Raw genomic sequence first — 56,524 nt, forward strand, 5'->3', positions numbered from 1 at the left:
CGTGGAAGTGTTCTGCCAAATGCGTTACCTTCCACAACCGGGTTTGATAAAGCCGCCAGATTTCCTGACGATCCAATAATGTTAAGCGAGTGCGTTTGTGTATGTTCATCTACAGTATTCTCCTGAATACTGTAAACAACGCTAGGAATTCTTACATATAAGCGTATCGCTTATCTTTCTCTAAGCAAAATGCCTAGAAATTCATGGATGATGGTTTGATGCGCATTATCATCCCGAATGGTTCCCCATGTTCTGGTAATTTCTGTTCAAACAAGCTTGAATCCCGCCGCTGGCATCGGGTTGGCGGTTTGATGCAATGCCGCTTGCATGGCGTCATCGGCGGTTTCCAGTAAAACAAACTGCATTGCCATGCGCGTTGCTTCCGGAACATCCCGCAGATCTTTCTGGTTACGCGCAGGCAATAAGACGGTTTGAATGCCGGCACGCTGCGCCGCGAGTATTTTTTCCTTGATGCCGCCGACTGGCAATACCAAGCCGCGCAAACTGATTTCACCGGTCATGGCAACATCGTGGCGCACCGGGCGGTTGGTAAAAAGCGAAGCGAGCGCGATGAACATCGCCACGCCTGCGCTCGGCCCGTCTTTGGGAATCGCGCCAGCCGGAACGTGCATATGCACATCGACACCGTCAAACAGCGCTAACGGAATATTGAGATCGCTGGCGCGCGCTTTGACCAGTGTGAGCGCGGCTTGCGCGCTTTCTTTCATCACATCGCCGAGTTGCCCGGTCAGAATTAGTCTTCCGTTGCCATTGATACGCGTGGCTTCGATGAACAGGATGTCCCCGCCCACCGGAGTCCAGGCGAGGCCGGTGGCGACACCGGGTAAGTCGGTATGCAGCGCGAGTTCGTGTTCAAATTTTTCCGCGCCCAGGATCGCATCCAGATCGCTTACGTCGATTCGCACTTGCTGTTGTTTGCCTTCCGCAATGCGCAGGGCTACGTTACGCATGACCCGGCCAATTTCCCGCTCGAACTGGCGCACACCGGCTTCACGGGTGTAGTTGGCCACGATGCTTTGCAGCGCCTCGGGTGTGAGCGTGCACTGTTCCTCGCGCAAGCCGTTCGCTTCACTTTGACGCTGCACTAAATACCGTAAGGCGATTTGCAGTTTCTCCTCCTGCGTGTAGCCGGGGAGATCGATAATTTCCATGCGATCGCGCACCGGCGGCGGCACGTTGTCGATCACATTCGCGGTGGCGATGAAAATCACCCGGCTTAAGTCGAACGGCACGCCGAGATAATTATCGCGAAACGTCGAATTTTGCTCCGGATCGAGAATTTCCAGCAGGGCGGCGGAGGGGTCGCCTTGCATGCTGGCGGACATTTTGTCGATCTCGTCGAGCATCATGACGCAATTACGCGCGCCTGCCTTGCGTAATCCTTGCACGATGTTGCCTGGCATCGCGCCGACGTAGGTGCGGCGGTGGCCGCGCATTTCGGCTTCGTCATGCACACCGCCCAATGAAACGCGCACAAACAAACGCTGCAACGCGCGCGCAATGCTTTGGCCTAACGATGTTTTGCCGACACCGGGCGGTCCGACAAAACACAGAATCGGCGCCCGGCCGTGCGGTTTCAATTTCTGCACCGCGAGGAATTCGATGATGCGCTGCTTGATACGCTCCAGCCCGAAATGGTCCGCTTCCAGAATCTGCCGTGCGCTATTCAGATCGATTGGCGTCTCCTCGGGCAGCCGCCACGGCAATTCGGTCATCCATTCCAGGTAAGTATGTAGCATCGAGAATTCACTCGACGCGCCCGGCATGCCAGCTTTGGTGATGGCTTCGTCCAGTTGCGTGATTTCTTGATCGTTGTCGCCGTCTTCGCCGAGTTCCTTCTGAATTGCTTTCAACTGTTCGCGCAGCAGGTATTTACGCTCGCGATCTTCCATCTGCTCCTTAGTACGCTCGCCGATTTCTTGCGACAAGCGCAAAACCTCGATACGGCGCGACAGAATGTGCAGCACTTTTTGCAGCCGCTCCTCGGTATCGATGGTTTCGAGCAGCATTTGTTTTTCGCTTACTTCGGTATCGAGCAGACTGGCGGTAATGTCGGCCAGATCGGAAGGCGCGCGGGTGGCTTGCAAAGCGTGCGCAAGCTCCGCCGGTACGCCGGGCAATAATGAAAGAATTTCAATGGCGCGTTCGCGCAGTTGCAGGGCCAGTGCTTCGGTTTGTGTGGTGATGGGCGCCGATTCTTCAATACGCTTTATGCGCGCGGCGAGGAACGGGTATCCTTCGACCAGCGCCTCAATGTGGAAACGCGTAACACCCTGGCATACGACGTGATGTGTTTTGTCGTCGGATGTCATATGCCGCACGATATTGGCGATTGTCCCGGTGCCGCATAGTGCTTCCAATCCCGGATTATCGACGGCGGCATCTTTTTGCAGCACGATGCCGATCGGCACTTTGGATTGCAGCGCGTGCTCAATGGTAGCGATGGATCGTACCCGGCCGACCGTGATGGGCATTAGTACATGCGGAAATAACACCACGTTGCGCATCGGCACCAATGCAACGACATCGGCAGGCAACTCGAGTTGGCTTGTGACAGGTTGTTCCATGGCGGCTCATCCTTCAGAATGTAAGGTAGATTTAATATTCTCTTGGAATATTTGAGCGCTTAACCAGGAATTCAAGTGAGATCCGCTGGCCTTGTTTCAGGTAACCGGCTTTGTCGTGCCGGTTACCGGTAAAACTAGAACATCACGGACGATGCCGCGTTTCTTTCTTTTGCTCGTACCGGACCAATTTGGCGAGATCGAGCAGCTCTTCCGATAATAATTGCAGCGCATCGTCCAGCGTCAGGATACCGGTCAATTCCCCCGATTCATCAACGACCGGCAAACGCCGGATAGTTTTGCAGCGCATGAATTCGATGGCTTCATGCGATGCGGTGCTTTCCTTAATGGTAAATACTTCCGCCGCCATAATGTCACCAACGGTGATGACGGCTGCGTCCAGTTCCGTTGCCACAACTTCTACCACCAGATCGCGATCCGTGACAACGCCGGCCGGAATCTGCCGGCCGTCACGCTTTTCAACCACGATGAGCGCGCCGACATGAAACTGGCGCATCAGTTTGGCAGCTTCCACAATGGTTGCATCCCTTTGGATAACAATGACTTCACGATTGCAAATTTCACCGGCAGACATTTGATTTCTCCTTTCTGGTTGTTATGGAAAAACGGCTAAATTGATGATTCAACGTGACCAATGCACGCGCAACAGATTTTCCGCTGGGTTGTAGTGAAACTCCAGCTCACCCTGGTACGCATCGTGGATGGCTTCACCGATACCGCGCGCGAGGTGAATATCGGTTGTGGTGATCAGCACTTCGTGATCTTTTATCTCCATCGCCATGATCCGCTTTAGCGGGTGCTCGGTTTTTTCCTTTTTCTCAACGTGCTGTACCAAATGCATGATTTCATCCCGGTGTGCGTGGAAGAAATCACCGTGCAAGGTTAGGAATCCAGCCGGATACTGGTCATGAATACGCTGGCAGGCCGGACAGTTGTGCTGATGCGCATTGACCGGCGCAGCAAGCCATTGCCATCGGCCTTTGTGAAATACCGCGCTACATAACGGACAAACAGTGGGTTCGGGAAGCTTGTCTTTGATTTGATAAGCATCGTGAATTTGTTCCTGGAAAACACCGTCATGCCGTGTAATTTGATGAAAGCCAGGGTGTGCATTTTTTGTGCTCATGATAAATTCCTCCTTCTACTGCAACTGTTTCAGTTTGAATGAGAAGTCATTTTTTTATCTTTTTACGTTCAGCCATGCGTTCGTGAAAGATTGAACATCCGTTCCATCTTGCGCGCTCTGATAATTTTGTCAAGGGTTTCCGTCATGGGATCCATTGGCGTATTTTCCCAGCGTATCCGCACAATCCAATGCGGCGGCCAAAGGCTACTTGGTGGTTGAGAAGGGCCATGATCGGGCGACTGAGTATGGTATTGCCGCGCTATTTGCGGGCATGATCTTCCAGTTGGCGCTTGGCGGCATCGAAAGCATCGCGCACCGCGACGTAGACATCTTCATTGGCAACACGATTGACCACGATTTCGCTGCCGAGTACCGTCATGTCGATGTGCACGTCAAACATCCGGCCCTGATGGTGGTGTTTGTGCGGAAGTTCGACGACGATCCGGCAGCTGGTGATGTGCGGATAAAGCTTCTCCAGTTTTTCCGCTTTTTCGCGGATGTGACTTTCGAGCGCTTCGGAGTGGGGGGTATCGCGCGTGGTGATTTGCAGTGTGACTTCCATGAAATTTTCCTCCTGTTGAATTGAGTTAAACGTTTCTGGTAACAGCTACCCTTTGATGCATACTTTGGGGCGCAGAAAAGCGACTCTACGCGCCAGTCCCGCTTGTTCCGTGACCTCAGCCACCTGATCGACATCTTTGTAAGCGCCCGGCGCTTCTTCCGCTGCACCGCGCATCGAACGGGTGCGGATCAGGATGCCTTGCCGTTCGAGGTCATTGATCAAGGTCCGGCCATCCCAGTGTTTCAATGCTTGGTTGCGGCTCATGGCGCGGCCTGCGCCGTGGCTGCACGAAGCAAACGTCTGATTGGTGCTGGTGCCGGCGAGAATGTACGAGCCGGTGCCCATGCTGCCGCCGATGATGACCGGTTGCCCTACGTCACGGTATCGCGCTGGCAGTTTGGGATGCCCGGGTGCGAAAGCGCGCGTGGCGCCTTTGCGATGCACGTGCAGCCAGCGGGTTTTGCCGTCCACTTCATGCTGTTCTTCCTTGCAAGTGTTGTGCGAGATGTCGAACAGCGTTTCCAGTGAGGCCTGGGGATAGATTTCGGCAAAGGTGTCACGTGTCAGGTGCGTCAGGATTTGCCGATTGGCCAGCGCGCAATTGATCGCGGCATTCATCGCGCCGAGGTATTGCTGCCCTTCCGGCGATTTGATCGGGGCGCAGGCCAATTCCCGGTCGGGCAGGTGGATGCCGAGACGGCTGGCCGCCTTAGCCAGCATTATCAGGTAATCGGTGCCGATCTGATGACCGAGTCCGCGCGAACCGCAGTGGATGGAAATTACCAATTGGCCTTCGCGCAGACCGAAAGCCTGCGCAGTGACGTTGTCGTAAATGCGTTCCACGACTTGCACTTCCAGATAATGATTGCCTGAACCCAGTGTGCCCATTTCACCGCGTTGGCGTTTTTTCGCCAGCTCGGATACGTTGCCCGGCACCGCGCCGGAGACACAGCCGTTTTCTTCGACATATTCCAGATCCGCGAGATCGCCGTAGCCCTGATTTACAGCCCACTGCGCGCCGCCCAGCAGTACTTGATCCAGTTGTTTCGGGTTGAGATTGATATGGCCTTCTTCGCCGACACCCGTCGGGATCGTGGCGAACAACCGATCGGCTAGTTGATTGAAGTAGGGCGCCGCATCGCGCACATCGAGATTGCTGCGCAGGCAGCGGATGCCGCAGGAAATATCGAAACCGACACCGCCAGCTGAGATGATGCCGCCCTGTTCGGCGTCGAATGCCGCCACGCCGCCGATGGGAAAGCCATAACCCCAATGCGCGTCCGGCATGGTTATTGCCGCGCCAACCAGACCGGGCAGTGCGGCGACATGGGCGATTTGTTCCAGCACTTTGTCGTCCATGCTTTCGAGCAACGGCGCGCTGCCATAAAGCAAGACTTGCGCGCGTTTATCGCCGGATGCCTGGGGCAGCGTCCAAAGATAAGTGTGCAGCTGTTGTAATTGTTGTAGATTCATACATCTACCACGCAACGGGATTCCCAGACTGGGCCAATTGGTTTTACCGCGAGCATGGTCAGTGTTGCACCTTTGACTTCCACACCGCGTTCCAAGCCGTCGTGCCATTTTTCCCCGGCGGCTTTGGCATGCCAATGATCATTCTGGCGTTGGATGTGAAAATGGCTGAACACCATACCGAGTTCCCGCGCCTTTCCTAAAATGAGATTAAGCCAAATCACCAGCGCCAGTTCAAGGTCTGCTTCTTCAAATTCGAGTGCCACCGCTGTCTGAGGGTGTACCGCTTCAATGTTGGTGATAATCGCGAAAACCGCATGCGCTGCCGCCTCAAACGATTGTTCGATGGTCAGGCCGCGGCCGATAATCCCGATGTCGGCATCGTGTTCAAAATACGATGAGCTCATTTTTTAATCACTTTATAAAAATGTAGTTTTATTGTAGTATTTTTGCCGGAAGAAATGTATCAATCTGAACGATCGTTGCGCTTGATCAAAGAGTAAGCTGTGTGGATGAAGCGCAAGAGGGCTTTACATGCCGGACACAAGTCCGATAGTGCCGCCATCTTCGAGGAAATCGCCAGATTCCCTGGAGATTCAAGGCGCCAATCGGTTTCGCATTGGCGCTCTATTTTAATGACGATAAGGAGCACAGCATGATTTTCGCCGATCGCATGGCAGCAGCCGGGAAGCTGGCGGACGCATTGTCCGGATATCGCGATAAAAATCCACTGGTACTCGCTATCCCGCGTGGTGCGGTGCCGATGGCCAAGGCGATTGCGCAGCGGCTGAACGGCGAACTGGATGTGGTGCTGGTGCGTAAGCTCCGCGCTCCCGGTAACCCGGAATATGCAATCGGTTCCGTCGATGAAAGCGGCTGGGTGTATTTGACGGAATATGCTGCACGGGCCGGTGCCGATCAGGCGTACATCGATCAGGAAGTATCGGCGCAATTAGAAACCATCCGGCAACGGCGCGCGCACTATACGCCCGAGCGCGCACCGATAGATCCCTCGGGGCGTATTGTGATTGTCGTTGATGACGGACTGGCTACCGGCTCGACCATGATTGCCGCACTACATGCCTTGCGCAATCAGAAAACAGCGGAATTGATCTGTGCCGTTCCGGTGGCGCCGCCGGAAACCCTGAAGAAATTGCGGGGCAAAGCCGATCGCATCGTTTGTTTGTCAACGCCCGATGATTTTTATGCTGTCGGGCAGTTTTATACGGATTTTCCGCAAGTGAGCGATGACGAAGTGATTGCGTGTCTTGCCGCCGTGTGAGTCCCTATTTACCGGCACTCATTCAGAACAGCATGAATCGAGTGGAGCAGGGAGAGAACATCACGCTCACCGGTACTTGAAATTGTATGAACCGTCATTACTTCAATTGTATTGGCAAGTGAGGCGGGCGCCGGTATCCTTGAAAAGATGAGGACGATGTGCCGCTTGCTGAAATTGCAGTGCTGCTCGACCGAACCAGATACTGTGGCGAAAATGCTCATCCGTTGCGAATAGAAAGCTTTATTACCGGAGAATTTACGTACCAGTGAACCTTAATCCCGATTCTTAATCGAATGATTTATTGGTTACAGCTCCTTACTTTATTTTTGATGACCTATGTACCTCGACAAAATTTACGTATTACAAACGGGTGTAAGTCTTAAAGTTTCTACTATGGCGCTGCAGGAATTGATTGCCAGAGCGATCAACACAAGAAAATTTCCCGAACTTCAGAGCATTCGCAGCACGACGGATTTATACGCATATCTGTCGGTTGTTGTGTGCGCTGGCGCAGAGGATTTGATCAAAAGGCGGCAGCGTTGGATTAATCATAAAACAAAGGCGGACTTGATCGCCGGTCAGCCGGTTCCATTCAATACTTTCTGCAATCTCTTCTGGCGTAATCTGGACGAGGATGATCCGGATGGCGATGAATGGCAACAACTGATTGCCAGTGACGAGTTTTATTCGCAACTGACTATCTTGCTGCATAAATTGCGCATTGCCGAACGTAACTTGCAGCAATATAACGGTAGTGCAATGCTTGATTTCAATCTCGGCTCGGCTTGAGCCAGTGTGACCGGAACAGTTAAAAGACCACGCTGTTTTGGTGTCATGAAGAACAATCCCGCTACCTGAGCGGGATTGTTTTAAGCAATGTCAGATTCGACAATAGTTTTACTTTTTGCGGCGGATGGCTGTACCAAGTAATCCCAATCCGATCAGCAGCATCGCATAGGTTTCAGGTTCTGGAATCGTTGGAACTTGTGTCAGATGAAAAGTATAGCTACTGCCGGCACCGGGATCAGGCATGCTTAAATTAAATAATCCATCAGTAGTGCCACCATTTGCCAATGCTCCTAAGTAGTTCAGATTAGTTGGGCCGCTAATGGGTGCGTGTTCAAGTGCAAATCCTGAAAGTGTTGAATGAGAGAAATCGGTGAATACAACTCCACTATGCCCACTAATAGTGAAGTGAAAGTCAGTCCAGTCTACTCCCGTATTATTCGTTATAAGTTCGGTAACGTTGATGCCAGGGGCACCAGTGCCGTGAACAACCGTAAATTCGAGGTCGATGGGATTCACGCTATCAAAAGTTTTATTTATTGTTAGGTTACTGCCGCTAAGATTCCAGGAAAATGTTCCCAATCCTAACCCGCTAGCGGTAATATTGGATATATCTGCCGATGCGGATGCAGTGGAAACTGATCCGGCAAAGAACAAAGTAGCTACGAGTACTTTTGCTTGATTATTCATTTTTTTCTCCTTGATAGTTCTGGTACATAGCAGTTCACTAATGATGTATGCATTCGCGAACATCTGATTTTTGAATCGCTTTCACCATTATCTTGATATCCAATGGCCCATAACCTTATTTCGATGTTTGATTATTTGTTATGATCAAATACGTAATAGTGAAAGTGTTGTTTATTCTGGGGGTAAATTTCACTCATTGATATAAGGGTTATGCTTATTTTTCAGAATAATTAATGAGTAATGTTTGTAGGAATTTTAGAGTCTTATTGCTGTTCTGTTGCGTGCAGCCATGCTTGACGCCGCTGGTGTGAAACTGAAGTTTGTGTTTTAGAAGACTAGGGAAACCAGTGCGAGAAATTCAAATCGGAGTGCGATGAGAAGCGATTCAGCGTTGCGGTAATTTCCGGGAGAGTTCGTTCCGATTGCAAATTTATACCGTCATTTCAGACCAATAACTATTCGACAGTAAACGCTTTGCCATTATTTCCTGTTTAGCGGTGATTTCGCCAAGTCCCATGAAGTGTTGCCGGTTATATAGGCGTATTACTTCTCCGACCGGAATTGCGGTGCTATCCGGCTGACATTCGATGGTGCGGCCTTGCTGCAGCAGTAATGCCGATTGATCGTTTAACGTTACTGCCGGGTATGCGTGTAATAAGCAATCGACCGGTAGTAAGCACGCATCTCTCTCGGCAGTGTTCATTTCCTCTAGCGCCAATAGCGTGTGTGCTTGAGTAACCTGGAAACGATCGATAGCGGTACGGCGCAAACTCAGCAGGTATGCGCCACCGCATCCTAGCGCCTTGCCGATATCTTCCGCCAGTGTCCGGATGTAAGTACCGGTACCGCAGTGAATATTCAATTGCAATTCATTGTGCAGCAATGACTGGATTTGTATTCCGTGAATGATAATTTCGCGCGCCTGCCGTTCAATGATTTCGCCCCCTCTGGCATAGGCATACAACGGCTTGCCCTGATGTTTAAGCGCGCTGTACATGGGCGGGGTCTGCATGATGGGGCCGATAAAATCCTGGATGGTCTGTTCACATGTGGAAAAAGCTGGATTCTGAACCGTCTCCGCCACTTGACTGATTTCGCCTTCTGCATCCCCCGTGGTACTCATAAAACCCAGTTTCAGGGTTGTTTCGTAAGTTTTATTGGCGCCCAGCAGCACTGATGAGAACTTGGTGGCTTCGCCAAAACAGACCGGAAGCAATCCGGTTGCCAAGGGATCCAATGTGCCGGTATGTCCGCATTTGGCTGCGGAGAAAAGATGCTTGGCGATCTGGATGGCTTTATTGGATGAAATATTGAGCGGTTTATCCAATAACAGGACGCCGCTGATATTGCGTTTCGCTGGTTTAGTCAAATGAGTGCGAAGGTTTTGTCAGTGTGGTGATCAGCCAGCTTGTTCAGGATCTGGATCGAGATGATGCGTTGCCTTGTCTTGCGCGATGGCTTCGTCGATTAATTTAGACAGACGTACGCCGCGTTCGACCGATGCATCAAAAACAAAGTGAAGTTGCGGCGTGATTCTTAATTTCATCCGGTGGGCGAGATGGGTACGCAAAAAACCTTTGGCATGTTCCAAGCCTTTTTCCACCAGCACATTTTCTTCTTTACTGCATAGCGTGGTGTAAAAGACTTTGGCATTACTATAATCGCGGGTTACTTCGACAGCCGTGATCGTGATTTGCCGTACACGCGGATCTTTGATTTCGTTTTGTACCAAGTCGGCCAATTCGCGTTGTATTTGGTCGGCAACACGCAGGGTACGGGAAAAATCTCTTGGCATATAGGCTATTGCGAATCAGAACTCTGATTACAGAGACCGCGCGGTCTCGACAATTTCATAAATTTCCAGTTGATCGCCGACCTGAATATCATTGAAATTTTTTAACGATAAGCCGCATTCAAATCCTTCCCGGACTTCTTTGGCATCATCTTTGAAGCGTTTCAGCGAATCGAGTTCACAGCTGTGGATGACCAGACCATCCCGCAACACTCTGACGAGCGAGCTTCTTTTGACGATGCCATCCAGTACATAACATCCGGCAACCACACCCACTTTAGGAATGCGATAAATTTCACGGATATCGACGAGACCGATGATGCTTTCCTTGCGATCGGGTGACATCATGCCGGAAAGTGCTGCTTTAATTTCATCAACCGCTTCGTAAATGATATTGTAGTAACGCACATCGACGCCACTGGAACCGATCAATTTGCGCGCACTCGCATCCGCGCGGACATTAAAACCAATAATAACGGCTTTGGATGCCAATGACAGATTGACATCGGACTCGATAATCGCGCCCACGCCACTGTGGATGATATTGACTTTGACTTCGTCCGTTGAAATTTTCTGCAGCGCGTAAGCTAAGGCTTCGCAAGAACCTTGCACATCGGCTTTGATGATCAAGGATAGGATTTTGACGTCTTCTTGCTGGTCAAAAACATTCTCAAGTTTTGCAGCTTGTTGCTTGGCAAGCTTCACATCACGGTATTTACCTTGCCGGAACAATGCGATTTCCCGGGCTTTCCGCTCGTCATCGAGAACCAGCACGGTTTCGCCGGCCTCGGGTACCTCGGATAATCCTTGAATTTCAACCGGAATGGATGTTCCCGCTTGTTTAATTGCTTTGCCATTCTCATCGTTCATGCCGCGCACTTTGCCAAAAACTGCGCCAGCCAATATCACATCACCGCGATTCAGCGTTCCGGATTGCACCAGAATGGTTGCGACCGGGCCGCGGCCTTTGTCGAGCCGTGATTCAATCACAACGCCTTTTGCAGCGGTTTTGACCGGTGCTTTCAGTTCCAGCACTTCGGCTTGCAATAATATACTTTCCAGCAGGCTATCAATACCCTGGCCGGTTTTGGCCGATACCTCGACGAACATCGTATCGCCGCCCCAATCTTCCGGTACTACTTCGTGCGCAACCAGTTCGTGCCGGATCCGTTCGGGATTGGCTTCGGGTTTGTCGATTTTATTGACGGCCACAATGATGGGGATTTTGGCTGCTTTGGCATGGTGAACGGCTTCGATGGTTTGCGGCATGACGCCGTCATCCGCGGCGACGACAAGAATAACGATGTCCGTGATCTTGGTGCCGCGTGCACGCATGGCCGTAAAGGCTTCATGTCCCGGAGTATCGAGAAAAGTGATCATGCCGTGATCGGTTTCCACATGATAAGCGCCGATGTGCTGGGTTATTCCGCCCGCTTCACCACCGGCGACACGGGTGCGGCGAATATAGTCCAACAATGAAGTTTTACCGTGATCCACGTGCCCCATGACCGTGACCACAGGTGCCCGCGGGAGCGATTCAGCTTCACCGGTGGTGGATTCGTGATCGGCAAGAAAATTCTCGGGATTATCGATCTCGGCATATTTGGCGATATGGCCCATTTCTTCGACGACAATCATGGCCGTATCCTGATCCAGCATTTGATTGATGGTCACCATGCTGCCCATCTTCATCAATACTTTGATGACATCGGCGGCTTTTACCGACATTTTTTGTGCAAGAGCGCTTACAGAAATGGTTTCGGGAACCATGATTTCGCGCACGATCGGTTCTGTCGGTGCGGAAAAGGCGTGCATATTCTGTTCTTCGGCATGCGCCGGTTTGCTATGTTTATCTCTGCGTGTGCGCCAACCTTGTTGACCGTTGGTAAGATCGCCACGGGTCTTAACGCCTCGTTTTTTGGTGTTTTCATCTTTCCAGGCGACTTGCTGTTTGACTTGTTTTTTCTTTTTATCGACTTTTTCTTCCGGTTTTACCGCCGGTTTGTGCAGCGTTCCATCCGTCGAAGCGGCTTGAGTGTCCTCTGCGGATTGTCCGGTCTCGGCTTTCTTGGCGGTGGTTGACGGACTGTTGATTTCTGCTTCTGCGGGTGTTGCCGCCCCCGGTTTGATTGCTGTTGGGGATGCTTCAGTCTCAGTGGCTTTTTCCGGCTCTACTTTGTTGATATTGCTGGCAGACTCGGCTTTCTTGCGCTCTCTTTTCTGTTTAATTTCTTCAGCCTGACGTGCCATCAATTCTGCTTGCTTGCGCGCTTCTTCGCTGCGCAGAGCCAATTGTTCCGCATCGATGATGGAGACGGGTTCTTTGCTCGGCGGACTGACGGCCTCAAGTGGTTTAGGGACTTCCGGGGCGGTTTCAGTTTCAGCCGGCATGCCTGGTTTTGTCAGCACGCGTCTTTTTCTGACTTCCACTTGAATCGTCCGTGCCCGGCCTGTGCTGTCAGATTTTCGTATTTCGGAAGTTTGGCGGCGTGTTAACGTGACTTTGCTACGGGTCTCAGTGGTGCCATGTGTTTTTCTTAGATAATCGAGTAACTGCGCTTTATCTTGCTCAGTTAAACTGTCTTCCACCAGCGCTTTTTTTACGCCGGCAGCTTTAAGTTGTTCCAACAGTACTGCCGGTAACAAACCCAGTTCATTAGCAAATTGTTCCACACTCATTTGAGCCATTTATAACCCTTCAACAAACAAAACGACAAGCAGGCTTCCAAAATAAACAACACCCCGGTTAATTTATTACTAACCGGGTATTTAAATCAAGTAAACCATGGTTCACGTGCTTTGATAATTAATTGATTTGCACGTTCAATATCAATACCGGTTATCTCAACCAGATCATCGGCAGCCAGATCGGCCAAATCGGCTTGTGTATTAATCCCTTTCGCTGCTAGCTCGCGCACGAGATTAATATCCATACCTTCTATGGCAAGTAAATCTTCCGCGACATGTTCAACTTTTTCTTCATTCGCGATAGCATCCGTGAGCAGCACGTTACGCGCACGATTGCGGATCTCGGTGACGGTTTCTTCATCCAACGATTCGATTTCCAGCATCTCGTTCAATGGCACGTAAGCCACTTCTTCCAGCGTAACGAAGCCTTCTTGCACAAGAATTTCCGCGATCTCTTCGTCGACATCGAGCTTTTGCATAAAGAGCTGGCAAATTTGCGATGATTCTTGCTCATGCTTGGCTTTGGATTCTTCCACCGTCATGATGTTCAGTTCCCAGCCGGTCAACTCGGAAGCTAAGCGCACATTTTGTCCGCCGCGGCCGATGGCCTGAGCCAGATTATCATCGTCGACCACGATGTCCATGCTGTGCTTTTCTTCATCGACCATGATGCTGCTGATTTCTGCGGGTGCCAGCGCATTGATGATAAAAGTCGCGGGATCGTCCGACCACAGCACGATATCAACGCGTTCGCCAGCCAGTTCACTGATAACCGCCTGAACTCTGGAGCCGCGCATGCCGACGCAAGTACCGATCGGGTCGACACGCTGATCGTTCGATTTGACGGCAATTTTGGCGCGCGATCCGGGATCACGGGCGGCCGCTTTGATTTCCAGCAGACCTTCCTCAATCTCCGGCACTTCCAGTTCAAACAATTTCATCAGAAATTCCGGGGAATTACGCGAGAGCTTTAATTGCGGCCCTCTGGCAGCGCGATCCACTTTATGCAGATAAGCCCGGACTCGGTCACCGACACGCAAGTTTTCTTTCGGTATCATTTGGTCACGAGGCAGCTCGGCTTCGATCTTTCCGGACTCGATAATGGCATTGCCACGTTCCATGCGTTTAATCGTGCCGGTAATTAAATAATCTCCGCGTTCCAGGAAATCATTCAATGTTTGCTCACGTTCGGCGTCGCGTATTTTCTGGAAAATGACTTGTTTTGCGGCTTGCGCGCCGATACGTCCGAACTCAATGGGTTCCAGCGGTTTTTCCAGAAAATTGCCAACCTGAATATCCGCATCGGTTTCTGCCGCATCACTCAAAGCGATCTGGCGCGCAGGATCTTCCACCGCGCCATCTTCGACAACCAGCCAGCGGCGGAAGGATTGGTGATCTCCTGTGGCTCTGTCAATAGAAACCCGAGTCTCGATATCCTCTTGAAATCGTTTTTTCGTAGCGGATGCCAATGCGAGCTCCAGCGCAGTGAAAACAATCTCTTTTTCCACCGCTTTCTCGCGTGCCAATGCATCAACCAACAGTAAAATTTCGCGGCTCATAGTCCTCCAGCCAAATCTATATACCTACAATTTTGGAACCAAACGCGCTTTTCCAAGATTACTCAATTCAAGATCAAACAACTTTCCTTCGCTTTCCAGTTTTATTATGCCATTATTTATTTCCCGCAAAACTCCCACAAAATTCCGTTGCCCCTGAACCGGGATGCGCAGTTTTAGTTTGACCGTTTCTCCTTTGAAACGGATAAAATCCGCTTCTTTCCGCAACGGCCTGTCTAATCCGGGCGATGACACTTCCAACCGGCCATAATCGATGTTCTCAACTGCAAACAGCCGACTGAGATGATTGCTGATTGCTACACAATCATCAATGTTAATACCGCCCTCTTTATCCACGAATATTCTTAATAATTTGTTGTGTGCTAGCCGTTCTACTTCAACCAACTCGTAACCCATTCCTTGCAGAGTCGATTCCAATAATTCTTCTAATACCATAGCTCCACCACAAATAAAAAATGGGCTGAAAAAGCCCATCGAATTTATTGATTTTATTTTAACAAATATTTGCGAAATAGGAAACATAAACTTTCGCCAAAGGTAATATTTTCAGCGATTTTCAGTGCTTTACCAGCACTCTCTGAATAGCCTGTTTAATGATATTTTGAGGTCGCAGTTTTTAATGTATCCGAAATTAAGAAGTATAAGGTGCCTGGAGCCAATGATACAATTCTGTCTCAGTGTATTGAACGAATGAATACCGGAGATATTGCATGTCGACGATTGAATCAGTTTTAAATGAAACCCGTATTTTTCCGCCCTCTGACGAATTTTCTAGCCAAGCCAATGTATCCAGCTTTCAAGCTTATCAAGCTTTGTGTGCGGAGGCCGAGCAGGATTACCAGCGTTTCTGGGCCAAACGGGCGAAAGAGCGGATTCTTTGGCATAAGCCTTTCACACAGATACTGGATGATCGTAATGCGCCGTTTTATAAATGGTTCGCCGACGGTGAGTTAAACGTTTCGTATAATTGCCTCGACCGGCACTTGGTTACCCAGGCGGATAAGGTCGCCATTATTTTTGAGTCCGACGACGGTGAGGTGATACGGTCGACCTACCGTGACCTCCATCAACGGGTTTGCCAGCTCGCCAATGCACTGAAAGCACGCAATATCAAGAAAGGTGACCGCGTTGTTATTTATATGCCGATGCGCATTGAAGCAGTGGTCGCCATGCAAGCCTGCGCCCGTATCGGTGCGATTCACTCCGTGGTGTTCGGCGGTTTTTCCGCTAAGAGCCTGCACGAGCGTATTCATGATGCCGGTGCTGTAGCCATTATTACAGCCGATGAGCAGGTGCGCGGCGGCAAACATCATCCGCTCAAGGCGACCGTTGACGAAGCCATGCGCATGGGCGACACCACTTCGGTTCAATTGATTGTGGTGTATCAACGTACCGGCGGGGAAATTCCATTTAATCCGCCGCGCGATGTCTGGTGGCATGAGATTACACAGAACGCCGGTAACGAGTGTGAGCCGGAATGGGTTGGCGCCGAGCATCCTTTGTTTACGCTGTATACCTCCGGATCGACCGGTAAGCCCAAGGGCGTTCAGCATTCCAGCGCAGGTTATTTGCTGGGTGCTATCATCAGCATGCAATGGATTTTTGACTATAAACCTACGGATATTTTTTGGTGTACGGCCGATGTCGGCTGGATCACCGGTCATAGCTATGTCACGTACGGGCCCTTGGCCATGGGGGCGACTCAAGTGATTTTTGAAGGAATTCCCACGTATCCGCACGCCGGACGTTTCTGGGAAATTATTCAAAAGCATCAAGTGACAACCTTTTATACCGCGCCCACGGCGATCCGCTCGTTGATCAAGCTGGGCGGCGATTTGCCCGCGCAATACGATCTGTCGTCGTTGCGCTTACTGGGTTCGGTCGGGGAGCCGATCAATCCGGAAGCCTGGATGTGGTTTTATGAAAAAGTAGGGCGGTCGCGTTGCCCCATTGTCGATACCTGGTGGCAGACGGAGACTGGCTGCCATATGATTGCGCCCACACCGGGTGCAGTTGCACTTAAGCCCGGTTCCTGCACGTTTCCGTTGCCGGGTATTTTCGCGGCGATTGTCGATGAAGCCGGTCACGAGGTCGAAAACGGTAAGGGCGGCTTCCTGGTGATCAAAAAGCCTTTTCCTTCGCAAATTCGCACGCTGTGGGGTGATCCGGAGCGCTTCAAAAAAGCCTATTTTCCGGAAGATACCGGTCATGGAAAATATTATCTGGCGGGCGACTCCGCTTACCGCGATAAGGATGGTTACTTCTGGATCATGGGGCGTATCGATGACGTGTTGAACGTTTCTGGGCATCGCCTGGGCACGATGGAGATTGAATCGGCATTGGTCGCTCATCCTTTGGTCGCGGAGGCGGCGGTCGTTGGTAAGCCGCATGAGATCAAAGGCGAAGCGGTAATTGCGTTTGTCGTATTAAAAGGCAAATATCCGCACGGCGAAGAAGTGGCGCGAATCACGGATACTTTGCGTGACTGGGTGGCGAAGGAGATCGGCCCGATTGCCAAGCCCGACGAAATCCGTTTCGGGGAAAATCTGCCCAAAACCCGGTCGGGTAAAATTATGCGCCGGTTATTGCGCACGCTCGCCAAAGGCGAGGAAATTACGCAGGATATTTCCACGCTGGAAAATCCTGCGATCCTGGAACAGTTAAAATATCCGTCCAAATAACATCCAACATTACCTTTTAAGGTTCGAGAAAAAACCGGAACAATATGTCATTACCGCTTGTTATAGATTATGAACATGGCATCAGTGCCATTGATGCGCAGTTTCACCGCCCCAAACGCGCGGCGATTCACCTGATTGTCGAAAAAGGCGTGGCCGCGTTGGTGGATACCGGCACCTCGTTTTCCATTCCCGGTGTCATCGCGTCGCTCGAACACAAGAGTATTGCCATCGAAGATGTCGCTTATGTCATCTTGACGCATATCCATCTCGATCATGCCGGTGGCGCGAGCGAATGCATGCGTCTTTTCCCCAATGCCAAACTGGTCGTGCATCCGCGCGGCGCGAGCCATATGGCGAATCCGGCGCGGCTGGTCGCTGGCGCCATGGGGGTTTATGGCGAGGCTGAATTCAAGCGCGTGTACGGTGAGATCTATCCGATCGACGCCGCGCGGATTATCGAGGCACCCGATGAAAGCCGCATCGATCTGAATGGCCGTTCATTACTGTTTCTCGATACACCGGGACATGCGCGCCACCATAATTGCATCTTCGATGAGCGCAGCCAGTCTTTTTTCACCGGCGATACATTCGGTGTTTCGTACCGCGAATTCGACGTCGACGGTTTGGAATTTGTTTTCCCGACCACTTCGCCAGTGCAATTCGATCCTGCCGCAGCGCACGCTTCGATTGATCGCATTATGCGCTATCAGCCGCGTTACGCTTACCTGACTCACTATAGCCAGATCGGTAATCTGACGCGCCATGCGCAATCCCTGCATGAATTGCTCGATGCGCATGTCGACATTGCGCAACGCGCAAAAAATGATGAAGACCGTCAAGCGGTAATCTCAAAAGCTTTACGGGAAATCTTGTTGAAGCGGCTGACACAGCAGGGTTGCCAGTTGCCGCTGGATGCGATTGATGAGCTTCTGCGCTCGGACATTCGCCTGAATGCACAAGGATTGATTCATTGGCTTGATCAACCGACGGAGCGTTTCAAACAGCTCTGATTGTGAAAAGACTGGTCTTGGCAGCCGAATAAAAATGGGGTTAAGGCGGAGAGCCTTAACCCCGTTTTTGGAGAGAGTGAAAGTCTTACGCAGTAACTTTTTTGCTCGAGTAATGGGTTTTAGTTTTGGTCGAGCTTGCTGCCATGGCGATGACCAAATAGTTTACGTACAGAATCGTACCAAGGATGATGTCGGAGATAACCCACTCGGTTGCTGATTCCGGCAAATCAAACATCGACAAAACACCAAAAAATGTGCTGCTGATGACCAATGCTGAAATAATAAAAATATGTCCTGTTTTCATGAGAATTTCCTTATTTGAACTTTATTGAGGTTGTTTGAAAAAAGCGTTTACGGCAATTGGATAGAAATCTTCACAAAAAGTTCACACTAATTTCACATTTACTTCACATATTCTGGCTTTCTATCTGAAAGATAAGGAAATTATTTTTAAAAAAATATAAAAATCTAGTAAAAAATGTACTTCACCAAATTAAGCTAAAATGATTCTGATAAATTTTTAGGGAGATTTAGTGAATGGATGTGTTGTTTTCACCGCTCGAACTGGGCGCACTGACTGTACCGAACCGCATTTTCATGGCGCCGCTAACGCGCTGCCGCGCAGGCGACGAGCATCTTCCGAATGCCATGATGGCGCAGTATTACGCGCAACGGGCAAGCGCCGGATTGATCATTGCCGAAGCGACGATAGTAATCGAGGGCAACTCAGCGTTTTGGAAAGAACCGGGCGTTTATTCCGAAGCACAAGTGATCGGTTGGAAATTGGTCACCGATGCGGTGCATGCCGCCGGTGGCAGAATTTTTCTGCAACTCTGGCATGGCGGCAGAGCCTGCCACCCATTGCTCAATCGCGGCGCGCAGCCGGTTGCGCCGAGTGCCATCGCCATCGCCGATGAAGTGCGTACGCCGGAAGGAAAAAAGCCGTATGCCGTGCCGCGCGAATTGCGTGATGACGAATTGCCCGGCATCGTTGCTGGATTCAAACAAGCCGCGCAGAATGCCAAAAGTGCGGGTTTTGACGGCGTTGAAATCCACGGCGCAAACGGTTATCTGCTGGATGAATTTTTGCGTGACGGCTCGAACAGACGCAGCGGCCCTTATGGCGGTTCGATTGAAAATCGCGCGCGGTTGATCTTGGAAGTGCTCGAAGCGGTTAGTGCGGTATGGGGCAGCGAACGGGTCGGGCTGCGTATTTCGCCGCTCAGCAGTTACAACAGCATGATCGACAGCGATCCGGCCGGATTATCTACTTGGCTGGCCAGACGGCTCAATGACTATCATCTGGCATACTTGCACGTGATTCGCGGCGATGTTTACCGCCAGCAAAGCGGCGATGTTCTGATGCCGATCCGTGAACATTACAACGGTGTCTTGATCGGCAATATGGGATACACCGCGGTAGAGGCGGATCGCGACATTGCCGCGGGCAAAGTCGATGCCGTGGCTATCGGCGTCAGCTTCCTGGCGAACCCCGATTTACCGGCGCGGATCAAAACCGGCGCAGCGCTCAATCCGCCCAATCCGGCCACGTTTTATACGTGGGATGCACAAGGCTATATCGATTACCCGGCATTAACCACTTCGTGAGTACATAAAATGCGGCTGCTATCCATTATTTTTCTCTGCGTTGCACTCAATGGGTGCTTATCAATTCCGCAGAATGTTGCGCCGGCTGACGGCTTTGAGCTCAATAAATATCTGGGGAAATGGTACGAAATTGCCCGGCTCGACCATTCGTTTGAACGCGGACTCGACAACGTGACGGCGGAATACTTCCTGCGCGACGATGGCGGTGTCAGAGTCATTAACAAGGGTTTTTCAACGGAGGAGAACAAGTGGAAAGAAGCGGAAGGCAAAGCCTATTTTGTCAGTGATCCGCAGCAAGGCTATTTGAAAGTTTCCTTCTTCGGCCCGTTTTATGGTGCTTACATCGTGTTTGAGCTGGATAAGGAAGACTATCAATACACCTTCGTCACCAGCTACGATAAATCGTATCTGTGGCTGCTGGCGAGAACACCCACGGTCAGCGATGAGGTGCTGAACCGTTTTATACAAAAATCCGGCGAACTGGGTTTTGCGACGGACAAACTGATTTTTCCGAAACAGGACTAACTCAAACTTGCGATGTGGATTGAATTCACGCGATGCAACAATTACTGATTACACTTGGAATTCTATTGCTGGTGCTCGGCCTGCTATGGCCCTGGCTGTCACAACTGCCGCTCGGCCGCTTGCCCGGCGATATCCATATCGAACGCGAGAACTTCAGCTTTCATTTTCCGCTGATGACGGGGCTGATCATTTCCATTGTGCTGACGCTGATTCTGTGGTGGTTACGGAAGTAAAACAATTCAAATTCAATTAGTTGTTTCTAGATGTGTAAGAAAGTAGCGCCCGAATTCTTGGTTCAATTGCCTAACCCATGGCACTATGTCTTCAGCCTCTAATAGGTTAAGAAATCTGGGATCGTAGTAATGTTGTTGATAGTGGTAAATGCCATTCCGGAATCGCTTCAGAAGTTCAACATTTTCTGAAGATAGTAATGAGTCAATTATAGTGTCAGTAAGCTTAGTTTCTTTCCATCCTTCTATAACTACATAGAGTGCGGCATACCAATGTGAAAGAAATAAACCACAATCACTAATGAATAGCTCCTCAGAGTCTATGATTGATGAAAAGCTTGATAACTTATCTTCGAAATGTTCTCTAAATCGGTTTGCCCCTATGTAGTAACGATGAAGGGCGAGCAATTTTTCCAAAAATGTTACCTCATTTTTTCCAAAAACGTTTGATAGTTTTTGAAAGTGCGTTAACGTTGAGATTCATGCCAAATATACTAGGCTTAATCTCTAAAATTTCAGGTGTATTCTCGATACTATGAATTAAATCTCAAATTGCTCTTCGCCAACCTTCATTAATGTCCTTGGCGCCAACTTGATATTCAGCTTTTTTAAAGCTTCTAACCTGTATGTATTGAGCCTAGAACGGTCTCCAGTTTTCACATAATGCTGTGCTGCTGCAATAACTTCCCATGATTCTTTATCTGGTTGCACTTTTAATAACTCCCGAAGCTAACCGTTTGTGGTAGCTAGATAATGGTGGTACTAGGATTACCAATCTTATTTTAATTTAGATCAATTAGTTTCTCCATCCACTCCCTTCGTCAACTGGTGAATCACCTTTCCTGTCATGTCTTGCAACGTCACTTGCAGCGGCATTTTACCTAGTGCATGCGTCGCGCAGGAAAGGCAGGGATCGTACGCACGCACGGCGACTTCAAGGTGGTTTAGCAGCGCTTCGGTGATTTCGTGGCCGTCAAGGTATTGATTGGCGACCACGCGTACCGATTCGTTCATGGCTTGGTTGTTGCTGGTGGTCGAGACGATCAGGTTGGCTTGCGTAACCAATCCTTCGTCGTTGACCTGATAATGGTGAAACAATGTGCCGCGCGGGGCTTCGATGACGCCGATGCCTTGCGGTTGCCAGTTGCCTTTATCCGCCAATAAATCGGTGCCGGTGATGTCCGGGTCTTGCAGCAAAGCGTGGATCGATTCGGTGCAATGCAACAGTTCGATCATGCGTGCCCAGTGGTATGCCAGCGTGTCGTGTACCGCTCCGCCGTTGCCATAGCCTCTGAAGCGCAATCGCGCGGCTTCGGCCAGCGGTGTTGAGATGCGATCGCAATTGTTGATGCGCGCGAGCGGGCCGACGCGGTACCAGCCTTGTCTGGTTCCCAATGCGGAAAAATACGGGAACTTCAGGTAGCTCCACGAACGCACTTCTTCTTTGAGGATTTGTTGATAATCGCAGTAATCGAACTGATCGAAAATCGAACTGCCGTCGGCAGCGCGTGCGCGCAATCCGCCGTGGTAGAACTCCAGTTCGCCGTTGCTGCCGGTCATGCTGAGATAGTGGCTGCGTAGCGTGCCGAAATCACGATGTTCCGGGTGCGCGGTGTGAATTTCTTCGTTCAGCGCCAGTGCTTCCTGACTCCATTGCAGAATATCGTCAATTCCGGTTAGCAACGCATCGCGCTCAGGCAGCGTGAGCGGTTTGTTCATGCCGCCGGGCACAGTGCCGGTGCCGTGAATGCGTTTGCCAGTGATCGCTTCGATGATTTGCTGGCCGAATTTGCGCAGTTTGACGCCTTTCATTGCAATTTCCGGAAATTGCTCCAGCACCCCGGCAATATTGCGCTGTCGCGGATCGCTGCCGAAACCGAATAGAAAATCGGGCGACGACAGGTGGAAGAAATGCAGCGCGTGCGATTGCAGCATCTGGCCGAAATGCAGCAAGCGGCGCAGCTTGGTTGCTGTTGGCGTGAGTTGCCGCACCCCGGCGATTTGATCCACCGCTTTCCCTGCCGCCAGTTGGTGGCTGACCGGGCAGATACCGCATAAGCGCTGCACGAAAAACGGCACTTCCCAGTACGGGCGGCCCTGGATGAATTTCTCGAAACCGCGGAACTCGACGATATGGAAGCGCGCTTCGACGATGTGGTTATTGTCGTCGATCAGCAGCGTGATTTTGCCGTGCCCTTCGACGCGCGTGACCGGATCGATGGCAATGCGGCGGGTTGTCGGCGATGCGGGTTTGTCTGGCTCCATAGCGCTTAATCGTAATGCAATTGGGATTTGGAAATGACTGGCTTTTGTCCGGTCAGCAGCGGTTCGAGCAGTTGCAGAAACGCATCGGCGGAAGGCGGGCAGCCGGGTAGATAGTAGTCGATATGCACCACTTCGCTGACCGGGTATACCTTGTCGAGCAACAACGGTAATTCGGGGTCATTGGGGATTTGCGGGTGAGTGATGCCGGTTCCGCTCAAATACACTTCCTCCAAACACTCCTGCAAGTCGAAATAATTGCGCATTGCCGGTACGCCACCGTTGATCGCGCACGCGCCGACCGCCACCAAGATGGCACAGTTGGCGCGGAATTCGCGCAGCACATGCACGTTTTCCGCGTTGCACACACCGCCTTCGATCAAGCCGATATCGCACGGCCCGCAGTGCTTGATGTCGGTAAACGGTGAACGATCCAATTCAACCTGTTCAAGTAAAACGGCGAGACGTTCGTCCATATCCAGAAAAGACATGTGACAACCAAAGCAACCGGCCAATGACGTGGTGGCGATTTTGAGTTTGCGTTTGATCGTGTGTTCAGTCGTCATTTTTTATCGGATTCCTTGACGGATAGTTCTTACACAGCGGGTGCATGGCGTTTTGTTTTACCTGTCATTAAATGCCGGTCGAATGCGGTTATTTTCATGAATAATATAATGAATTGCCGATGCAGAAATCCCTTGATCTGGGTTACGATATGAGAGTATAACGTAACTGAACTAAGGGACGGGTATCAGTAATCCCGGTTATAAAACCAACGGCTATCACGCTGGCTTCGTCCTCGTAATTGCTAACAAAAAACATTCGCATATCCCAAGGAGAACTTTCCAATGAAGAAATATTTACCTGCAAAAACAATTGTAGCGCTTGCACTGTTGGCTGGATCCCAGCTCGCACTTGCAAACACGGTCGTAACCCTCGGTGATCAGGATTTTGCCGACGGTGCAACACCCACAACCGGCGACTTTTTGACTGCCGGAAGCGGTGAACCTGCGCCGTTCAATGGTGTATTCAGCGGAGCGGATACTATCTCGAATTTCTCCGCCAGCTGGACATTTTCCTATGGCGCAATCGTGGATGTCATTACCGGTGGCAGTTTGAAATTCGGAATTTATGAACATGAATCCGCCGCCACTGGAAATCAAGTGGCGTCTTTTACGATCAACGGAACTGATTTTACCGGTGCGCTCAATACGCTGTTCGAATCGCATGGCGGCGCCAGCCGGGAAGATAACGTGTATACGTTGACGTTGCCATCATCAACCTTTGCCGGACTGGCGTCGGGTACGGTTAACGTTTCTCTGTCGCTGGCGGGTCCGGGATTGGGCTTGTTTGGTGAAACGGCATTTAACGGCGCTGCACTGGATTTTGCCACGCTGGATATCGCAACGGCGGTTCCGGAACCACTGACGAGCACTCTTTTGTTGATGGGCCTTCCGGCAATATTGGTTGCAGCGCGGCGCAAGATGGTTTGATGCGGGCGTGATTGTGACTGAAGTTTTTTTAGGAACGAGGAGAAAATTATGCCCGATCCATTTATAGGTGAAATCACGACTTTTGCCGGCAATTTCGCCCCCGTCGGCTGGGCTTTATGTCAGGGTCAGTTACTTCCAATTGCGGAGAATGAAGCACTGTTTTCGCTCATCGGAACAACCTACGGCGGCGACGGTGCATCGACTTTCGCTTTGCCAAATCTCGCCAGCCGCATTCCGTTGCACCAGGGTGCCGGACCCGGCCTTAGTCCAAGAGTGATCGGCGAGTTGGGTGGCAGCGAGACAGTCACTTTGACTACCGGGCAATTGGCGGCTCACAACCATACCGCAGTTTGCTCTAACACGGCTGCCAATAGCGCCAGTCCTGTGAACAGTTACTGGTCGACCGATCCCGGTGGTAATACCGGGGCGTACAGCACGACTGCTGGCAGCACCATGGCCGCTACGGCGATCGGCAATACCGGCGGCGGGCAACCGCACAACAATGTGCAACCCTATTTAGTCATCAATTACATCATCGCACTCGAAGGTATCTATCCTTCCAGAAGCTAGGGGATGAGAGTTCTACGCGGTGATAGTTGAACAAAGGAGATCCTGGCATGAGTGATCCGTATATTGGAGAAATCCGTTCGTTCGGATTTAATTTCGCGCCGGTAGGCTGGGCGCAGTGTAATGGTCAGTTGTTGCCCATTGCCAGTAACACGGCGTTATTTTCGATTCTTGGTACAACCTATGGTGGTGATGGCAAAACAACTTTTGCGCTGCCCAACCTCCAGGGCAATGTTGTCATGGGCGCAGGAAAGGGAGGCGGTCTCTCTAACCGTGTTTTGGGCGAATCCGGCGGCACGGCGACGGAGACGTTGACGATTCAGCAGATTCCTTCGCATACTCACCCGGCCAACGCGCAAGCCGGAAACGGCAATAAACCGGATCCTGCAGGAAATTTCTGGGCGCAGGATCTGGGCGGAAGCAAGGAATACGGCGACAGCGGACCGGCGCAGATGGCGGCTGGAACAATTACCCCTACCGGCGGTGGACAAGCGCACGATAATCTGCAACCGTATCTGGTGCTGAACTTCTGCATTGCGTTGCGAGGCGTATTTCCGCCTAGAAGTTGAAGCAGGACATTTCGCAGTAAAAATTCGACAAGATAATGAGAGGATAGTATGGACGATCCATTTTTAGGAGAGATTCGGCCCTTTGCATTCGGTTTTCCGCCCAAGGGCTGGGCGAGTTGCGATGGGCAGTTGTTGCCGATTGCGCAAAACACTGCACTGTTTTCGTTATTGGGCACGATGTACGGGGGGGATGGCCGCACCACGTTTGCGCTGCCGGATCTACGCGGCCGTGCGGGGATGCACGTGAATCCGGCGCATACCCAGGGAGAGCGCGCCGGGCAAGAAAACGTGACGCTCACAGCCGCTCAGATTCCCCCACACAGTCATACGGCAAACTGCAGCAATGTGGTTGGAACTCAGACCAGTCCGGCGGGAAAGTTCTGGGCGCAGGATTCCGGCGGCAATGTCGTGTTCAGCAGCACAGGTGGCGCCACCATGGCTGCCACAGCGGTTGGTAATGTCGGTGGGGCGCCACATCCCAATATGCAGCCCTATCTCGTAGTGAATTATTGTATTGCTTTGCAGGGTATTTTTCCGAGCCGGAGTTAGTAACTCAATACCATTGGCAAAGCCGATGGTAACGGTGTTTAACGGAAGAAATGTAAGAGTTTGCTCCTGAGCTGAAATTTCTTCCGTTAAACGATGGTTTTGTGGTTTTTTACCCAGCAAAATGCGATGGCAAGCACCGTTTTTTATGCTTGTACTGTGCGTTTATGGCAGTGAATAGAAACCAGACTGCCAAGCCCAAACAGCATCAGCGCCCATGTGGCCGGTTCAGGCACTGCAGTAGTTGCCGTGTACTGAAAATCATCCAACAGATACCCATCCCCAGCAGTGAAATCGTCGAAAGTAATGCGTGCCATGCCGGTGAAGTTAAGATTGATAAATTCATCGGATGAGGTGACAGAACCGAGCAGGTTATTCGCTACATCAAATGCTTGTACAAAAATTGTATCAACTTCCGATGTATAAACACCACTAATCCAGTTGTGGAAAGTGAGACTGTTGGTCGTTGCTCCACCTAATAACTCCATCGTAATTTCTTGCCCATCGTGTAACGAGGAGAGTACTCGACTGGATCCCGATGGAAAAGGAGTGAGATCTCGAATTTGCGAGCCTAGTCCTGAAAAGCGCACACTGGTCCCATCAACAAGCAAAGTTGTCGTATTTCCCGCATAAGTACCTACCGGTTCACCCTGAAAATCGATAAGTGAAGCATTGGCGAGCGGGGCCGCGGCTATCGACGAGGCTATGACCAAACTACGGTATAAAGTATGCATGATATTTTCCTTATTAGAAATTTTAGAAAAAACCAAACTATATTAAAACATGGTTGTTTGCACGGCTGGGGGCTATCTAAGGCACAACGAGGTACAAAGTCGCGTACGAGATTTTGCAGATATTGACCAGGCCATATTGAGTTCATTTTGGCTTCTAAATCCAATCGTTAATGTACTGAATCTGACCTGGTCAGTGGTTGCCTGATAATCAATGTAATGCGATCGATGTCAAATTTTTGAATGAGATGTGAAAAAATCTTTACGGCAATTATCAATAATGCCGGATTCCAATTCAATAACAATGCTTTTGCGGTTTTTGTGAAAAATTACCTGCTTTGATTCCCGTTACTGCTGCCGCATCAAGCTATCCGCGTGATCTGTGCGAGCGATTACCTGATTCATCTGGGGGCAAACAACAAGATCAGGAAGAATCAGAAAAGCGGGGGAGCGGCACCGGAATAAAAATTGGGTTTTGGTCTTTTATGAATCGATATTTTGCATTTTGTTGATCTATATCAAGAAAATTGACCTTCGTGAACGGATTTCTTGATCTGAATCAATAAATGGGGTGCCGGTTTGCTTGAAAATGCAATCTCCACTAATTGTTAAACGACGGAGATAATCATGGAAATGTTAGACAGAGAAGATTCTATTACATTTAAAAAACTTGGTTACAATATGACTTTTATCGGCGCAGTCGCAGTAGCGTTGATTGTTATCTCAATATACTTCTCGTAGGCAATCAACGTAACGCTTGAATCCCTTCATTTAAGTGTTTAGTGAACTACCTCACCCCTTGGGGTGAGGTAAAATCCATACCATCGCTGCGATGAAGCGTGAAAGCTAATCGCCAGCGATATCAATCCCGGTCAGAACTGTATGATTACCAGAATGCATTGAAAGCCGAGCACCGGGTATTTTGTGATTTCAGTCAAGAAAAGCTCCAGTGTTGATTGATCCGGAATGCGCAGGGCCGGAACATTCTACGCTTGATGTTCATCCTTGCACGAGACTATTTGACAGCACTATACAAGGCATGTTTGAATATCGCCACGAATTTCAACGGGAGTGTCAAACATGTCAAATCGTGGCGGAAAACGCGAAAATGCAGGCAGGCCGCGCGGCCAGGGTAAATTTGGCGAGCCGACGACAACGATGCGCATACCGGAAAGCCAGACAGCAACGATAAAAAGTTTCTTGGAAGCTTTCCAGCGCAAAAGAGCGAATGGCGATCGCGATATCTCGGTTGTCAATATTGAAGAGAATGAGCTGCTTGTTCCCGAGATTAGCGCGCAACCGACCTTGTTGCCGCTTTTTTCCACCAAAGTGGCGGCGGGATTTCCGAGTCCGGCGGATGATCATGTCGAAAAACGTCTGGATGTCAGTGAGTTTCTGATTGATCATGCAGCATCGACGTTCTTCGTAACGATCAAAGGGGATTCGATGATTGACGTGGGTTTGTTGCCGGATGATAAGGTGGTGGTGGATAGATCAAGAACGCCGGGGATGGGTGACATTGTGCTGGCAGTGGTGGATCGTGAATTCACCATCAAAATTTTGGATTACGGAGCGAACAAAATGCCCAGGCTTATGCCGGCTAATTCATCGGGTGCTTACAGACCGATTTATATCCGTCCGGATATGCAATTTGAGATTTTCGGTGTTGTCATAGGATCGTTTCGCCGCTTCAAATAAGTCGACTGCTGCCGGTTTTGGCTTCGCAGAAAGCAAATCACTTGATTGCATTCCGGCTTGACATCAACAGTAATAGATCTAAGGAAACGCTGAAACATCCAGTACTTCCTAAACAAATAATTCGCTGTGTGATCTGGATGTGTTTTTCATGATTCCTGTATCATATGAGAAATAAACAACGAATTATTTTAAGTGAGTGAAATGCTACCGAAGCCGCAAATAAGCCGGAATGATCCTATCAATCTAATAATATTCAAAAAAGGAAAATGTGATGAATGAAAAAACAGTGAAAGAACAATTGCAAGCTGAGCTGACAAACTTGCAGTCATTAGTCGATGAAGTCAAGTTACAAATGCACCTTGGCGCGAAAGAGGCGCAGGATAATATTCGGCCATACCTCGAGGAGCTCGAGCTGGAGTTAAGCCAAGCGAAAAGAAAATGGGATCAGTTTGAAAACAGCTCAGAAGGTGCATGGGAAGACATTCAAACCGGACTCAGAAAATCCCTAAAATCTATGCAACAAGCTTTCGAAAAAGCAAAGAAACATTTTCCAGAGCAAGACAAAAAGTGATCTTTTTTTAAGGATTGATTGATTTAAGGATCAATCCATTCACTATGCGGAAATTCTGATGTGGTTAGTCTCTACGGGTTTAGTCCCCCTGTGGGGGCATACCAAAACCTCTAACGTCCAGCACAAAATCCCTGGCATCGTGCAGCGGGAGATTCGTAAGCAGCAACCGAAGGACCGCAACAAACAATGGGAAGCGAGGCCCAATGTAGAAATCAGCGTACAATTCCCGCTACCAAACCGAAGCCGGTCGAGATCCGCTAAAATCCCGCAAAATAAGATTTTAGTTTCGCCCTTCTAATCCGCATCGGTTCCGGTGCAAGCAGCAACAGTTTTTTACAACATTATTCACTTCCATTGCTCAAGAAGCGCAATTTCCCAATGTCCATAGAAACCAAAGAAAAACCCAAGTTTGCTGTCGCGGCGGCGGTTCAATTGCCGAATGTCAGCGATATCGAGTTCGAGTCGTCGCTGGCCGAGCTGCGCGAACTTGCAAAGACGCTGGGTTACACAGTCGTCAACACGTTCGTGCAAAAACGCGCCAGCTTCGACACGACCGCGTACTTGGGCGTTGGCAAGCGTGAGGAAATCCGCTGCTACGTGAACAACGATTCCGGATCGGATGAGCCCGAGGAAATAGCTATCCGTCCTGATGACCACGACATCAGCGCTCTCCTGGTCGATCACGAGATCTCACCGTCGCAGGCGCGTAACCTTGAAAACGAGGTCGGTTGCGAAGTGATGGATCGCACCATGGTCATTCTTGAAATTTTTCACCGCAATGCCCGCTCCCGTGCGGCGCGTGCCCAGGTGGAAATCGCGCGTCTCGGTTACATGGCGCCGCGCCTGCGCGAAGCCGCCAAACTTGCCGGGCCGCAAGGGCGGCAACGCAGCGGTACCGGCGGGCGGGGCGCGGGCGAATCGCACACCGAATTGGACCGGCGCAAGATCCGTGATCGTATCGCCGAATTGCAACAGGAAATTGTCGCGCTGGAAGCCGAACGCAAGATCCAGCGCGCGCGGCGGCAAGAGCGCCAGGGACTCGCCAGCGTCGCGCTGGTTGGTTATACCAATGCCGGTAAATCCACCTTGATGCGGGCACTCACCGGCAGCGAGGTGCTGGTTGCCAACAAACTCTTCGCTACGCTCGATACCACGGTGCGGGCGCTTTACCCGGAAAGCGTGCCGCGCGTGCTCGTCAGCGATACGGTCGGCTTCATCAAAAACCTGCCGCACGGGTTGGTCGCTTCGTTCAAATCCACACTGGACGAAGCGCTCGATGCATCCTTACTGCTCCACGTCATCGATGCCAGCGACCCCGGATTTGAGCGCCAACTCGCGGTTACCCAGCACGTGCTTGAAGAAATCGGCGCACATGACGTGCCGCGTATCCGCGTATTCAACAAGATCGACCATGTCGGCGATGCAACGGCGCAAGCCGAATGCGAAACTACCTTAAGTGCCCGTTATCCGGATTGCGTCGTGATGAGCGCGCGCCGTGCCGATGATGTTGCGAGATTGCGCCAGAAAATCGTTGAGTTTTTCCAGCAGAATCTGGTTGAAGCCGAACTTTTTCTGCCTTGGTCGGCGCAACAGCTACGCGGCGCGATCTACACGAATTGCCAGGTGCTGACGGAACATTCGGACAATGAAGGCACTTTTTTCCGGGTTCGTAGCGAATCCGCCACCATCGAGAATCTGCGTGAGCAATTTAGCCGCGCATCATGAGTTTAGCGTCTTTTGCAATCCCGTAATGGGAAAGTCTCGGATTTTTATTGCCCGGTCGAGCCGCTTATTCGCTTAACTCGCTTTCGCGTGCAATGCGCGCGAGATCCAGCAAATTATTGGCGCCGGTCTTTTGCATGATCTTGGATTTGTGGATTTCTACCGTGCGGTAGCTGATGCCCAGATAAGAGCCGATTTCTTTATTGGAATGTCCTTGCACCGCGAGGAGCATGACTTCCCGTTCACGCCGGGTGAGCTTTGTCAGGCATGTGGTTATTTCCCGGTTTTGCGTGGCGTCACTCAATCGTTTCTTGGCTTCGGTAAACGCAGCACGCACGCAAATCAAGAGTTTCTCCCGGATCACCGGTTTGGTCAAGAAATCGATCGCACCGCCTTTGATCGCCCTGACACTCATGGGAATGTCGCCATGCCCGGTAAGAAAAATGACTGGCAGCAAAATCTTACGCCAAGCAAGCTCTTCCTGGAGTTGCAAACCGTCCATTCCGGGCATTTTCACGTCAATGATGACGCAGCCGAAAAAATTCGGCTGATAAGCATTCAGAAAGGTTTTTGCGTTCTCGAAGGATTGTACGTGCATACCGGCTTGTTCGATCATCAGCGTAAGAGAATCGCGCACGGCTGCATCGTCATCTACGATAAAAACGGTGGGTTCCTGCATGATCATGGTCCAAAGGGGAGGGTGAAATGGAATTTTGCGCCTGTTTTTGCATCGGAATCAACCCAGAGTTGACCGCCGTTGTCCTCGATCAACGCACGGCTAATCGAAAGTCCCATACCGATGCCGGATGGCTTGGTGGTAAAAAAAGGCTCAAATATGCGCTTTGCTACCACTTGATCAAATCCCGGGCCGTTATCCTGCACGATCACAACCGCGACATCCTTATCATTGACAGTCTGCACCGTGGTGGTGATCGTCAGAATCGGGAAATCTATGTTGCGCATTGCTTCGATAGCATTTCTGAAGAGATTGACCAGAACTTTTTGTATCTGCGTGCGATTACACTGAACAGCAGGGAGATTCTGCTGCAAATGCAATATCGGGTGAAATCTTCCGTAGCCGTCATTGTATACAATGCTCAGCGCGCCATGAATGACATCGGTCAGATTCGACCGTTCGGTCATCAATTCGCCTTTTTGCAGAAAAGCCAGCAGTTCGTGCAAGCTGCGTCCGGCCCGCTGGGCTTGTGCCACGCAACCTTCCAACGCGCGCTTTAAATTGTCCGCGCTGAAGCTGTCGTTTTGCAGTGCGTGCAGTACTACCTCGCTATAAGCGGAGATTGCCGCCAGCGGCTGATTGAGTTCATGCGCGATTGCGGAAGCCGTGCGTGCCGCCACTTGCTGCTTGAGAATATTTTCGGTTTCGTTGCGGTGCACTTGCAGTTTTTTCTGGATATTTCGCTGCTCTGTAACGTCGCGGGTAACGCCTATCAGGCGGTGTGGGTACCCGGCTTCAAAATATACCCGGCCCCTTGCAGATATCCAGCGTTCAACGCCATTAATGGGATTGATAATGCGGTATTGCGCTTTGAATTCGCCATTGCTGTTGGGATCCATCGCTTTATCGATAGCCGCTTGCCGCGCCTCGCGATCTTCCGGATGTATTGCGGCTACGAATTCTTCGTAACTGACGGTTTTCTCGGAATGCTTGCCCCAAAGCTTGCGCATCTGCCTGTCCCAATAAATGATATTGCGCTTGAAGTCGTAGTCAAAAATGCCCAAGCCGGCTGCTTGCTTGGCTAAACGCAGGCGTTCCTCGCTGGAACGTAGCGCATCTTCGGTATCGAGACGCCGGTTAGCGATCGTGAATAGGATAAGGATGAACAGTTGTTGTCCCGTTTTTATGGGGCTGAGACTGATATCCAGTAATATTTCTTTGCCATCGCGGTTTAATGCGATCAATTCATTGCCAACGCTCAAGGAGCGCTTTACCGGCCGGTTCAAGAACAGCCGTTGATAGTAGCGGTACTGTTTGCGATAGCGGGGTGCGATCAGCATTTCGATGGCCAATCCTTTCATCTCATCCGCGCTGTAACCCAGCAGTTGTTGTGCTGTCGGATTGGCCAGGACGATATGTCCCGTGTTCTCAGTCAACAGCATCGCATCCGCCGCTGCATCGAACACTGTCCGGAAATTCAAACTTTTCACTGCGCTATTCACATTGTTTTCCTGCTGTTGAATTCGAGTGCGTACCGCGGTAAAGCTTACGATAAAAACCTGTAATTTTCTATCAATTTATTGATATGTAAGGGGTTGCCCTTACGTGTCAGCACGAATATTGCCCCCTGTTTTTCTCTTGTAGGATTTGCCAGGTAGGAAATATGACGCGAGTTTGCCCACCATTTCGTTCCGTTTGCATCGCTTCAGTTTGCTGGTGGGCTTTTTTCAAGCGTGCGGATTGTTGGAGGCCTTAACCGCGTTCAGCGGCGCGTTGTTTTCACTACATGATATTAAAACCCTTTAACTGTTTGGAGAAACGAAATGAGTAGAAAAATAATAGCTTACGGACTTGTTCTGGCTACGCTATCCCTATTGCCTGGCCAAATATTAGCTGCCGGGCAGGTGCAGGCGAGTTGTAAAGAGAGTACGGTCAAAGCTAAAACAAGTGCCGATACGACACTCCCCGATGTAACACGTAGAGTCTCCCTCGTTTAATAATTATTCGTATAAGAGGAGTGTAACCATGTCTCTGTCCAGTCTTCTCGTACCGGCGATACTTTTTTTCGCGCTGGGTATGTTTGCTTGCCTCATCAAATCGGATCTGAAATTTCCGCCCGATATGCACAAGATGATCGTCATTTATTTGCTGATCGGTATCGGACTTCATGGCGGCAAAGCGCTTGCAGGATCTGATATGGGATCCGCGCTTCCTGCCGTATGGGCGGCGCTTGCATTTGGTTGCGGATTGCCCATTGTGGCTTATATTATTTTGCGGGCGCTGGGAAAAATCGATCCGCTCAATGCCGCAGCCATTTCCGCGCACTATGGTTCGGTGAGCGCAGGAACCTATATGACGGCAGTTGCGTTCCTGGGGGGCATCGGCGTGACGTATGAAGCCTATCCCGTGATCATGCTGGCGATCATGGAATCACCCGCGATCATGATCGGTTTAGTGCTGGCTGGCTATTCCCGGAAAATTTTGGGTGGAGCCACCAAAGCCGACAAAGGAATGTATAAGCATCTGATCATCGAAGCCTTTACCAACGGTAGTATTCTGTTGCTGTTCGGTTCGATGGCGATCGGCTGGGTAGTTTCCGATCCGAGCTACAAGAAAATTGAACCATTCTTTGAACTCATTTTTATGGGTGCGCTGTGTATATTCCTGTGCGATATGGGGATGGAAGCCGGGAAAAGGCTATCGGAGTTTAAAACCGTCGGTATTTTTCTGGTCTGTTTCGGTATTGCGATGCCATTGATTGGTGCGGTATGCGGATTGTTCGTCGGTCACTTCCTCTTGGGATACTCAATCGGTGGTATCACGCTGGTAACCGTACTCGCAGCCAGTTGCTCCTATATCGCGGTGCCGCCGGCTATGCGCCTTGCGATTCCGGAGGCGAATCCATCGTTTTATCTGACGCTGTCGCTCGGGGTGACTTTCCCATTCAACGTGGTGGTCGGTATTCCTATGTACTATGCGGCTGCCCAGTACTTGCACGAGACTTATTATCCGTGGTGATGGACATTTCCGCGGCTGGTTTGGTTACGCATGATTGAAAGCATATTGGGTATGGGGCAGCGATGCGATGATGAGTCGCTGCCTTCCACGGCACGGAATGTTTCAATCAAAAAAAGTACCGGCTGGAATGTATCAGTGATTGAAATGACTCGGGATAGCCTCAGGAACTGATCCGGAATGTGCTGAGCCTGAGTATAACGACATAAACAATTTTGGGAGAGAAATGATGGTGTTAAGACCAGATATTTTAGCGACGATGAAGCGCATCGAGATCGTCATTGACGAAAAGTCACTGGATGATATGCTGAAGCTGCTTCGGGATGCCGATGTGCGTGGCTACACAGTCATCAAAAAGGCAGGAGGGCTGGGTTCAACCGGTGAGCGCAACCCGGATGATTATGTGCTGGAAGAACATAATGCAGTGATGGTTCTCGCCTGTGAAGAGGACCAAGCAGAGAAGGTCATCATGACGCTTCAACCGAAACTAAAAGATTTCGGCGGCATGTGCCTGATCTCCGATTGCCAATGGGTGATAGGGCCGGCCATTTCATTTTAACCGGATTACTATCACCTCTTGGACGATTAGTCCTTGCGCATCAAACAGAATCCTGGCTGCGATCAGCCGGGATTCTTCATTCACTCATTCCAATCTTGTTCTGTAATTTTAAAAAACCGCGTAATCAATCGCGAAGGTGCGGTGCCGATCGGCTGCTGCACCTGGCCGAATGACAGATTTCAAACCGGCTAGCGCGCTTGTCCGCAACGTCTTTGCGTACATTCGCCCCGTGCTGGATGCTGATCTTCGTTTCATCGCTATCACGCCTGAATGCCCAACCATAAGGCGTATAAGGGTTTGCGCTTAAGTGCTCGCACAGATTTTTCAACCTGTTGTTCTCACGTAGTATTCAAAACAGCTGAATAGATTAAATCGCCGTTTTACTCGAGAAAACTACTAGAGGAGGTATAACAACATGGCCTGGAAAAATGTTATGGTTACTTGCTGGATGGTTTTTTTCATTATCGGATGTTTTTTATGGAGCCCGCACTTATTTGCGGTGGAAGCGGAAAAAGCGAAGGCAGACAAGACAAAGAAACCATTCGTTGTCGTTCAAAACAAAACCGTGTCGGCCAATGGAGCCAATGGTGCACCTTTCAGCGTGCTGGAAACGCTCGGGCATACGCGCTTTGACTTCGATAATCTGACATTCGAAGTCGGCCGTTTCATGATGGACTTGGGTGAAGCCCGCCTGGTAGGGGAACACCGTTGGGGAACCTTATCACCTGCGTTCGACGGTTTGCACTTCATGATGGGCAATACGGATACAAAATGGAGTTTGCGCGTATTCGGCTCTCGGCCAGTGCAACGGGATCCGACATCACTGGACTGGAATACTCCCGAAATTTACTTCTCCGGCGCTTATGTTACCAACCGCGATCCGCGCTGGGTTAACTTCGACGGTTATTTCTTGTAGTTGAACGAAAGCGATAAACTCAGACAACGCAACTTATCGACCACTGGTTTCAGGCTGTTCGCCCATAGCCATCACGGCGAGGTCGGGTATAGTTTCAATACGCCGATGCCGTTGCGGGCCCTTTAATAAAAGCGGTGAGTTCCTGCATGATCATGCTACAAAGGGTAGAGTAAAATAAAATTTGGCGCCCGGTTTCGCGTCGAGATCAATCCATAGCTGACCGCCGTTGGCTTCGATCAATGCACGGCTAATCGTAAGCCCCATGCCGATACCGGACGGCTTGGTGGTAAAAAAAGGCTCAAATATGCGCTTTGCCATAGTTTGATCAAGACCGGGCCCGCTATCTTTTACTATCACTAACGCGATGTTCTTTTCATTCAAAGTTTGCACTTTGGTGGTGATCGTTAAAATTGGTGCATCGACGGTTTGCATAGCTTCTACAGCATTCCTAAAGAGATTCACAAGAACTTTCTGCACTTGTGTGTGATTGCATTGAACAGCGGGAAGATCTTTTTCTAAATTCAGCTTCGAACGAAATCTTTCATATCCGTCGTTAGAAGCGATATCCAACGCTTCACGTATTACATCATTCAAATCTAGCGGTTCGGTTAACAACTCGCCTTTTTGTAAAAAAGCAATCAATTCGTGCAGGCTGCGGCCAGCGCGCTGCGTTTGTTCCACACAACCTTCCAGCGCTTTTTTTAGATTCTGCACATTAAGGTCATTGTGTAATGTATGCAGTACTACTTCACTATACGCAGATATCGCGGTCAGTGGCTGGTTAAGTTCATGCGCAATAGCTGAGGCTGTATGTGCAGCCACTTGTTGTTTGAGAATTTTTTCTGCTTCGTCTCGCTGCATTCCCAGTTTTTTCTGGAGAATTTTCTGCTCCGTCACATCCCGGGCAACGCCCACCAGCCGATTTGCACAGCCAGCTTGAAAATACACCCGCCCCACTACGGAAATCCAACGTTCAGTCTTATCATCAGGATCAACGATGCGATACTCCGCTTTGTACTCACCGTGACTGGCAGGATCCATGGCATAATCAATTGCTGCTTGTCTATCCGCACGATCTTCAGGGTGTATCGCAGTTACAAATTCTTTGTAACTGATGATTCTGCCGAAATGCCCGCCCCAGAATTTGCGCATCTGCCTATCCCAATAAACGATACCTCGTTTGAAGTCATAGTCAAAAATGCCAAAACCAGCTGCCTGCTTGGCCAATCGTAAACGCTCTTCGCTCGCTCGCAGCGCATTTTCAGCTTTCTGGTGTTGCCTGGAAGCTGTGAATGTGATTAAGACGTAAAGCTGCTGCTGAATTTCTAGCGGACTGAAACTCACATCCAGCAACATTTCCTGTCCACAACGGTTGAGTGCTATGAATTTATTGCCAACGCCCATAGGAAGTTTGGCTGGTTTATTGAAAAAAAGCATTTGATAATACCGGTACTGCTTCCGGTAACGTGGAGCTATTAGCATTTCAATTGCCAAACCAACGAGTTCGTTTTCTTTAAAATCGAATAATTGTTGTGCGGCCGGGTTTGCCAACACGACATGACCAGCGTTCTCTGTCAACAGCATTGCATCCGCTATCGCATCAAACAATGTCCTGAAATTTAAGTTCTCAATTGTTTCGATCAAATTATGCATCAACTATATAGTTCGGTTTCCTGGCACAGAAAAGATTACGTTAAAAACTGATTTTTCTCTATTAATTTCTATAATGTAAGGGATAACCCTTACGTGTTTGCACTTACGCGCTTATCCGTATATTGCTATTTTTTATACACAAGTAATATCCCTACCGAAATAAATTTTTTTGTACGCTAATCAAAACTAAATAGGAAGAGGGAAAGAATGACTTGGAAAAATACGCAACTCACCCTTTGGATGGTTTTTACCATTATTGGGTCCTTATTAGGGAGTATTAATTCATTTGCAGCGGAAGTGGAAAAAGCGGAAGCGGATAAGACAACGAAACCATCGGTTGTCGTTCAAAACAAAACCGTGCCAGCCAATGGAACCAATGGTGCACCTTTCAGCGCACTGGAATCACCTGGGCGTACGCGCTTTGACTTCGATAATCTGACCAAATTGATGGAGGATCACAAAACGCCGCTTGCCGCTATGGCGCCCGATTGGCTCAATGTGGCGATCGAACACCGTACTCGTTACGATGTATACGATCACGGTTTTACCAAGAATATTCCGGGATTCAATGATCAGATTCATCAACGTACCCGGTTCTTATTTGAAATCAAGAACATCATCGATCCGCTGAAGTTTACGCTTGAGTTGACCGATATTCGCGCCCCTCTGGCTAACTTCGGGCAAGACCATAACCCGACTATGGCCGATCATTTTGACTTTACCCAACTGCATCTCGGCCTGCACGACAAAAACTTTTTGGGTACGGGCTATGCGGCGAAATTCGAAGTCGGCCGTTTCATGATGGATCTGGGTGAAGCCCGTCTGGTAGGGGGACACCGTTGGGGTACCTTGTCGCCCGCGTTCGATGGTTTGCACTTTATGATGGGTAATACCGATCAAAAATGGAGTCTGCGCGTATTTGGCGCCCGACCGGTGCAGCGGGTTACGACATCATTAAACTGGAACACCCCCGAAACCTACTTCTCCGGTGCTTACGTCACCAACCGCGATCTGCGCTGGGCTAACTTCGACGGTTATTTCTTGCAGTTGAACGAAAGCGATAATCTCAGGCAGCGGAATTTATCGACCACCGGTTTCAGGCTGTTCGCCAAGCCTGCGAAAGGCAATATGGATTATGAGATTGAATCCATGTATCAGTTCGGCGATACCCGGAATAAGAGCGTGTTCGCCCATCGTCATCACGGCGAGGTCGGGTATAGTTTCAATACGTCGATGCCGTTGCGGGCCCTTTATTTATTCGATTTTGCATCGGGAGATCGCGATCCGGATAAGAACTTTGACATTTTGTACGCAAAACGACGGGTCGAGTATGGTCCGACCGGTATGTTCGGGCCGTTTTTCCCGTCCAATCTGATGTCGCCGGTCGGTTTCCGCGCCACGCTCGTTCCCACACCCACCGTGCGCCTGATGATGTCGCATCGTGCATACTGGCTAGCGGATAAACGCGGCGCGTTTGTCGGCAGCGGCCTGCAAGATGCGACCGGCGGAGCCGGCGGTTTTCTGGGCCACATGCTCGATGTCAGTTTAGGCTGGGATCCGCAGTGGAGTTACATGAAGCGGATGAGCTTCGACTTTGGTTATAGCCATTTATTCAAGGGTGATTACTTCGATAAGGTTCCATTCAGCCCGGGCATGAAGGACACCAATTACGGTTACACCATGGTGACCTTCAAGTTTTAACGTTCATATCCATTCGGGAACAGAACGGCTCCTTGCGCTACGCTTAAGGAGCCGTTGATGCATAACGAAGATATAACTATCTTGCACATTGCACATACTCAGAAACTACTCTAATTCTTCGTGATTGCCCAAGCCATTCCAGTCATGTGAGCCTCTCAACCAGTTGCCGCATTTTCCGGTAAACTAGCTCGAATCCGCTTGCCAAGGCGATATCGATCATTCGTGCACTATTTTTTTCAGTGATCAATGCATGGAAGAAGATTTTACCAAGGTTGGTTCGCAAACTGCGCCAATCGCATACGTGATACATGACGATAATTAATATTGACCGCAGTTATACGATATTACAATGGGATTATTGGACAAAATGTCTTATATATTACGTTATGTTTACTAGCATGAAGATAGTCATACGAATAACGGCAATATTTTTTTCATTGTTTTTGACCTCTATACTGATAAGTTTCAGCCTGGCAGTTGAATCCAGTGAATCAACATTCGGTATTGGAATTTTCAGTCTGATGTTGTCGCTGGCGAGCCAGGCGGGGCTAATGGTTTCTACGACAAAGTTTGGGGAAAACAATCGGGCTTTTACGACAGTACTTATGGCTCCAATGACGCTGTTCGTGCTCGTCAGCAGCTACGATGCGGTAACTAGATTGCTGGCCGGTAACCCACCGCTGCTCAAAGCTATCGTTTTCTTTTGGTTGGCACTAGCTGTGTACATCTATGCTTTCTATTTACTATTTAGATCTCGGGCAATAACATAACCATGAGTTTAACACGGACAGTTTGCAGCGGGGCATTTGCTCCGCAAATTATACGCCCCGCTGCAAACCGCTTCGTCGGCAAGCCGACTCCGCTGTGCCGGTTACGATTAACTTGACGTTAGGTTACTCTATGACATCACCACAAACTCAGCAATGGAATCCAGAGCGATACGGCGAGAATGCCCGTTTCGTCTCCGATCTCGGCATGCCTGTCGTTGAGTTGCTGTCGCCTCAACCGGGTGAGCGAATTCTCGATCTTGGTTGCGGAGATGGTATGCTCTCTCTCAAGCTGGTTGATATCGGTTGCAAGGTCGTTGGTGTGGATTCGAGCGCCGAAATGATAAAGGCGGCTAAATCCCTCGGGCTGGATGCTTATGTTATGGATGGGCAATCTCTTTCATTCGAAAGCGAATTTAATGCGGTTTTCTCAAATGCCGCACTGCATTGGATGAAAGGGCCGAAGCAAGTCATAGACGGTGTATGGCGCGCACTAAGACCCGGCGCACGCTTTGTCGGTGAATTTGGTGGTTACGGCAATGTAGCCAGTATTGTCACGGCGCTTGAATCGGCACTTTCCATGCGAAGTGTGACTATCTCTAGTCCATGGTATTTCCCTCGTCTCGAGGAATACAGAAAGCTTCTTGAAGCTCGAGGCTTCGAGGTAAGAACCATCGATCTCATCCCTCGACCAACAATATTGCCGGGTGATGTGAGTAGCTGGTTAGAGACATTTGCCCAATACTACACTTCTGCTTTACCAGTAAAAGAACGCCTGGTTTTTATCGCTGAGGTTGCTGATGCATTGCGCAACGTACTCTGTGACGCCAATGGTAAATGGCAAGTAGATTATGTGCGTTTACGGTTTTCGGCGATAAAGCCGCTCACCGTAACCTAACAATCCGATCAACACGGATGTCTGGTCGCATTGCACCTTTTTGCTACCACTCCAAAATCACTGCCTTCAAGCGCCGGTTATCGTAACGTTAGTTTGCACATCAACCAAAACGCATATTTTTCACATGGATAATTACGATTCAAGTGATATAGCATTGCACTCAAACTTAACTTTCGGATGACTAAAATGGATTACAAAATTTTACTGACGGTTTTCGCCACGGTGTTTATCGCGGAACTGGGTGACAAAACGCAATTGGCCACGATGTTGTTTGCCGCCGATAAAGAAGTCAGCAAACTGACGATATTTATCGGCGCGTCGCTGGCGTTGATTGCGACTTCAGCGATCGGGGTGCTGGCGGGTAGTTTTATTTCCGGTTACATCAGCGAAAAACATTTGCACTATATCGCAGGAGCGGGGTTTATCCTGATCGGTGCGTGGACGCTGATCAAAGCCTAAGGAAGCTCTAAAAACTACTACGCTCGGTCATGCCGTGTTGAGATCAGTCTCAACATGCACATTTACATTTGTGAACTGCGCTCGTCCGATTTCGCCTAGCCTGACCGTGAATGTTATTTGCTTTTCTTTAAACGCAAAGTTACGCAGAGACCGCCATCTGGATTGTTCTCGATCGATAGTTCTCCACCGTACACCTGCATGATATCGCGCACAATCGCCAAGCCGATGCCGTGACCAGGAGTGGATTGATCGGCGCGCACACCGCGTTCCAGGATTCTGGCGATTTCATGCGGCTGGATGCCGGGGCCGTCGTCCTTGACTTGGATCACCACCTGATTTTGTTGATAATCCGCTGCTAAATAGATGCTGCTGCGGCACCATTTAAAGGCGTTGTCGACCAGATTGCCGAGCAGTTCCATCAAATCGCCTTCATCGATGCGCAGGCCGATGCTGTCATCGATGGCGACGGTTATTGCAGGCTGTTTGTTACGGTAGGCTTTGGTGACGGTGTTAACGATCCGGTCGGCCATCGGGCGTAATAGAATCAATCCCATGCCCGGCGAACTGCCGGCGGTTGCGGCGCGGCGCAGCTGGTACTGGATCGTGTTGTCCATGCGGTCGATTTGTTCCTGAATCGTTTTGCGCCGGATAGCTTCATCGTCTTCGCTATGAATGGCGCCCTGTAGTACGGCGAGTGGTGTCTTGAGGCTGTGTGCCAGGTCGGCGAGGCCGTTGCGGTAGCGTTTTTGCTGTTTGTGCTCATGTGCGATCAGAGAGTTGATGCTGTCGGTCAGCAACTGGAGTTCGCTGGGATAAACGCCTTTCAGCCTTTCCTGATGGCCGGACTCGATCGCGGCAAGCTCTACGGACACCTTGCGCAAAGGCTGCAAGCCCCAGCGTAGTACCAGCATTTGCGTGGCTAACAGCAAAACGGCCATGACGCCGAGCCAACCCCATAGATCTTCGCGATAACGGTCAATCTGCGCTTCAAACAGCACGGTATTGGTGATGACATTGAAGGTCAGCGGATGATCGCCGGACGGTGTCTCCCAAGCCACACCATAGCGATAGATAAAATGCGGCTCATCGTTAATCATGATTTGCGCGAATTCTTTTTTGCCTTTTTCCAGCAAAGCAATGTCCGGGATCGGTTTGTTCAGCGATGATGTGGAACGCCAGACGATGGTGTTGGCCGGACCGATGATGAAGGCATAAGTGTCCGAATTCATGTGACCGAGTTCGGCATCGAGTAAGTTAGTCGGCACATCCAGCTCGCCGGAATCTTCCACTTCGGCGTCACCCATTAGCATCAGCACTTTCGCAAACAGCCGGTCTTTGACGCCGACGCGGGCGCTGTCATAAAAAGCGCGATCCAGCGTCCAGGCAATGCCGACGATAAAAATCAATAACACCAGCGTCGCGCTGAATAAAATGCGCCGGTTGAGCGACATCATGACGATTTGTTGCACTCCAACGTGAAGCGATAGCCACGGCCGCGCATGGTTTCGATCGGATTCAGCGTGCCGTCGGGATCGAGCTTGCGTCGCAACCTGCCGACCATGACTTCGAGCACATTGCTGTCGCGATCTTCGTCGTGCGGGTAGAGATAATCCGCGAGCGTATGTTTGGAAAGAACTTCGCCGTGGTGACGTACCAATTCTTCCAACAGGCGGTATTCAAACGAAGTCAGTTCGATGCTTTCTCCATTGACGGTAACGGATTGGGCTGTGACATCGAGCGTGATCGGGCCGCATTTCAGAAGGGTTTGCGGTATGCCGGTAGAGCGGCGCAACAGTGCTTTGACCCGGGCTTGCAGCTCTTCCATCTGGAATGGCTTGGTCAAGTAATCATCTGCGCCCATTTCCAGTCCTTGTACTTTGTCTTGCCAGCTGCTGCGCGCGGTTAGAATTAGAATCGGCAACAAGCTGCCGCGTTCGCGCAGCGCTTTGATAATTTCCAGACCGGACTTGCCGGGCAATCCGATATCTATGATGGCAGCATCGAGCGGGTATTCGGTGGCGAGAAACAATCCTTCATCGCCGTTGCTGCACGTGTCGACCATATAACCTGCCGCTTCCAGTTGCTGCCGGATCTGGTTTTGTAAGCGGAATTCGTCTTCAATGACCAGGATGCGCATCGTTTACTCCTGCGTACATAATAATTTGTTTGGTTGGTAGAACCATGGGATTGCAGTGCGCGTGCTAATGCGTTGAAATGACCGTGCCATCCAGCGCATTGATCAGAACCATATGGACTGTGCCTTGGTTGCTGAGAATTTTGATGCGGTAAGTATGATCGGTCTGATTGATCGCCAGCACACGGCCTTTGAAATGTTGCTGCGCGATGATGATCGCCCGTTGCTCCGTGATGCTGGTAGCCGGATCGTTTTGCGTGGGATGTTCATTGGCCGCACTATGCCTGCCAGCTGTCGCGGGCGTGAATGCACTGATCGCTAGCAGTGCAATGATTGAAATTTTCCACCATCTATTCATAAACAACAATCCCATACGTTGGAGGTAGAAATCAGGCTGGCAACAGGTACGGTATTTTCATGCCTGTTACCAGTCACAACGCGCGTCAGAAGCGTATCATAAAGTCCATATTTCCGGTATTAATGCCCATCATCATTTGCGGAGGGACAACGTATACCGGCGCTGGGTAGTAATTATAGTTGTATTGCGCTGGCGGATAATATCCGCGCGGCTGGCTATAGCCATAATTGTATCCGCCGCCGATGAAATGCTGGTGGTGCCGGTGATGCCCGTGGTCATGGTGATGATGGTGGTGGCGATGATGACCTCTGCCCGCTTGCGCGAGCGATGGGGCGGCCAAAGTGACGGCTAAGCACACGGCAAGCATAAGACCGGATAATTTTATTCTTTTGGTTTCCATTTTTATTCTCCTTTCAGTTGTTCGTTTCAGGTGTCCCTGATGGAGCCAATGTACGCTGGTTTGTCTGAATGAAAACTGAATGGAGAAAGTAACGAGCTGAATGATGCTTGGATTACTCGGCAACGCTCTTGAGGAGAATTTTTGAACACTGATCGCCGTCTTTTTTCATAACCTCCCTAAAACGGTAAGATGAAATCCAGCGAAAATAAAATCTGATCCTTATTGCCGGAAAACGGCCGGTAGGCCGCCGTTTTATACGCATCGACCCGGTCGTAGCGGATGTTTGAGCGGATATTCAATTTTTTGATCAAATCCCATTGGATTTTAAGTGTTCGGGCTATTTTCCAGTTAAAACCGGCAGTGAAGTTATAGTAGTCGGCGGGTGCAATCGTTACACTATTGATGTTACCAGCGTAACTGACGGGTATGCCGTTGACGTTGGTGGTGGCGGCTGCAACACGGAACGGTGAAGGATTGCGGAAGCCGTCTTGATCGCGGAACCATTCGCCGCGTATGCCGACCGATACGTTATCGGTGAGGTCGTGATATAAATGTGCAATTGCGCTGAACCATTCGGCGTCTTTGACGACGTTGGCGTATTTGGGATTGTTCAGCAAAACACCGCCGGCATGACCATAGACATGGTGCAAGACAATCTGAGTCCGCGGCGTGATCTTGTGTTGCAGCACGGCATTATAAAATCCCCATATCTCACTACTTTGTTCCGAAGTTTTGCCATAAGTGCCGGAAAGATGGAACGAGGTTGCTTTATCGTCGCTGGTCCAGGTAAGACCGGTAATGCCGTTCCAGTTTCCCAACTGTTTATCCCAACCTGCGTCCCACCCGCCGTTGGCGCTGCCGGTGAGCGGGCCGCCCAGAATCAGCCAATTGGAATTGATTTTGTAATTGAAGAGTACGCCGGTGTGCGTGAATGGTTCGCCGATATTTAATGTATACGCACGTGTATAAAAGAAATTATCGGGTGCAGGAACTGTTTCGAAGCCAGTCGGTGTATAGAAATGACCAAGCTTGATATTAAGACCGTTGCCGATCGGCACATAAGCTTCCAAGAATGCTTGTGGCAAGGCGATACCGTATGTGCGCGTGGAAGCGCAGCATAAATTAAGATCCCAGTTACTTCTTTTCAAGGGTTCACCAGTATTGACATCGAACGCTGGTACGCCGAAGGCTTGAGTAAAAATGGTGTCGGTACCGAACATGAAATCAAAGCGTCCGCCGAGATCCCATTGATTGCCTGCGGATGCTACCGGGCGGCGCATGAACAGATTCAACTGGTTTAGCTGAAAGCGATTGGCTTGATCGGCAAAAATGACCGGACCGTTAAATCCGCCCGATTGACTCGGATTAAGAGTGGCGCCACCATGGACCCAACCACCGAATTCCAGTTTTTTATATGACAGGAATTTTCTCAGCCCGTTGGCGTAGAGATCTTCGGAATCCATGAGAAAAAAGAAAAAACAGCAGACAACGGTTAACAATAACCACTTTGAATATACTGGATGACCTTGCATGGGGAGGGGGTATGTTTAAAGACGATTTAATTGACAGTGTGCGATTCAAGGGTTAATGAGGAGCGATTTTCCTGGCGCAGGGTATCTCTTTTCTTCGGACGGCACGAGTGTGTAATTGCTCCAATTTAACAGGGTACTCATTATAACCACAAAGTGCACATTGATAAATCAAGAACCGGTATATTTAAAGAAAGCGCAACCAGCTGTGCGGATGCCGCCATTTCAGCGTGCGGTACGCGCGGCAGATGGGGTACAGGATGAACAGCGCCAGCAGTGTGATTGCGTAAGTTTGTTCCAGGCTGCCGCGTTCGAACAGGGGTTTTAAGGCCGTTAGTACGGCGAAGTGCGCGAGGTAGAAGAACAGGGCGGTTTGCCCGAACACCAGCACCGGGTTGTTGCGGTGGATGGTTTTGTTGAACGATTCCAGCCGCATCAGTAGCGACAGCACGATCGCCATCAAGCCCAATTCGAGCAAAGTGTAAACCAAACTAGGCGGGTATTTGCTGACGTGCAGCCAGTCGATCAGGGTGTTGCCTTCGAGGTGCATGAACAGATTGCCGTAGCCGTCGTGGCCGCGGATGATGACGAACAGCGTCAATGCAAACCATCCGGCGGTCATTAGTACGCGCTGTGGTTGCCAGGAAGCGGAGGGATGGACGATGAAGCGCTCACCGAACGCCCAGCCGAGCATCATCATGCCGAGCCACGGCAGAGCAGGGTAGAGCACGGTGTAAGTCGCGCCGAAGTCCGGCGCGAACGTGAGCGCGAGCCAAAGCGGCACGTCGCCACCCGGTTGCCATAGCAGTGTCAGCAGGAATTCGCCACCCGCGATGATCAGAACCGCCAGCCAGAAAACCGTACCCGCACCGAGACGTCGCAGGTAGATCATCAGCATCATGCTGATGCCGATGGCGTACAGCACTTGCAGCACCGGTTTGCCGCCGATTAACGAGAAAAGCACGATGTCGAGCAACGCGATGAATGCGCCGCGCATCAATAACTCACGGTCGATGATGGCATCGTCCATGCCTTGTTGCTGCCGCTGGAAATTGCTGATCGCGATTGAAGTACCGGCGAGGAATAGAAACGTCGGTGCGCAGATATGCGTGATCCACCGTGTGAAAAATTGATCGGCGGCAAAGCGGGTGCCGGGTTCAAACAGTAATACCGAGTCGGCGAAAATGCGCTGACTATTGAAAAACCACGAAGCGTGGTCGAGCGCCATCAGGATCATGACGATGCCGCGCAGCCAGTCGATGGCGGCGATGCGTGGCGCGGTGGAATCGAGTGGCATGATTGCGGATCAGGTGGTGTTACAGCAGAACCAGATTGTTCCTGTGAATGAGTTCCGGTTCATCCACATAACCCAGAATCGCTTCGATTTCGCTGCTGGGCTGTTTCAGGATTTTTTGCGTTTCCACCGCGCTGTAGTTGATCAAGCCGCGCGCGATTTCACGGCCTTCTTCGTCCAGGCAGGAAACCGTTTCGCCACGTTCGAATTCACCATTGACGCCAGTCACGCCAATCGGCAGCAAGCTTTTGCCGTCATCGATCAGGGCTTTGACCGCGCCAGGGTCAAGCGTGACGTAACCGCGCACTTGCAGATAATCGGCTAGCCATTGCTTGCGCGCCGCCAGTACCGGCAATTTTGCGACGAAACGGGTGCCGATGGCTTCGCCGCGGCTCAGGCGCACCAGCACGTTGTCTTCATGCCCGGAGGCGACAATCGTGTCCGCGCCGCTGCGCGCCGCGCGCTTGGCCGCGATCACTTTGGTTTGCATGCCGCCGCGGCTGATGCTGCTGCCGACGCCGCCAGCCATTTTTTCCAGCGCCGGATCACCGGCGTGGACTTCGGGTAACAATTTTGCGTTGGGATCCTTGCGTGGATCGCTGGTGTACAAACCGGCCTGATCGGTCAAGATCACCAGCGCATCGGCTTCGACCAGGTTGGTGACCAGCGCCGCCAGCGTGTCGTTGTCGCCGAAACGGATTTCATCGGTGGCGACGGTGTCGTTTTCGTTGATGATCGGGATGATGTTCAGTTTGAGCAGCGTGGTCAGCGTCGAGCGGGCGTTCAGATAGCGTTTGCGGTTCGACAGATCTTCGTGCGTCAGCAGCACTTGCGCAGTTTGCAGACCGTATTGCGAGAAGCTGGACGCATAGGCTTGCGCTAATCCCATCTGGCCGACTGCTGCTGCTGCTTGTAATTCGTACAGCGCGGTCGGGCGAGATTCCCAGTTGAGCCGCTGCATGCCTTCGGCGATTGCGCCGGAGGAAACCAGGATGATGTCCTTGCCCATTTGCTTGAGCGCGGCGATTTGCGCCGCCCAACCAGCCAGCGCGGTGTGGTCGAGCCCTTTGCCTTGATTGGTGACCAGGCTGCTGCCCACTTTGATGATGATGCGGCGTGCTTGCTTTAACATGGATTCGCTAGTTCGTTTTCCGGAATAGGGTCTTCAGGCTGCGGCGGCAGATGTTGCTCCAGATAGTCCATGATGGCATACGTCAGGAGCTGGCAGCCTTCGCCGGTCAATGCCGAAATGATAAAGTATTTGTCTTGCCAGCCCATCTTTTTGACAAATGCTTGGCACATCTCGTCGCGTTGGTCTTGCGGCATCATGTCGGTTTTGTTCATGACCAGCCAGCGCGGTTTTTGATACAGCGCTTCGTCGTATTTCTTCAATTCTTGTTCCAATGCATGCGCTTCATGCACCAGATCGGTTTCTTCGTTTGGCGGCATCATGTCGATGACGTGCAGCAACAACCGGGTACGCGCCAAGTGTTTTAAAAAGCGGTGCCCCAGCCCCACGCCTTCGGCTGCGCCTTCGATCAATCCTGGAATATCGGCCATGACGAAACTACGGTTCTGGTCGACGCGCACCATGCCGAGGTTAGGATGCAGCGTGGTGAACGGGTAGTCGGCTACTTTCGGGCGTGCGGCGGATACCGCGCGGATGAGGGTGGATTTTCCGGCATTCGGCATGCCGAGCAAGCCGACGTCGGCGAGCACCTTGAGTTCCAGTTTCAACTCGAGTTCCTGGCCGGGTTCACCGAAGGTAAATTGCCGAGGTGCGCGATTGGTGCTGGATTTAAAGTGCAGATTGCCGATGCCGCCGTTGCCGCCTTTGGCTAACAGCACTTTTTGCTGGTCATGCACCAAATCGGCGACGACTTCACCGGTATTGATATCCTTAATCAGCGTGCCAACCGGCATGCGCAGGATGATGTCTTCCGCGCCTTTACCATAGCGATCCGAGCCTTGGCCGCTTTGGCCATTCTTGGCGCGGTGAATGCGGGCGAAGCGGTAATCGATCAAGGTGTTGATGTTGCGGTCGGCTACGGCGAATACGCTGCCGCCCCGGCCGCCATCGCCGCCATCGGGCCCGCCCTTGGGGATATATTTCTCGCGCCGGAAGCTGGCGACGCCATCACCGCCTTTGCCCGCCAATACCTGGATAACCGCTTCGTCTATGAACTTCATAAGTAATTGGCTAATAATTCCTTGCTGTTTTTACGGCATCCTGCAAACAAAAAAGCCCCATCGTTTGCGACAGGGCTTTCTAAGTAAATCAGGTGTATTTGTTTTTATGCAGGTATTACGCTTGCTACTTTGCGTCGTAATGCACCCTTGATACTGAAATTCACTGTTCCCGTCACTTTGGCAAATAAAGTATGATCTTTACCAATGCCGACATTCTCTCCCGGGTGAACCTGCGTGCCGCGTTGTCTGATGATAATCGATCCGGCTGAGATCAATTCACCGCCGTAGCGTTTAACACCAAGCCGTTTTGAATGTGAATCGCGTCCGTTTCTGGAACTTCCGCCCGCTTTCTTATGTGCCATTTATTGCTCCTTAAGCCTTAAGCTGAAATAGCGGTGATTTGTATTTCAGTATAATTCTGCCGGTGACCTTGATGCTTTTGGTAGTGTTTCCGACGGCGCATCTTGAAAATGCGGATTTTGTCGTGACGGCCTTGACCAAGAACCGTCGCACTGACTTTGGCGCCACTGACAAGCGGTGTACCCACGGACACTTTGTCACCATCAGCCACCATCAATACCTGATCGATAACAAGCTCACTGCCATTTTCCACTTGCAGTTGCTCCACCTTCAGTTTCTCACCCACTTGAATTCGATACTGCTTACCACCGGTTTTTATGACCGCATACATAATTTAACTCCATACTTCCCTTTTACAGAACCGCGGATTATACATAAATAACCCTTGATTGTGGTGGAAAATTTAGCGCATTTTATCATTATGCTTGACACTTGGGCATCGTCATTCCTAACATAGCGTTTTCTACAAGGTATTATTGTGTCAATCGAAAATATTAGAAGCTTCATCGCGCAAGACATGAACATCGTTGACGATGTGATCCGCGCAAAATTGCACTCTCATGTCCTTTTGATTCGCCAGGTTAGTGAATATATAATTAATAGCGGAGGTAAGCGGCTACGCCCTGCATTGGTGATTTTATCGGCAGGTGCGTTTGGGTATAAAGGTAAATTTCATTACAACCTCGCGGCGGTTGTCGAGTTTATCCATACCGCGACTCTGTTGCACGATGATGTAGTCGATGAGTCGGAATTACGACGCAATAGAGAAACCGCCAATGCATTGTTTGGTAATGCCGCCAGCGTTCTGGTAGGGGATTTTCTTTATTCCAGGGCATTCCAAATGATGGTGGAAGTCGACAACATGCGCGTAATGCAGGTCTTGGCGGATGCCACCAATACGATTGCCGAAGGAGAGGTTCTGCAGTTGCTCAATTGCCGCGATCCGCAGGTGACGGAAGAAAACTATCTGCAAGTGATACGTTATAAAACCGCCAAGCTGTTTGAAGCCGCAAGCCGGTTGGGCGCGATTCTCGGCGGTGCGACGCCGGAAGAAGAAAATGCCATGTCGATTTACGGTATGCATTTGGGTACAGCATTTCAACTGATTGACGACATGCTCGACTATACCGGCAACAATCAAGATATCGGAAAGAATCTGGGTGACGATTTGGCCGAAGGAAAACCAACGCTGCCTCTAATTTATGCCATGCGTGTGGGTACCCCGGAACAAGCCGGCGTTATCCGCAGAGCGATTGAAAATGGCGGGGAAGAGGGTTTCCAGCCCGTCCTTGATGTGATTCAAAAAACCGCAGCACTGGATTATGCGCGGAAATGCGCCGAGGCTGAAATTGTAACCGCAACGGCTGCGATAGCTTCCTTGCCGGATTCGGAAAACAAAAAATGCCTTATGCAATTGGCGGATTTCGCGATTACACGCAATCATTAATTAAGAAACATGAGAAGTTGTGTTGATTAACCCGTGACCACCTGGTTGATTTTGAAGGAAGTGTTTTTTCTCTTCTATCGATCGGACTTGCTTCAAATACGGTATTTGCAACGCAAAACTTCTCTATGTTTCCACTCCTGAGTTTTATCCGCTGCCCCATCAAAATTATTTTGATCTGATCAAATTATTATTTTATATTCCATTGATAGGGAATAAAACCCCGGTTAATCGATCATTTGCCACGGTAAAAAATTGCTATGCTGATCCGGCTATGGTAATTAAATCCCGATTGGTATGTGATTAATACGCTGCAATGCGAATGTAATATACTCAATAAATCAGATTGATGCCATACAGGAAGTATCAGAAATCAATATGGGTAAATTAATTTTTTACGTGCTGATCGCACTGCTGATTTATTGGATAATCAAAAGCCGCCGGCCCAAGCAGGAAGAGCATGAAGCTTCATCGGAAGCTGTTGAGGATATGGTGAATTGTGCGCAATGCGGTGTTTATCTGCCGAAAAGTGAAGCTATCCATAGTCATACTAAATATTTTTGTAGTCACGAACATTGTAACTTGTATATAAAATCTTCAACTTGAGCTGATTTTTGTGTCAACTTCACTATCCCCATCACTACATAAACATTCATTATCTTTGCCGCTCGAGTCAGGCATAACGGCGGCGGATTATACCGGTCAATACTGGCGTTCTCTCTATTATTTCAATTGCTTTCGCTTTGTGATCGGCAGCGGTCTATTGATTGTTTCATGGCAATCCGAATTCGCTAGCCTTGGTTCCTACCACTATCAGCTGTTTTTATATGCCGGCGTTGGCCATGTGCTTTTCAGTGGCCTGTTCATGCTGCTGATCAGATTGCGATTGCCTGGTTTTAATCGGCAACTGGCGATTCAGGTCATCAGCGATATCGCGTTTTTCTCGCTGATGCTTTATGCCAGTGGCGGCTTGCAAAGCGGTTTGGGTGTTTTATTACTGGTGTCGCTGGCTGGAGCGGGTCTTATCAGCCGGGGGCGCTTGGTGCTGTTTTTTGCTTCTATTGCGACTATCAGTCTGCTGCTGCAGGAAACGTTCTCCTTATGGACGATTGATCATTACGCTGCGCAATATTCGCAGGCCGGCTTATTGAGCATGGCGTATTTTGCCGTAGCCTGGCTGGCGCATCGGTTGGCCAAATATACCTTGGCCAGTGAGCAGCTGGCTAAAGAGCGCGGTATCGATCTGGCGAATATGGCGCAAGTCAATCAATTGGTTATTCAAGACTTGCAGGAAGGGGTATTGGTCGTCGATCAATATGGTTATATCCGGCAGCGCAATGCCTATGCGGAACGGTTATTTGATCTGAATTCATCTGCGGATAAAGCGGAACGGCTCAAATTATCCGATTGTATACCCGAGTTGGCCAACCGGCTTACCAGCTGGCAGGGTGACAGCAGTATCAGTTTCGATTTGCTGCGCCTAGCCCATAGTAATGCCCTGGTGCGGACGCGTTTTCTTCCAATACAAGCGGATTCCCGCAACGGTGTTGTTATTTTCCTCGAGGATATGGGGCGCATACAGGCGCAGTTACAGCAATTAAAACTTGCCGCCTTAGGGCGTTTGACAGCTAACATCGCGCATGAAATCCGTAATCCGCTGTCCGCTATCAATCACGCAGCTGAGCTATTGGAAGAAGAACAGCTTGAGAGCAATACAGATCCCCGCCTTGTACGCATCATTTGCGATAATACCCGGCGTTTAAACAAGATCGTCCAGGATGTGTTGCAGCTAAACCGGCGCAATATTGCAAAGCCTGATTTGATTGATTTGCATGAGTTTATGCGAAAATTTCTTGAGGAGTTTTGTCATGCGGAAAGAATGGATAGAAATGTGTTTGTGTTGAGAAATTCCAACCATCACTGGGTAAGTTTTGATCGCGATCACTTGAATCAGGTGCTCTGGAATTTATGCCGCAATGCGTGGAGACACTGCTGCAAACAAACGGATAGTGTTCGCATCGAGTTATCCTTGGCGGCCAATGAAAATAATGTCTACTTGGATATCGTGGATGATGGTCCGGGTATCGATCCGCAGCAGGTGAAGCAGATTTTTGAACCGTTTTTTACCACGGCTGCCGGAGGTACCGGTCTGGGTTTATACATTGCGCGCGAATTGTGCGAAACCAATCAAGCCTCATTGGATTACATTGAGGGTTCCAGCGGCGGACATTTTCGTATTATTTGCCAAAGTAATCAATCATGTCTGTAGATAGCGAACGATCCGTCAATTCCCATAAAAAAAACGCTTCTCCGCATATTCTGATTGTGGATGACGAACCCGATATTATCGAGTTGCTTGAATTGACGCTGGCTCGCATGGGAATGGATGTTTCCAGTGCGCAATGCATTGGTGACGCCAAGCAGTTGCTGCAATCCCGGCAGTTTCAGCTATGTTTGACCGATATGCGTTTGCCGGACGGAGATGGGCTGGAGCTGGTTAAATATATTGCACAGCATTGTGCGGATTTGCCGGTCGCCGTGATCACTGCACATGGCACCACGGAAAATGCCGTGGCTGCGCTTAAAGCCGGTGCCTTTGATTATTTGCCCAAACCGGTTTCGTTAAAACAATTGCGGGATCTGGTCAAATCGGCCTTGAGTCTGCCGCCGATGCAGACCGAATCGGCAGTGCAAGTCAGTCAGCGTGTGTTATTAGGCGAATCCGCGCCGATGCTTCAGTTGCGCGCAACGATTGATAAACTTTCCCGAAGTCAGGCTGCGGTTTACATCAGCGGTGAATCCGGTAGCGGAAAGGAACTGGCCGCCAGAATGATTCATGAGAGGAGTGCGCGTCACGCACAGCCTTTTGTAGCCGTCAATTGCGGTGCGATCCCGGAGAATTTGATGGAAAGCGAGTTTTTCGGGTATAAGAAGGGGGCCTTTACCGGTGCGGAAAAAGATCATGACGGTTTTTTTCTGGCAGCGAATGGCGGTACTCTGTTTTTGGATGAAGTCGCCGATTTGCCCTTGACGATGCAGGTCAAACTGCTCAGGGTGATACAGGAAAAGCAAGTCAGGAGAATCGGTGAGACACAAGAAAAAAGTGTCGATGTGCGCATCATTAGCGCCACACATAAAAAACTCAACCTGTGCGTGGAGACCGGGCAATTCCGCCAGGATTTGTACTACCGGCTGAATGTAATTGAATTGAATATGCCGGCGCTACGGGAAATGCGCGAAGATATTCCGCTGATTGCGGAAGCTGTGCTGACTAAGCTGTGCCGGGAAGCGGGGCGGTCAGCTTGTAGTTTGAAGAAAGATGCGTTGGCTTTGCTCAAGAGCTACGATTATCCGGGCAATGTGCGTGAGCTTGAAAATATACTGGAGCGAACACTTGCGCTGTGTTTTGACACGGAAATCGGAAAAGAAGATTTGCAGTTACCGCATAAAGCAAAAGAGATTCCGCAAATTGCCACGATTAAGCTTCCAGTCGATCTGGAACAGAATCTGCCGCTGCAGGATTTTCTCGATAGACTGGAGAAAGATTCTATCGTCAAAGCATTGAATGAAAATCGGTATAACCGTACAAAAGCGGCCAAGACTCTGGGGATTACAGTTCGCTCGCTGCGTTACCGGATGGAGCGGTTAGGGTTGAATGAAAGAGCGTAACGGATTAAATTCTTTTCTCAAGTGAGAAGACGAAATGATTGCCGCCAGTGCCGCTCAATCGGTGCTGTAAGATGATTAAGTATTAGTGGCTTGGGATATTTACTAATTGGACCAGTATTTGAGTATTCTGTCTTTATCGAAGTACAAGTAAGTTCCGGTTCCAATGCCAACGAAATCAGATCCAACAATGACGGAGTCCGCCCCGGGAATATGATATTCCCAGGTGTCTCCACTCGAACTTTTGCGGGTTCTATAACACCACTTGCAAGGAGATCCCCAGGAAGCGATGACTTGTTCTTGTGTCATGCCTACGGCAAGTTCCTTAAGATCGATCGCTCTGCGAATTTCTTCCGGCAGATTGCTGTTTGCTAATACTTCCTGCCGGATGCGATTATCTTTTACTGCACTACATCCACTCAGTATTAGGGCTGTTGCTATTACTGTAATAGCGAGTCTTTTATTCATAAAGAAAATCATCCCTAGTTGGATCAAGTACCGGATTGGCGATTTGAGGCTTCATACTGAAATATGGAGCGATTTTTTATTATATGACGATTAATATTGAAGCCTTTTTAAATTGAATAATTAACAGTATGATAGTTTAAAAATTTCAAAGGAATATTTTTAATGATGCACACAATATCCAAATTTGCCCTGCTTGTTGTTCTGTCATTACTTTTTTCGTTTCAAGCGCATGCGCGTGAAGCAATAACTGCTGATGTTTATTTTAACAGGGCTGGCACGAAGATTCTAAGCGGTGTTGCTAATGTAGCTACCGGGTGGATGGAATTGCCGAAAAATATCTCTTTATGGAGCCAGAGAGATCAAAATGCATTGATTGGTGTTACTGAAGGATTGTTGTGGGGTGTTTTTCATACGGTTGGCCGTACGGGCAATGGTGCATTGGATCTCGTAACTTTCTGGTTGCCCACTTATCCGATTCCGGATCCGCTGTTTGTCTGGGATGATTTCTCGAAAGAATCGGAATATTACGGTTGGCGGATGGGCCGGTGATTTTTAACTAATGTATATCGTTCGTTTCAGCTTGGAGAAGAAGTAACACAACACGTATCTGGATTTTTGCGTATAAGGTTTAACAAACCGCTTTTCTGGTTTGACTGGATTTAACAGTGGGATTATGTTTTCACTGTGATTCAACTGCAAATCCATAGAAAAAAAACGGGAGCTTAGGCTCCCGTTTTGAATGGAATCGAAATAATTATCTTGCCAATTATTTTCTGCGACGTGCCGAGAATCCTAGCAGACCCAAACCAATCAGCAACATAGCGTAGGTTTCTGGTTCTGGAACGGGCGAGACGTACCAAGCAGAATTTGGCGAGAAGCTTGTGCCTTGCACATGCAAAGCCAGCTCTCCGTTAATTGGGAGATGCGAGCTGCCTAATCCAAAAGCATCCCATGAAACTGTTTCCCCAGTTTTAAGCTTATCGCTTCCACGGCCAAAATCATATCTAAAATCAAAGCTACCGCCGGGGCCGCCACCGGGGTTTTTGCTAACAGTACTCACACCGCCGCCGGGTACGACTGTTACAGAGCTAGGCGTTAAGCCATCAACTGCCATTGCACCAACGAACGCACCAGAGCCAAATGCACTTAAATTAATATTGTGGAGAAAGAATGACCAGTGTCCGCCACCAAGATCATTAATATCCAAATCTGCAAGGTGCACCGCTGCGGGGCCGCCACCGGATA

General features: G+C 50.0%; 58 protein-coding genes (1 of these 58 cut by a window edge). 25 read left to right on the forward strand and 33 right to left on the reverse strand.

Going from position 1 to position 56,524, the window contains the following annotated elements:
* Positions 1 to 266: 266 nt before the first annotated feature.
* The 6 genes from lon to DU481_RS07415 form a co-directional block, all read right to left on the reverse strand.
* Positions 267 to 2,588 (reverse strand): endopeptidase La, encoded by a 2,322-nt coding sequence (gene lon / locus DU481_RS07390; protein WP_350133557.1) that lies wholly within the window; start codon positions 2,586 to 2,588, stop codon positions 267 to 269.
* A 142-nt stretch (positions 2,589 to 2,730) separates the two neighbouring features.
* The gene (locus DU481_RS07395) at positions 2,731 to 3,180 is read right to left on the reverse strand and encodes a CBS domain-containing protein (protein ID WP_350133558.1); all 450 of its coding nucleotides are present in this window, start codon (positions 3,178 to 3,180) and stop codon (positions 2,731 to 2,733) included.
* Positions 3,181 to 3,228: 48 nt separating this feature from the next.
* Complete coding sequence (locus DU481_RS07400; RefSeq protein WP_350133559.1) at positions 3,229 to 3,732, reverse strand: BCAM0308 family protein; 504 nt, start codon at positions 3,730 to 3,732, stop codon at positions 3,229 to 3,231.
* A 259-nt stretch (positions 3,733 to 3,991) separates the two neighbouring features.
* Entirely contained in the window at positions 3,992 to 4,294 is a 303-nt protein-coding gene (locus tag DU481_RS07405; RefSeq protein ID WP_350133560.1) for an HPF/RaiA family ribosome-associated protein, read from the reverse strand.
* A gap of 45 nt (positions 4,295 to 4,339) precedes the next feature.
* Positions 4,340 to 5,767, reverse strand: coding sequence for an RtcB family protein (locus DU481_RS07410; protein WP_350133561.1), 1,428 nt, complete (start codon positions 5,765 to 5,767; stop codon positions 4,340 to 4,342).
* Positions 5,764 to 6,171 carry an archease gene (locus tag DU481_RS07415; RefSeq protein WP_350133562.1) on the reverse strand — a complete coding sequence of 136 codons (408 nt, stop codon included), beginning with the start codon at positions 6,169 to 6,171 and terminating at the stop codon, positions 5,764 to 5,766. The genes DU481_RS07410 and DU481_RS07415 overlap by 4 nt, the downstream gene beginning before the upstream one ends.
* Positions 6,172 to 6,419: 248 nt before the next feature.
* Here DU481_RS07415 and DU481_RS07420 point away from each other — a divergent pair, with 248 nt between their 5' ends.
* Together DU481_RS07420 and DU481_RS07425 are read left to right on the forward strand one after the other, a co-directional pair.
* Positions 6,420 to 7,046 carry a phosphoribosyltransferase gene (locus tag DU481_RS07420; protein ID WP_350133563.1) on the forward strand — a complete coding sequence of 209 codons (627 nt, stop codon included), beginning with the start codon at positions 6,420 to 6,422 and terminating at the stop codon, positions 7,044 to 7,046.
* Between the two features lie 336 nt (positions 7,047 to 7,382).
* Entirely contained in the window at positions 7,383 to 7,835 is a 453-nt protein-coding gene (locus DU481_RS07425; RefSeq protein WP_107803829.1) for a hypothetical protein, read from the forward strand.
* A 108-nt stretch (positions 7,836 to 7,943) separates the two neighbouring features.
* Here the strand turns inward: DU481_RS07425 and DU481_RS07430 are convergent, their stop codons facing one another.
* The 6 genes from DU481_RS07430 to rimP form a co-directional block, all read right to left on the reverse strand.
* Entirely contained in the window at positions 7,944 to 8,522 is a 579-nt protein-coding gene (locus DU481_RS07430) for an FxDxF family PEP-CTERM protein (protein ID WP_350133564.1), read from the reverse strand.
* Between the two features lie 430 nt (positions 8,523 to 8,952).
* A complete protein-coding gene (gene truB, locus DU481_RS07435; RefSeq protein ID WP_350133565.1) occupies positions 8,953 to 9,891 on the reverse strand; it encodes a tRNA pseudouridine(55) synthase TruB in 939 nt (312 codons plus the stop codon).
* Positions 9,892 to 9,921: 30 nt separating this feature from the next.
* Positions 9,922 to 10,317, reverse strand: coding sequence for a 30S ribosome-binding factor RbfA (rbfA, locus tag DU481_RS07440; RefSeq protein WP_090321618.1), 396 nt, complete (start codon positions 10,315 to 10,317; stop codon positions 9,922 to 9,924).
* A 27-nt stretch (positions 10,318 to 10,344) separates the two neighbouring features.
* Positions 10,345 to 13,002 (reverse strand): translation initiation factor IF-2, encoded by a 2,658-nt coding sequence (gene infB / locus DU481_RS07445; RefSeq protein WP_350133566.1) that lies wholly within the window; start codon positions 13,000 to 13,002, stop codon positions 10,345 to 10,347.
* 86 nt (positions 13,003 to 13,088) lie between these two features.
* Positions 13,089 to 14,561 (reverse strand): transcription termination factor NusA, encoded by a 1,473-nt coding sequence (gene nusA / locus DU481_RS07450; RefSeq protein ID WP_350133567.1) that lies wholly within the window; start codon positions 14,559 to 14,561, stop codon positions 13,089 to 13,091.
* Between the two features lie 24 nt (positions 14,562 to 14,585).
* The gene (gene rimP / locus DU481_RS07455) at positions 14,586 to 15,014 is read right to left on the reverse strand and encodes a ribosome maturation factor RimP (protein WP_090321667.1); all 429 of its coding nucleotides are present in this window, start codon (positions 15,012 to 15,014) and stop codon (positions 14,586 to 14,588) included.
* Between the two features lie 275 nt (positions 15,015 to 15,289).
* On the opposite strand from rimP, the gene acs reads away from it, so the two are divergent.
* Entirely contained in the window at positions 15,290 to 17,260 is a 1,971-nt protein-coding gene (gene acs / locus DU481_RS07460) for an acetate--CoA ligase (protein ID WP_350133568.1), read from the forward strand.
* A 44-nt stretch (positions 17,261 to 17,304) separates the two neighbouring features.
* Positions 17,305 to 18,270: an MBL fold metallo-hydrolase gene (locus DU481_RS07465; protein ID WP_350133569.1), complete on the forward strand. Its 966-nt coding sequence runs from the start codon at positions 17,305 to 17,307 to the stop codon at positions 18,268 to 18,270.
* An 85-nt stretch (positions 18,271 to 18,355) separates the two neighbouring features.
* Here the strand turns inward: DU481_RS07465 and DU481_RS07470 are convergent, their stop codons facing one another.
* Complete coding sequence (locus DU481_RS07470; RefSeq protein WP_350133570.1) at positions 18,356 to 18,574, reverse strand: C4-dicarboxylate ABC transporter; 219 nt, start codon at positions 18,572 to 18,574, stop codon at positions 18,356 to 18,358.
* A 233-nt stretch (positions 18,575 to 18,807) separates the two neighbouring features.
* Between DU481_RS07470 and DU481_RS07475 the strand changes: the two genes are divergently transcribed.
* From DU481_RS07475 to DU481_RS07485, 3 genes are read left to right on the forward strand one after another with little or no spacing between them, the layout of a single operon-like run.
* The gene (locus DU481_RS07475; protein WP_350133571.1) at positions 18,808 to 19,878 is read left to right on the forward strand and encodes an alkene reductase; all 1,071 of its coding nucleotides are present in this window, start codon (positions 18,808 to 18,810) and stop codon (positions 19,876 to 19,878) included.
* A gap of 9 nt (positions 19,879 to 19,887) precedes the next feature.
* On the forward strand, positions 19,888 to 20,403 hold the full coding sequence (locus tag DU481_RS07480; RefSeq protein ID WP_350133572.1) for a lipocalin family protein: 516 nt from the start codon (positions 19,888 to 19,890) through the stop codon (positions 20,401 to 20,403).
* A gap of 32 nt (positions 20,404 to 20,435) precedes the next feature.
* On the forward strand, positions 20,436 to 20,636 hold the full coding sequence (locus DU481_RS07485; protein ID WP_350133573.1) for a DUF2905 domain-containing protein: 201 nt from the start codon (positions 20,436 to 20,438) through the stop codon (positions 20,634 to 20,636).
* Positions 20,637 to 21,173: 537 nt separating this feature from the next.
* Here the strand turns inward: DU481_RS07485 and DU481_RS07490 are convergent.
* The 3 genes from DU481_RS07490 to DU481_RS07500 form a co-directional block, all read right to left on the reverse strand.
* Entirely contained in the window at positions 21,174 to 21,344 is a 171-nt protein-coding gene (locus tag DU481_RS07490; RefSeq protein WP_350133574.1) for a hypothetical protein, read from the reverse strand.
* Positions 21,345 to 21,425: 81 nt separating this feature from the next.
* Positions 21,426 to 22,898, reverse strand: coding sequence for a Ni/Fe hydrogenase subunit alpha (locus tag DU481_RS07495; protein WP_350133575.1), 1,473 nt, complete (start codon positions 22,896 to 22,898; stop codon positions 21,426 to 21,428).
* A gap of 5 nt (positions 22,899 to 22,903) precedes the next feature.
* Complete coding sequence (locus DU481_RS07500) at positions 22,904 to 23,461, reverse strand: NADH-quinone oxidoreductase subunit B family protein (protein ID WP_350133576.1); 558 nt, start codon at positions 23,459 to 23,461, stop codon at positions 22,904 to 22,906.
* Positions 23,462 to 23,743: 282 nt separating this feature from the next.
* Here DU481_RS07500 and DU481_RS07505 point away from each other — a divergent pair, with 282 nt between their 5' ends.
* The 4 genes from DU481_RS07505 to DU481_RS07520 are packed head-to-tail and all read left to right on the forward strand — an operon-like array spanning position 23,744 to position 26,073.
* Positions 23,744 to 24,388 (forward strand): hypothetical protein, encoded by a 645-nt coding sequence (locus DU481_RS07505; protein ID WP_350133577.1) that lies wholly within the window; start codon positions 23,744 to 23,746, stop codon positions 24,386 to 24,388.
* 48 nt (positions 24,389 to 24,436) lie between these two features.
* The gene (locus tag DU481_RS07510; RefSeq protein ID WP_350133578.1) at positions 24,437 to 24,958 is read left to right on the forward strand and encodes a phage tail protein; all 522 of its coding nucleotides are present in this window, start codon (positions 24,437 to 24,439) and stop codon (positions 24,956 to 24,958) included.
* Between the two features lie 47 nt (positions 24,959 to 25,005).
* Complete coding sequence (locus DU481_RS07515; RefSeq protein WP_350133579.1) at positions 25,006 to 25,524, forward strand: phage tail protein; 519 nt, start codon at positions 25,006 to 25,008, stop codon at positions 25,522 to 25,524.
* Between the two features lie 48 nt (positions 25,525 to 25,572).
* Positions 25,573 to 26,073 carry a phage tail protein gene (locus DU481_RS07520; RefSeq protein WP_350133580.1) on the forward strand — a complete coding sequence of 167 codons (501 nt, stop codon included), beginning with the start codon at positions 25,573 to 25,575 and terminating at the stop codon, positions 26,071 to 26,073.
* A 143-nt stretch (positions 26,074 to 26,216) separates the two neighbouring features.
* On the opposite strand, the gene DU481_RS07525 is transcribed toward DU481_RS07520, so the two are convergent.
* Complete coding sequence (locus tag DU481_RS07525; protein ID WP_350133581.1) at positions 26,217 to 26,804, reverse strand: PEP-CTERM sorting domain-containing protein; 588 nt, start codon at positions 26,802 to 26,804, stop codon at positions 26,217 to 26,219.
* A gap of 1,077 nt (positions 26,805 to 27,881) precedes the next feature.
* On the opposite strand from DU481_RS07525, the gene DU481_RS07530 reads away from it, so the two are divergent.
* The 3 genes from DU481_RS07530 to hflX all read left to right on the forward strand — a co-directional run bounded on the left by DU481_RS07530 (position 27,882) and on the right by hflX (position 30,795).
* Positions 27,882 to 28,499, forward strand: coding sequence for a LexA family protein (locus tag DU481_RS07530; RefSeq protein ID WP_350133582.1), 618 nt, complete (start codon positions 27,882 to 27,884; stop codon positions 28,497 to 28,499).
* Between the two features lie 271 nt (positions 28,500 to 28,770).
* A complete protein-coding gene (locus DU481_RS07535) occupies positions 28,771 to 29,070 on the forward strand; it encodes a sll1863 family stress response protein (RefSeq protein ID WP_090320702.1) in 300 nt (99 codons plus the stop codon).
* 378 nt (positions 29,071 to 29,448) lie between these two features.
* Positions 29,449 to 30,795 carry a GTPase HflX gene (hflX, locus tag DU481_RS07540; RefSeq protein WP_350133583.1) on the forward strand — a complete coding sequence of 449 codons (1,347 nt, stop codon included), beginning with the start codon at positions 29,449 to 29,451 and terminating at the stop codon, positions 30,793 to 30,795.
* Between the two features lie 64 nt (positions 30,796 to 30,859).
* Here the strand turns inward: hflX and DU481_RS07545 are convergent, their stop codons facing one another.
* Together DU481_RS07545 and DU481_RS07550 are read right to left on the reverse strand one after the other, a co-directional pair.
* The gene (locus DU481_RS07545; RefSeq protein WP_256206252.1) at positions 30,860 to 31,471 is read right to left on the reverse strand and encodes a response regulator transcription factor; all 612 of its coding nucleotides are present in this window, start codon (positions 31,469 to 31,471) and stop codon (positions 30,860 to 30,862) included.
* Between the two features lie 2 nt (positions 31,472 to 31,473).
* Positions 31,474 to 32,970: a PAS domain-containing sensor histidine kinase gene (locus DU481_RS07550; RefSeq protein WP_350114944.1), complete on the reverse strand. Its 1,497-nt coding sequence runs from the start codon at positions 32,968 to 32,970 to the stop codon at positions 31,474 to 31,476.
* A 523-nt stretch (positions 32,971 to 33,493) separates the two neighbouring features.
* Here DU481_RS07550 and DU481_RS07555 point away from each other — a divergent pair.
* Positions 33,494 to 34,486: a sodium-dependent bicarbonate transport family permease gene (locus DU481_RS07555; protein ID WP_350133584.1), complete on the forward strand. Its 993-nt coding sequence runs from the start codon at positions 33,494 to 33,496 to the stop codon at positions 34,484 to 34,486.
* A gap of 223 nt (positions 34,487 to 34,709) precedes the next feature.
* On the forward strand, positions 34,710 to 35,042 hold the full coding sequence (locus DU481_RS07560) for a P-II family nitrogen regulator (RefSeq protein ID WP_350133585.1): 333 nt from the start codon (positions 34,710 to 34,712) through the stop codon (positions 35,040 to 35,042).
* A 108-nt stretch (positions 35,043 to 35,150) separates the two neighbouring features.
* Here DU481_RS07560 and DU481_RS07565 read toward each other — a convergent pair whose 3' ends face one another.
* Entirely contained in the window at positions 35,151 to 35,297 is a 147-nt protein-coding gene (locus DU481_RS07565) for a hypothetical protein (protein WP_350133586.1), read from the reverse strand.
* Between the two features lie 160 nt (positions 35,298 to 35,457).
* On the opposite strand from DU481_RS07565, the gene DU481_RS07570 reads away from it, so the two are divergent.
* Positions 35,458 to 35,958, forward strand: coding sequence for an alginate export family protein (locus tag DU481_RS07570; protein WP_350133587.1), 501 nt, complete (start codon positions 35,458 to 35,460; stop codon positions 35,956 to 35,958).
* A gap of 150 nt (positions 35,959 to 36,108) precedes the next feature.
* On the opposite strand, the gene DU481_RS07575 is transcribed toward DU481_RS07570, so the two are convergent.
* On the reverse strand, positions 36,109 to 37,611 hold the full coding sequence (locus tag DU481_RS07575) for a PAS domain-containing sensor histidine kinase (protein ID WP_350133588.1): 1,503 nt from the start codon (positions 37,609 to 37,611) through the stop codon (positions 36,109 to 36,111).
* Between the two features lie 207 nt (positions 37,612 to 37,818).
* On the opposite strand from DU481_RS07575, the gene DU481_RS07580 reads away from it, so the two are divergent.
* The 3 genes from DU481_RS07580 to DU481_RS07590 all read left to right on the forward strand — a co-directional run bounded on the left by DU481_RS07580 (position 37,819) and on the right by DU481_RS07590 (position 41,436).
* Entirely contained in the window at positions 37,819 to 39,312 is a 1,494-nt protein-coding gene (locus DU481_RS07580) for an alginate export family protein (protein ID WP_350133589.1), read from the forward strand.
* 900 nt (positions 39,313 to 40,212) lie between these two features.
* The gene (locus tag DU481_RS07585; protein WP_350133590.1) at positions 40,213 to 40,977 is read left to right on the forward strand and encodes a class I SAM-dependent methyltransferase; all 765 of its coding nucleotides are present in this window, start codon (positions 40,213 to 40,215) and stop codon (positions 40,975 to 40,977) included.
* 186 nt (positions 40,978 to 41,163) lie between these two features.
* Entirely contained in the window at positions 41,164 to 41,436 is a 273-nt protein-coding gene (locus DU481_RS07590; protein ID WP_292666569.1) for a TMEM165/GDT1 family protein, read from the forward strand.
* 113 nt (positions 41,437 to 41,549) lie between these two features.
* Here the strand turns inward: DU481_RS07590 and DU481_RS07595 are convergent, their stop codons facing one another.
* From DU481_RS07595 to rplU, 10 genes are all read right to left on the reverse strand, one after another.
* On the reverse strand, positions 41,550 to 42,890 hold the full coding sequence (locus DU481_RS07595) for an ATP-binding protein (RefSeq protein WP_350133591.1): 1,341 nt from the start codon (positions 42,888 to 42,890) through the stop codon (positions 41,550 to 41,552).
* Positions 42,887 to 43,573, reverse strand: a complete 687-nt coding sequence (locus DU481_RS07600; protein ID WP_350114963.1) for a response regulator transcription factor — start codon at positions 43,571 to 43,573, stop codon at positions 42,887 to 42,889. Before DU481_RS07600 ends, DU481_RS07595 begins: the two co-directional genes overlap by 4 nt.
* A 64-nt stretch (positions 43,574 to 43,637) precedes the next feature.
* On the reverse strand, positions 43,638 to 43,928 hold the full coding sequence (locus DU481_RS07605) for a PepSY domain-containing protein (protein WP_090320731.1): 291 nt from the start codon (positions 43,926 to 43,928) through the stop codon (positions 43,638 to 43,640).
* A gap of 85 nt (positions 43,929 to 44,013) precedes the next feature.
* Positions 44,014 to 44,328, reverse strand: coding sequence for a hypothetical protein (locus DU481_RS07610; protein ID WP_350133592.1), 315 nt, complete (start codon positions 44,326 to 44,328; stop codon positions 44,014 to 44,016).
* A 176-nt stretch (positions 44,329 to 44,504) separates the two neighbouring features.
* Positions 44,505 to 45,791, reverse strand: coding sequence for a porin (locus DU481_RS07615; RefSeq protein ID WP_350133593.1), 1,287 nt, complete (start codon positions 45,789 to 45,791; stop codon positions 44,505 to 44,507).
* A 253-nt stretch (positions 45,792 to 46,044) separates the two neighbouring features.
* Entirely contained in the window at positions 46,045 to 47,154 is a 1,110-nt protein-coding gene (locus DU481_RS07620) for an acetyltransferase domain-containing protein (protein WP_350133594.1), read from the reverse strand.
* A gap of 19 nt (positions 47,155 to 47,173) precedes the next feature.
* Positions 47,174 to 48,283 (reverse strand): glutamate 5-kinase, encoded by a 1,110-nt coding sequence (gene proB, locus DU481_RS07625; RefSeq protein WP_350133595.1) that lies wholly within the window; start codon positions 48,281 to 48,283, stop codon positions 47,174 to 47,176.
* Complete coding sequence (cgtA, locus tag DU481_RS07630) at positions 48,277 to 49,341, reverse strand: Obg family GTPase CgtA (RefSeq protein WP_350114978.1); 1,065 nt, start codon at positions 49,339 to 49,341, stop codon at positions 48,277 to 48,279. The genes proB and cgtA overlap by 7 nt, the downstream gene beginning before the upstream one ends.
* Positions 49,342 to 49,445: 104 nt before the next feature.
* The gene (rpmA, locus tag DU481_RS07635; protein WP_090320750.1) at positions 49,446 to 49,703 is read right to left on the reverse strand and encodes a 50S ribosomal protein L27; all 258 of its coding nucleotides are present in this window, start codon (positions 49,701 to 49,703) and stop codon (positions 49,446 to 49,448) included.
* 17 nt (positions 49,704 to 49,720) lie between these two features.
* Positions 49,721 to 50,032, reverse strand: coding sequence for a 50S ribosomal protein L21 (gene rplU, locus DU481_RS07640; protein WP_090320752.1), 312 nt, complete (start codon positions 50,030 to 50,032; stop codon positions 49,721 to 49,723).
* A gap of 147 nt (positions 50,033 to 50,179) precedes the next feature.
* On the opposite strand from rplU, the gene ispB reads away from it, so the two are divergent.
* The 4 genes from ispB to DU481_RS07660 all read left to right on the forward strand — a co-directional run bounded on the left by ispB (position 50,180) and on the right by DU481_RS07660 (position 54,814).
* Positions 50,180 to 51,148 (forward strand): octaprenyl diphosphate synthase, encoded by a 969-nt coding sequence (ispB, locus tag DU481_RS07645; RefSeq protein WP_132426677.1) that lies wholly within the window; start codon positions 50,180 to 50,182, stop codon positions 51,146 to 51,148.
* Between the two features lie 375 nt (positions 51,149 to 51,523).
* On the forward strand, positions 51,524 to 51,751 hold the full coding sequence (locus DU481_RS07650; RefSeq protein ID WP_107804210.1) for a PP0621 family protein: 228 nt from the start codon (positions 51,524 to 51,526) through the stop codon (positions 51,749 to 51,751).
* A 10-nt stretch (positions 51,752 to 51,761) separates the two neighbouring features.
* Positions 51,762 to 53,414 (forward strand): two-component system sensor histidine kinase NtrB, encoded by a 1,653-nt coding sequence (locus tag DU481_RS07655; protein ID WP_350133596.1) that lies wholly within the window; start codon positions 51,762 to 51,764, stop codon positions 53,412 to 53,414.
* Complete coding sequence (locus tag DU481_RS07660; protein ID WP_350133597.1) at positions 53,405 to 54,814, forward strand: sigma-54-dependent transcriptional regulator; 1,410 nt, start codon at positions 53,405 to 53,407, stop codon at positions 54,812 to 54,814. Before DU481_RS07655 ends, DU481_RS07660 begins: the two co-directional genes overlap by 10 nt.
* A gap of 102 nt (positions 54,815 to 54,916) precedes the next feature.
* Here DU481_RS07660 and DU481_RS07665 read toward each other — a convergent pair whose 3' ends face one another.
* Entirely contained in the window at positions 54,917 to 55,279 is a 363-nt protein-coding gene (locus DU481_RS07665; protein WP_350133598.1) for a hypothetical protein, read from the reverse strand.
* Between the two features lie 162 nt (positions 55,280 to 55,441).
* Between DU481_RS07665 and DU481_RS07670 the strand changes: the two genes are divergently transcribed.
* Positions 55,442 to 55,828 (forward strand): exosortase system-associated protein, TIGR04073 family, encoded by a 387-nt coding sequence (locus DU481_RS07670; protein ID WP_256206257.1) that lies wholly within the window; start codon positions 55,442 to 55,444, stop codon positions 55,826 to 55,828.
* 217 nt (positions 55,829 to 56,045) lie between these two features.
* On the opposite strand, the gene DU481_RS07675 is transcribed toward DU481_RS07670, so the two are convergent.
* Positions 56,046 to 56,524: the 3' portion of an FxDxF family PEP-CTERM protein gene (locus tag DU481_RS07675; protein WP_350133599.1), read on the reverse strand. Its footprint extends 154 nt past the window's final position; the window shows 479 of its 633 coding nt (coding positions 155-633); its start codon lies beyond the right edge, outside the window — the gene reads right to left on this strand; the stop codon is at positions 56,046 to 56,048.

Origin of the sequence: Nitrosomonas sp. (assembly GCF_040240425.1) — a bacterium.
Classification (GTDB): Bacteria; Pseudomonadota; Gammaproteobacteria; order Burkholderiales; family Nitrosomonadaceae; genus Nitrosomonas.

What these genes read in the sequence shown, in the direction of transcription:
- DU481_RS07430 (WP_350133564.1), bottom strand. Translation starts at nt 8,522, where the DNA reads ATGAATAATCAAGCAAAAGTACTCGTAGCTACTTTGTTCTTTGCCGGA.
- DU481_RS07535 (WP_090320702.1), top strand. Translation starts at nt 28,771, where the DNA reads ATGAATGAAAAAACAGTGAAAGAACAATTGCAAGCTGAGCTGACAAAC.
- DU481_RS07495 (WP_350133575.1), bottom strand. Translation starts at nt 22,898, where the DNA reads ATGGAGCCAGACAAACCCGCATCGCCGACAACCCGCCGCATTGCCATC.
- lon (WP_350133557.1), bottom strand. Translation starts at nt 2,588, where the DNA reads ATGGAACAACCTGTCACAAGCCAACTCGAGTTGCCTGCCGATGTCGTT.
- DU481_RS07565 (WP_350133586.1), bottom strand. Translation starts at nt 35,297, where the DNA reads ATGAAACGAAGATCAGCATCCAGCACGGGGCGAATGTACGCAAAGACG.
- cgtA (WP_350114978.1), bottom strand. Translation starts at nt 49,341, where the DNA reads ATGAAGTTCATAGACGAAGCGGTTATCCAGGTATTGGCGGGCAAAGGC.
- acs (WP_350133568.1), top strand. Translation starts at nt 15,290, where the DNA reads ATGTCGACGATTGAATCAGTTTTAAATGAAACCCGTATTTTTCCGCCC.
- nusA (WP_350133567.1), bottom strand. Translation starts at nt 14,561, where the DNA reads ATGAGCCGCGAAATTTTACTGTTGGTTGATGCATTGGCACGCGAGAAA.
- DU481_RS07620 (WP_350133594.1), bottom strand. Translation starts at nt 47,154, where the DNA reads ATGCCACTCGATTCCACCGCGCCACGCATCGCCGCCATCGACTGGCTG.
- DU481_RS07660 (WP_350133597.1), top strand. Translation starts at nt 53,405, where the DNA reads ATGTCTGTAGATAGCGAACGATCCGTCAATTCCCATAAAAAAAACGCT.
- proB (WP_350133595.1), bottom strand. Translation starts at nt 48,283, where the DNA reads ATGTTAAAGCAAGCACGCCGCATCATCATCAAAGTGGGCAGCAGCCTG.
- rimP (WP_090321667.1), bottom strand. Translation starts at nt 15,014, where the DNA reads ATGGTATTAGAAGAATTATTGGAATCGACTCTGCAAGGAATGGGTTAC.
- DU481_RS07665 (WP_350133598.1), bottom strand. Translation starts at nt 55,279, where the DNA reads ATGAATAAAAGACTCGCTATTACAGTAATAGCAACAGCCCTAATACTG.
- DU481_RS07520 (WP_350133580.1), top strand. Translation starts at nt 25,573, where the DNA reads ATGGACGATCCATTTTTAGGAGAGATTCGGCCCTTTGCATTCGGTTTT.
- DU481_RS07560 (WP_350133585.1), top strand. Translation starts at nt 34,710, where the DNA reads ATGATGGTGTTAAGACCAGATATTTTAGCGACGATGAAGCGCATCGAG.
- DU481_RS07485 (WP_350133573.1), top strand. Translation starts at nt 20,436, where the DNA reads ATGCAACAATTACTGATTACACTTGGAATTCTATTGCTGGTGCTCGGC.
- DU481_RS07400 (WP_350133559.1), bottom strand. Translation starts at nt 3,732, where the DNA reads ATGAGCACAAAAAATGCACACCCTGGCTTTCATCAAATTACACGGCAT.
- DU481_RS07575 (WP_350133588.1), bottom strand. Translation starts at nt 37,611, where the DNA reads ATGCATAATTTGATCGAAACAATTGAGAACTTAAATTTCAGGACATTG.
- DU481_RS07525 (WP_350133581.1), bottom strand. Translation starts at nt 26,804, where the DNA reads ATGCATACTTTATACCGTAGTTTGGTCATAGCCTCGTCGATAGCCGCG.
- DU481_RS07670 (WP_256206257.1), top strand. Translation starts at nt 55,442, where the DNA reads ATGATGCACACAATATCCAAATTTGCCCTGCTTGTTGTTCTGTCATTA.
- DU481_RS07530 (WP_350133582.1), top strand. Translation starts at nt 27,882, where the DNA reads ATGTCAAATCGTGGCGGAAAACGCGAAAATGCAGGCAGGCCGCGCGGC.
- DU481_RS07545 (WP_256206252.1), bottom strand. Translation starts at nt 31,471, where the DNA reads ATGCAGGAACCCACCGTTTTTATCGTAGATGACGATGCAGCCGTGCGC.
- DU481_RS07405 (WP_350133560.1), bottom strand. Translation starts at nt 4,294, where the DNA reads ATGGAAGTCACACTGCAAATCACCACGCGCGATACCCCCCACTCCGAA.
- rplU (WP_090320752.1), bottom strand. Translation starts at nt 50,032, where the DNA reads ATGTATGCGGTCATAAAAACCGGTGGTAAGCAGTATCGAATTCAAGTG.
- DU481_RS07600 (WP_350114963.1), bottom strand. Translation starts at nt 43,573, where the DNA reads ATGCGCATCCTGGTCATTGAAGACGAATTCCGCTTACAAAACCAGATC.
- rbfA (WP_090321618.1), bottom strand. Translation starts at nt 10,317, where the DNA reads ATGCCAAGAGATTTTTCCCGTACCCTGCGTGTTGCCGACCAAATACAA.
- DU481_RS07605 (WP_090320731.1), bottom strand. Translation starts at nt 43,928, where the DNA reads ATGAATAGATGGTGGAAAATTTCAATCATTGCACTGCTAGCGATCAGT.
- DU481_RS07395 (WP_350133558.1), bottom strand. Translation starts at nt 3,180, where the DNA reads ATGTCTGCCGGTGAAATTTGCAATCGTGAAGTCATTGTTATCCAAAGG.
- DU481_RS07555 (WP_350133584.1), top strand. Translation starts at nt 33,494, where the DNA reads ATGTCTCTGTCCAGTCTTCTCGTACCGGCGATACTTTTTTTCGCGCTG.
- DU481_RS07615 (WP_350133593.1), bottom strand. Translation starts at nt 45,791, where the DNA reads ATGGATTCCGAAGATCTCTACGCCAACGGGCTGAGAAAATTCCTGTCA.
- DU481_RS07475 (WP_350133571.1), top strand. Translation starts at nt 18,808, where the DNA reads ATGGATGTGTTGTTTTCACCGCTCGAACTGGGCGCACTGACTGTACCG.
- DU481_RS07465 (WP_350133569.1), top strand. Translation starts at nt 17,305, where the DNA reads ATGTCATTACCGCTTGTTATAGATTATGAACATGGCATCAGTGCCATT.
- DU481_RS07570 (WP_350133587.1), top strand. Translation starts at nt 35,458, where the DNA reads ATGGCCTGGAAAAATGTTATGGTTACTTGCTGGATGGTTTTTTTCATT.
- DU481_RS07470 (WP_350133570.1), bottom strand. Translation starts at nt 18,574, where the DNA reads ATGAAAACAGGACATATTTTTATTATTTCAGCATTGGTCATCAGCAGC.
- rpmA (WP_090320750.1), bottom strand. Translation starts at nt 49,703, where the DNA reads ATGGCACATAAGAAAGCGGGCGGAAGTTCCAGAAACGGACGCGATTCA.
- DU481_RS07480 (WP_350133572.1), top strand. Translation starts at nt 19,888, where the DNA reads ATGCGGCTGCTATCCATTATTTTTCTCTGCGTTGCACTCAATGGGTGC.
- DU481_RS07415 (WP_350133562.1), bottom strand. Translation starts at nt 6,171, where the DNA reads ATGAGCTCATCGTATTTTGAACACGATGCCGACATCGGGATTATCGGC.
- DU481_RS07580 (WP_350133589.1), top strand. Translation starts at nt 37,819, where the DNA reads ATGACTTGGAAAAATACGCAACTCACCCTTTGGATGGTTTTTACCATT.
- DU481_RS07510 (WP_350133578.1), top strand. Translation starts at nt 24,437, where the DNA reads ATGCCCGATCCATTTATAGGTGAAATCACGACTTTTGCCGGCAATTTC.
- DU481_RS07610 (WP_350133592.1), bottom strand. Translation starts at nt 44,328, where the DNA reads ATGGAAACCAAAAGAATAAAATTATCCGGTCTTATGCTTGCCGTGTGC.
- DU481_RS07425 (WP_107803829.1), top strand. Translation starts at nt 7,383, where the DNA reads ATGTACCTCGACAAAATTTACGTATTACAAACGGGTGTAAGTCTTAAA.
- DU481_RS07420 (WP_350133563.1), top strand. Translation starts at nt 6,420, where the DNA reads ATGATTTTCGCCGATCGCATGGCAGCAGCCGGGAAGCTGGCGGACGCA.
- infB (WP_350133566.1), bottom strand. Translation starts at nt 13,002, where the DNA reads ATGGCTCAAATGAGTGTGGAACAATTTGCTAATGAACTGGGTTTGTTA.
- DU481_RS07585 (WP_350133590.1), top strand. Translation starts at nt 40,213, where the DNA reads ATGACATCACCACAAACTCAGCAATGGAATCCAGAGCGATACGGCGAG.
- DU481_RS07590 (WP_292666569.1), top strand. Translation starts at nt 41,164, where the DNA reads ATGGATTACAAAATTTTACTGACGGTTTTCGCCACGGTGTTTATCGCG.
- hflX (WP_350133583.1), top strand. Translation starts at nt 29,449, where the DNA reads ATGTCCATAGAAACCAAAGAAAAACCCAAGTTTGCTGTCGCGGCGGCG.
- DU481_RS07410 (WP_350133561.1), bottom strand. Translation starts at nt 5,767, where the DNA reads ATGAATCTACAACAATTACAACAGCTGCACACTTATCTTTGGACGCTG.
- DU481_RS07515 (WP_350133579.1), top strand. Translation starts at nt 25,006, where the DNA reads ATGAGTGATCCGTATATTGGAGAAATCCGTTCGTTCGGATTTAATTTC.
- DU481_RS07500 (WP_350133576.1), bottom strand. Translation starts at nt 23,461, where the DNA reads ATGACGACTGAACACACGATCAAACGCAAACTCAAAATCGCCACCACG.
- DU481_RS07595 (WP_350133591.1), bottom strand. Translation starts at nt 42,890, where the DNA reads ATGATGTCGCTCAACCGGCGCATTTTATTCAGCGCGACGCTGGTGTTA.
- DU481_RS07650 (WP_107804210.1), top strand. Translation starts at nt 51,524, where the DNA reads ATGGGTAAATTAATTTTTTACGTGCTGATCGCACTGCTGATTTATTGG.
- DU481_RS07505 (WP_350133577.1), top strand. Translation starts at nt 23,744, where the DNA reads ATGAAGAAATATTTACCTGCAAAAACAATTGTAGCGCTTGCACTGTTG.